40 protein-coding genes are annotated in these 43,178 nt (G+C 38.6%); 26 read left to right on the top strand and 14 right to left on the bottom strand.

Annotated elements, in window-relative coordinates; translation table 11 throughout:
* The 3 genes from DS885_RS13610 to cdd form a co-directional block, all read left to right on the top strand.
* The coding region (locus DS885_RS13610; protein WP_309472399.1) for a transketolase-like TK C-terminal-containing protein at positions 1-720 on the top strand (720 nt) is incomplete at its 5' end.
* 44 nt (positions 721-764) lie between these two features.
* Positions 765-1,523, top strand: coding sequence for a uridine phosphorylase (udp, locus tag DS885_RS13615; RefSeq protein ID WP_113819970.1), 759 nt, complete (start codon positions 765-767; stop codon positions 1,521-1,523).
* Between the two features lie 146 nt (positions 1,524-1,669).
* Entirely contained in the window at positions 1,670-2,077 is a 408-nt protein-coding gene (gene cdd / locus DS885_RS13620; RefSeq protein ID WP_113819971.1) for a cytidine deaminase, read from the top strand.
* Between the two features lie 153 nt (positions 2,078-2,230).
* On the opposite strand, the gene DS885_RS13625 is transcribed toward cdd, so the two are convergent.
* Complete coding sequence (locus DS885_RS13625; protein WP_113819972.1) at positions 2,231-3,595, bottom strand: hypothetical protein; 1,365 nt, start codon at positions 3,593-3,595, stop codon at positions 2,231-2,233.
* A gap of 382 nt (positions 3,596-3,977) precedes the next feature.
* Here DS885_RS13625 and tal point away from each other — a divergent pair, with 382 nt between their 5' ends.
* From tal to DS885_RS13670, 9 genes are all read left to right on the top strand, one after another.
* On the top strand, positions 3,978-4,928 hold the full coding sequence (gene tal / locus DS885_RS13630) for a transaldolase (protein ID WP_113819973.1): 951 nt from the start codon (positions 3,978-3,980) through the stop codon (positions 4,926-4,928).
* A gap of 156 nt (positions 4,929-5,084) precedes the next feature.
* The gene (locus DS885_RS13635) at positions 5,085-6,341 is read left to right on the top strand and encodes a NupC/NupG family nucleoside CNT transporter (protein WP_113819974.1); all 1,257 of its coding nucleotides are present in this window, start codon (positions 5,085-5,087) and stop codon (positions 6,339-6,341) included.
* A 130-nt stretch (positions 6,342-6,471) separates the two neighbouring features.
* Positions 6,472-7,245: a deoxyribose-phosphate aldolase gene (gene deoC / locus DS885_RS13640; RefSeq protein ID WP_113819975.1), complete on the top strand. Its 774-nt coding sequence runs from the start codon at positions 6,472-6,474 to the stop codon at positions 7,243-7,245.
* The gene (locus DS885_RS13645; RefSeq protein ID WP_113819976.1) at positions 7,245-8,492 is read left to right on the top strand and encodes a phosphopentomutase; all 1,248 of its coding nucleotides are present in this window, start codon (positions 7,245-7,247) and stop codon (positions 8,490-8,492) included. Before deoC ends, DS885_RS13645 begins: the two co-directional genes overlap by 1 nt.
* Before the next feature lie 15 nt (positions 8,493-8,507).
* Entirely contained in the window at positions 8,508-9,218 is a 711-nt protein-coding gene (gene deoD / locus DS885_RS13650) for a purine-nucleoside phosphorylase (protein WP_113819977.1), read from the top strand.
* A gap of 175 nt (positions 9,219-9,393) precedes the next feature.
* Entirely contained in the window at positions 9,394-10,182 is a 789-nt protein-coding gene (locus DS885_RS13655; protein WP_113819978.1) for a nucleoside-specific channel-forming Tsx family protein, read from the top strand.
* Positions 10,183-10,368: 186 nt separating this feature from the next.
* The gene (gene deoA / locus DS885_RS13660; RefSeq protein WP_220149704.1) at positions 10,369-11,694 is read left to right on the top strand and encodes a thymidine phosphorylase; all 1,326 of its coding nucleotides are present in this window, start codon (positions 10,369-10,371) and stop codon (positions 11,692-11,694) included.
* Positions 11,695-12,041: 347 nt separating this feature from the next.
* Complete coding sequence (gene add / locus DS885_RS13665; protein ID WP_113819980.1) at positions 12,042-13,043, top strand: adenosine deaminase; 1,002 nt, start codon at positions 12,042-12,044, stop codon at positions 13,041-13,043.
* A gap of 22 nt (positions 13,044-13,065) precedes the next feature.
* Positions 13,066-13,281: a TIGR02450 family Trp-rich protein gene (locus tag DS885_RS13670; protein ID WP_113819981.1), complete on the top strand. Its 216-nt coding sequence runs from the start codon at positions 13,066-13,068 to the stop codon at positions 13,279-13,281.
* Positions 13,282-13,394: 113 nt separating this feature from the next.
* Here DS885_RS13670 and DS885_RS13675 read toward each other — a convergent pair whose 3' ends face one another.
* On the bottom strand, positions 13,395-15,224 hold the full coding sequence (locus DS885_RS13675) for an ABC transporter ATP-binding protein (protein ID WP_113819982.1): 1,830 nt from the start codon (positions 15,222-15,224) through the stop codon (positions 13,395-13,397).
* 210 nt (positions 15,225-15,434) lie between these two features.
* Between DS885_RS13675 and DS885_RS13680 the strand changes: the two genes are divergently transcribed.
* The 4 genes from DS885_RS13680 to DS885_RS13695 all read left to right on the top strand — a co-directional run bounded on the left by DS885_RS13680 (position 15,435) and on the right by DS885_RS13695 (position 18,533).
* Positions 15,435-16,469, top strand: a complete 1,035-nt coding sequence (locus DS885_RS13680) for an adenosine deaminase (protein ID WP_113819983.1) — start codon at positions 15,435-15,437, stop codon at positions 16,467-16,469.
* A gap of 557 nt (positions 16,470-17,026) precedes the next feature.
* Positions 17,027-17,530: a hypothetical protein gene (locus DS885_RS13685; RefSeq protein WP_147232361.1), complete on the top strand. Its 504-nt coding sequence runs from the start codon at positions 17,027-17,029 to the stop codon at positions 17,528-17,530.
* Positions 17,531-17,733: 203 nt separating this feature from the next.
* Positions 17,734-18,003: a type II toxin-antitoxin system TacA family antitoxin gene (locus DS885_RS13690; RefSeq protein WP_113819985.1), complete on the top strand. Its 270-nt coding sequence runs from the start codon at positions 17,734-17,736 to the stop codon at positions 18,001-18,003.
* The gene (locus DS885_RS13695) at positions 18,000-18,533 is read left to right on the top strand and encodes a GNAT family N-acetyltransferase (protein WP_113819986.1); all 534 of its coding nucleotides are present in this window, start codon (positions 18,000-18,002) and stop codon (positions 18,531-18,533) included. Before DS885_RS13690 ends, DS885_RS13695 begins: the two co-directional genes overlap by 4 nt.
* Before the next feature lie 240 nt (positions 18,534-18,773).
* Here DS885_RS13695 and DS885_RS13700 read toward each other — a convergent pair whose 3' ends face one another.
* The gene (locus DS885_RS13700) at positions 18,774-19,229 is read right to left on the bottom strand and encodes an Lrp/AsnC family transcriptional regulator (RefSeq protein ID WP_113819987.1); all 456 of its coding nucleotides are present in this window, start codon (positions 19,227-19,229) and stop codon (positions 18,774-18,776) included.
* Positions 19,230-19,378: 149 nt separating this feature from the next.
* Between DS885_RS13700 and DS885_RS13705 the strand changes: the two genes are divergently transcribed.
* Positions 19,379-20,293: a DMT family transporter gene (locus tag DS885_RS13705; protein WP_113819988.1), complete on the top strand. Its 915-nt coding sequence runs from the start codon at positions 19,379-19,381 to the stop codon at positions 20,291-20,293.
* A gap of 28 nt (positions 20,294-20,321) precedes the next feature.
* Entirely contained in the window at positions 20,322-21,494 is a 1,173-nt protein-coding gene (locus DS885_RS13710) for an amino acid aminotransferase (RefSeq protein ID WP_113819989.1), read from the top strand.
* Positions 21,495-21,686: 192 nt separating this feature from the next.
* Here DS885_RS13710 and DS885_RS13720 read toward each other — a convergent pair whose 3' ends face one another.
* Positions 21,687-23,201 (bottom strand): DUF3943 domain-containing protein, encoded by a 1,515-nt coding sequence (locus tag DS885_RS13720; RefSeq protein WP_113819990.1) that lies wholly within the window; start codon positions 23,199-23,201, stop codon positions 21,687-21,689.
* 274 nt (positions 23,202-23,475) lie between these two features.
* Here DS885_RS13720 and DS885_RS13725 point away from each other — a divergent pair, with 274 nt between their 5' ends.
* A complete protein-coding gene (locus DS885_RS13725; protein ID WP_113819991.1) occupies positions 23,476-24,516 on the top strand; it encodes an acyltransferase in 1,041 nt (346 codons plus the stop codon).
* Positions 24,517-24,640: 124 nt separating this feature from the next.
* On the opposite strand, the gene DS885_RS13730 is transcribed toward DS885_RS13725, so the two are convergent.
* From DS885_RS13730 to cmoA, 4 genes are all read right to left on the bottom strand, one after another.
* Positions 24,641-26,728: a cation:proton antiporter domain-containing protein gene (locus DS885_RS13730; RefSeq protein ID WP_113819992.1), complete on the bottom strand. Its 2,088-nt coding sequence runs from the start codon at positions 26,726-26,728 to the stop codon at positions 24,641-24,643.
* A gap of 241 nt (positions 26,729-26,969) precedes the next feature.
* Entirely contained in the window at positions 26,970-27,560 is a 591-nt protein-coding gene (locus tag DS885_RS13735) for a CoA pyrophosphatase (protein ID WP_113819993.1), read from the bottom strand.
* A 143-nt stretch (positions 27,561-27,703) separates the two neighbouring features.
* The gene (gene cmoB, locus DS885_RS13740) at positions 27,704-28,690 is read right to left on the bottom strand and encodes a tRNA 5-methoxyuridine(34)/uridine 5-oxyacetic acid(34) synthase CmoB (RefSeq protein ID WP_113819994.1); all 987 of its coding nucleotides are present in this window, start codon (positions 28,688-28,690) and stop codon (positions 27,704-27,706) included.
* A 28-nt stretch (positions 28,691-28,718) separates the two neighbouring features.
* The gene (cmoA, locus tag DS885_RS13745) at positions 28,719-29,453 is read right to left on the bottom strand and encodes a carboxy-S-adenosyl-L-methionine synthase CmoA (protein WP_113819995.1); all 735 of its coding nucleotides are present in this window, start codon (positions 29,451-29,453) and stop codon (positions 28,719-28,721) included.
* Between the two features lie 172 nt (positions 29,454-29,625).
* Between cmoA and aspS the strand changes: the two genes are divergently transcribed.
* Entirely contained in the window at positions 29,626-31,416 is a 1,791-nt protein-coding gene (gene aspS / locus DS885_RS13750) for an aspartate--tRNA ligase (protein ID WP_113819996.1), read from the top strand.
* Positions 31,417-31,620: 204 nt separating this feature from the next.
* Here aspS and DS885_RS13755 read toward each other — a convergent pair whose 3' ends face one another.
* Positions 31,621-32,598 (bottom strand): integron integrase, encoded by a 978-nt coding sequence (locus tag DS885_RS13755; RefSeq protein WP_113819997.1) that lies wholly within the window; start codon positions 32,596-32,598, stop codon positions 31,621-31,623.
* A gap of 258 nt (positions 32,599-32,856) precedes the next feature.
* Here DS885_RS13755 and DS885_RS13760 point away from each other — a divergent pair, with 258 nt between their 5' ends.
* The 5 genes from DS885_RS13760 to DS885_RS13780 all read left to right on the top strand — a co-directional run bounded on the left by DS885_RS13760 (position 32,857) and on the right by DS885_RS13780 (position 37,169).
* Complete coding sequence (locus DS885_RS13760; RefSeq protein WP_113819998.1) at positions 32,857-33,855, top strand: hypothetical protein; 999 nt, start codon at positions 32,857-32,859, stop codon at positions 33,853-33,855.
* A gap of 201 nt (positions 33,856-34,056) precedes the next feature.
* Positions 34,057-34,614 (top strand): DUF4365 domain-containing protein, encoded by a 558-nt coding sequence (locus DS885_RS13765; RefSeq protein WP_181817767.1) that lies wholly within the window; start codon positions 34,057-34,059, stop codon positions 34,612-34,614.
* Positions 34,611-35,723: a hypothetical protein gene (locus DS885_RS13770; protein WP_113820000.1), complete on the top strand. Its 1,113-nt coding sequence runs from the start codon at positions 34,611-34,613 to the stop codon at positions 35,721-35,723. The genes DS885_RS13765 and DS885_RS13770 overlap by 4 nt, the downstream gene beginning before the upstream one ends.
* 139 nt (positions 35,724-35,862) lie before the next feature.
* On the top strand, positions 35,863-36,312 hold the full coding sequence (locus tag DS885_RS13775; protein WP_113820001.1) for a hypothetical protein: 450 nt from the start codon (positions 35,863-35,865) through the stop codon (positions 36,310-36,312).
* Between the two features lie 134 nt (positions 36,313-36,446).
* The gene (locus tag DS885_RS13780; protein ID WP_113820002.1) at positions 36,447-37,169 is read left to right on the top strand and encodes a hypothetical protein; all 723 of its coding nucleotides are present in this window, start codon (positions 36,447-36,449) and stop codon (positions 37,167-37,169) included.
* Positions 37,170-37,215: 46 nt separating this feature from the next.
* On the opposite strand, the gene DS885_RS13785 is transcribed toward DS885_RS13780, so the two are convergent.
* The 4 genes from DS885_RS13785 to DS885_RS13800 form a co-directional block, all read right to left on the bottom strand.
* Positions 37,216-38,169, bottom strand: coding sequence for an IS110 family transposase (locus DS885_RS13785; RefSeq protein WP_113820003.1), 954 nt, complete (start codon positions 38,167-38,169; stop codon positions 37,216-37,218).
* Between the two features lie 572 nt (positions 38,170-38,741).
* Positions 38,742-39,878: an MFS transporter gene (locus DS885_RS13790; RefSeq protein ID WP_113820004.1), complete on the bottom strand. Its 1,137-nt coding sequence runs from the start codon at positions 39,876-39,878 to the stop codon at positions 38,742-38,744.
* 405 nt (positions 39,879-40,283) lie between these two features.
* Positions 40,284-40,904, bottom strand: coding sequence for a YhcB family protein (locus tag DS885_RS13795; RefSeq protein WP_113820005.1), 621 nt, complete (start codon positions 40,902-40,904; stop codon positions 40,284-40,286).
* A 262-nt stretch (positions 40,905-41,166) separates the two neighbouring features.
* Positions 41,167-41,421, bottom strand: coding sequence for a hypothetical protein (locus DS885_RS13800; protein ID WP_113820006.1), 255 nt, complete (start codon positions 41,419-41,421; stop codon positions 41,167-41,169).
* 315 nt (positions 41,422-41,736) lie between these two features.
* Here DS885_RS13800 and DS885_RS13805 point away from each other — a divergent pair, with 315 nt between their 5' ends.
* Positions 41,737-42,354, top strand: a complete 618-nt coding sequence (locus DS885_RS13805) for a MarC family protein (RefSeq protein ID WP_113820007.1) — start codon at positions 41,737-41,739, stop codon at positions 42,352-42,354.
* Between the two features lie 124 nt (positions 42,355-42,478).
* Here DS885_RS13805 and DS885_RS13810 read toward each other — a convergent pair whose 3' ends face one another.
* A complete protein-coding gene (locus DS885_RS13810; RefSeq protein ID WP_113820008.1) occupies positions 42,479-42,961 on the bottom strand; it encodes an Hsp20 family protein in 483 nt (160 codons plus the stop codon).
* Between the last annotated feature and the right edge of the window lie 217 nt (positions 42,962-43,178).

Consider the following 43,178-nt stretch of genomic DNA (forward strand, 5'->3'; position numbering starts at 1 on the left):
CATAAAGGTTTTGTCCCTTACGGCGCTACTTTCTTAATGTTCATGGAATATGCACGTAACGCACTGCGTATGTCTGCATTGATGAAGCAACGTGCGATTCAAGTATTTACGCATGACTCAATTGGTCTAGGTGAAGATGGTCCAACACACCAACCAGTAGAGCAAATTGCCAGCTTACGTTTAACACCAAACATGAATACATGGCGTCCATGTGACAGTGTTGAATCAGCTGTTGCTTGGAAATTTGCCATTGAATCAGTGGATGCGCCAACGTCACTTATTTTTAGTCGTCAAAACTTGAAACCACAAGCGCGTGATGCACAGCAATTAGCTGACATAGCGAAGGGCGGTTATGTGTTATTGGATTCTGAAACCCCTGCAGAGATTATCTTAATCGCAACAGGCTCAGAAGTAGAGCTAGCGATGCAAGCGGCTGCTGAATTAACAGCGCAAGGTAAAGCGGTACGTGTGGTATCAATTCCTTGTACTGAGCAATTCGAATTACAATCAGCTGAATACAAAGAATCTGTATTACCGTCTGCAGTGACTAAACGTGTTGCTATTGAAGCGGGTATTGCGGATTACTGGTACAAGTACGTTGGTTTAAACGGCAAAGTGATTGGTATGACTACTTTTGGTGAGTCTGCACCAGCAGATCAACTGTTTGAAATGTTTGGTTTCACTGTTAAGAACGTTGTACAAACCGCAGCTAATTTATAATTACAGAAAAATAACGGTAAGATACCGTTAATGAAGGAGATTTTATGTCTGATGTATTTCATTTAGGCCTAACCAAAGCGATGTTAGATGGTGCAACCTTAGCGATTGTTCCTGGTGATCCTGAGCGTGTAAAACGTATTGCTGAATTGATGGATAACGCGACTTTTTTAGCAAGTCATCGTGAGTACACAAGCTACCTTGCTTATATCGATACAAAGCCTGTCGTTATTTGCTCAACGGGTATTGGTGGTCCATCTACGTCAATTGCAGTAGAAGAGTTAGCACAACTTGGTGTGCGTAGTTTCTTACGTATCGGCACAACGGGTGCTATTCAACCGCATGTAAATGTGGGTGATGTGATTGTGACACAAGCATCAGTGCGTTTAGACGGCGCAAGCTTACATTTTGCACCGTTAGAGTTCCCTGCGGTTGCTGACTTTAATGCAACGACAGCTATGGTAGCCGCGTGTCGTGATGCTGGTATAGAGCCACATGTTGGCGTAACTGCTTCTAGTGATACTTTTTATCCTGGTCAAGAGCGTTACGATACGGTGTCAGGACGTGTTACTCGCCAATTTAAAGGTTCAATGCAAGAGTGGCAGGAGCTTGGTGTACTTAACTATGAAATGGAGTCATCGACACTGTTTACTATGTGTGCATCACAAGGTTGGGCTGCTGCTTGTGTAGCTGGTGTGATTGTAAACCGAACACAACAAGAGATTCCAGATGAAGCGACCATGAAAAAAACAGAGTCGCATGCAATCTCAATTGTAGTAGCTGCAGCTAAGAAATTATTAAACTAGGCTACAGTTAAAGCTAAAACTAAAACAAAAAATCAAAGTGGGTAATAAAGAGCACTTTTTAAAATACAGATAACATGTAATAAAAAGTGCTCAACTATAATAAAGTTGGCTTAAGTGATTGGTATTTATATAACGGGAAATTTATAATGAAAAAAAACTATTTTAGCGAGTTAGAAACACTGCTGGATAATAGCTCTGCACCATACTCAGGGTTTAATGTCGCTTCTGTAGTAGTGTGTAAAGATGGACGTGTTTTTAAAGGGGTAAACGTTGAGTCTGCTGCTTATCCAACTACCATCTGTGCAGAACGTAATGCGATTTTTACTGCGGTAGCAGAAGGGATCAGCAAAGGGGATATCCAAGAAGTACACATTGGTGCTCGTAATGCAGACAAACAGCTAGTGACAGCACAACCTTGTGGTTCGTGTCGCCAAGTGATTGCTGAGCAATCTTTGAATGATTGTATTGTTTACAGTTACCAATCTGAAACAGAGTATTCTGAAAATACCATTGCGACGTTATTGCCTTTTGCTTTCTTAGGCGAAGAGCTTTAATAGAAACGTCCTTAGGTAACCATATTAATTAACCTCAATGTTGGATAGTAAGTTGCTCGTTTTACTTATCTGATAGCAATTGCATTAAATAAGTAAAATAAATTACTTACTGTGATTGGTTTACAATTGAGGTTATCTTTTCACTACCATCGGTTATTCCCCCGTATATTCCTTATAAGTCATCGCTTCACTCAATAAGCTCATCTCATCATATATATGGTTAGCAACGCCAAATTGCATTGCAGTGCTTTTATCATCTTGTGCGTAACAAAAGTTAAATAATACTCTGTGTATTTCAGAGAGGTTAGTAATAGTGTTAAAGCTATTCAAACTCTTATTTAAATGTGTATCTAAATAATCATAATAGCGATTCAGCTGCTCTGTATCTGTCATTTTAAAAGGGTATTGGTTTTGTTTATTATCAGTTAATAAAGAATAGGCGCCTTTATCGAAGCTGTGCCAACGATCGCTCCACCATCCTACTTTTCTATTTTTAATGATCTCTTGGTTATTCAGGAAGGGCAGATAATAAAAGATATCCGCTTTACCTGCTTTTATTTCAGGATGTGCGGACATTAACGCTGCTGCACGAATACTACTCTCTAATTCAATATAGTGACTGTAATGTTGCGCTTTTTTAATAAATCCGCGTAATAAGGAGAAGTGCACGTATACCAATTTATTAGGGTAGATTAAATTACAGTGATTAATTGCTTTTAATTCACCGATTAACAGCTTTTCAAAGTGTTTACGGTGCAAGGTTTGCTGGTAATGGTTTTTTATTTCACTCTCAATATTATTAGCAAAGGCATCTTTGATCACAGTATTTTCAGTGCTGTTGTATATATCTTGTTCGAGTAGTTCAACTTTAGTGAGGTTAGTGGTTTGCAATAGAATGTAACCACTGTCAGCTTCTGCCGTTAATAAGGTATAAAAGCCACGTTTATGGTTAAGATGCACGACTTTACCTTCAGTTTGTAAAGACAAAGAATCTCGGTTGATCTCCTCCTGTTCTTTTAAGCGGCTAAAATTAGTTAATAGCAATGAGAGCTTTTCTAAATAAAAGTAATAAAGGCGTGCAGATAAGCCAGTTTTTCTAATTGCGCTATTGATATCTAATTTATCAATAATGGTTTGTAAGACTTGTGTAATAGCCTCAACATTTTTATGTTTAGTCTCACTGTATACATGTTGGCAATTTTTACATTTTAAACGCTGTGTTCCAGCGACAGTAAAACCATGTAATTGTGATCTATTCTTCTCATTGAAGAAAAAATGGCTATAACAATGGCGACAATGTGTGATTTTCCTCGCAAAATGAAAATCAAGCTTTTCTTTTAAGATATTTTCTATTAATTGATTATTTATCCAAGGAGGATTACTTCCACAGGCCTTACACTCGATAGACAGGTAACCTAAACGTTTGCTTTGATAGACGTAATCCTCACTATTTTCCACACCAAAGTTTTTGCAACTAACTGTTTTACAACAATTAAAATCTTTTCTTATATCAAACATAGTTTTTACTCCTTGGGGGCCACATTAGCATAAACCACATATTTTGTTAGTGCCAGCCTCTATAAAGATGTAAATATTAATTAGAGTGATGTAGATCACATTTCATGATGGGGCGAATGCCTAGAATTTGTTCATAGGAAACGAGATAGAAGAAATTTTTAAGAAGTAACATGGAAGTTGTTGTCAGGGTTTATTTTTCTAATATTCCTGTATTACCACCATGAATACTATCAAATATTTTGAAAGCATTAGGATTTATATTGGTCACTGACTTTGCCCGTATTGATACCAGCCTTTTTATCGTAAAAACACCTGTATAAATAAGAGACTCGCCGTAATGCGTTCTCTGCTTACCAATAACGTATGAAGTGAAGGACTGAATATGCAAAGTAAATTAGAGCAGTTACGTAAAGTAACAACCGTGGTTGCAGATACTGGTGATATAGAAGCTATTAAGCAATACCAACCTGAAGACGCAACAACTAATCCATCACTTATATTAAAAGCAGCTTCTATTGAAGCTTATGCGCCACTGGTTGCTGATGCTATTGAATATGCAAAAAAGCAAAGTACTGACAAGCAGCAACAAGTAGAAATAGCTTGCGATATGTTAGCGGTAAACATTGGTAAAGAGATTTTAAAAACTATCCCTGGCCGTATTTCTACTGAAGTGGATGCACGCCTTTCATTCAACACTGAAGCAAGCTTAGCCAAGGCTCGCCAATTAGTAAAAATGTATAACGATGCTGGAATCAGCAATGATCGTATTTTAATTAAGCTAGCGGCAACCTGGAACGGCATTCAGGCGGCTAAAATACTTGAAAAAGAGGGAATTAACTGTAACCTCACGCTGCTTTTTTCGTTTGCCCAAGCGCAAGCCTGTGCTGAAGCGGGTGTGTTTCTTATTTCACCTTTTGTTGGACGCATTATGGACTGGTACAAAGCCAAGCAGGGAACTGATTTTTCTGCTGCTGAAGATCCAGGTGTGTTATCTGTTACTAAGATTTACAACTATTACAAAGAGCATGGTTACAACACAGTTGTAATGGGGGCAAGCTTTAGAAACATCGGTGAGATTTTAGAATTAGCAGGCTGTGATCGTTTAACCATTAGCCCACAGTTATTACAAGAGCTAAGCGACTCAGAAGGTACGATTGAAACGAAATTAGTCGCTGATAAAACCGTTAAAGCAGCACCAGCAGCATTAACTGAGTCGGACTTCTTATGGGCACATAACCAAGACCCAATGGCAGTTGAGAAATTAGCAGAAGGTATTCGTAACTTCGCAGTAGATCAAAACATTTTAGAAACCATGATTATGGAGAAACTATAATCGCGGTAAACAAATTTGGTTTGTTATGGATGATAGCAAACCACAACATATTCGAGTTTTTCGGATTATACATGCCTGGGTTGGCCAGGATATCAGACGGAGATGACTGTTGAGTTATTCTTCAGTCTAACTGACATAAATGAACGGAGTACAAATATGCAAATCGTTATGGGCTTAGTGGGCATTATCAGCCTTCTTTTAATTGCCTTTATTTTCTCAAAAAACAAAAAAGCAATTAATTACAGAACAGTGGGTGGCGCATTCGCAATTCAAGCGATTATTCCTGCACTGGTAATCTTTACACCGTGGGGCGTTTCAGTTCTACAAGGCATCACTGGTGCTGTACAAGGTGTAATTAATAGTGCTAATGCTGGTGTGAGCTTTTTATTTGGCGGATTAGTGTCTGGCAAAATGTTTGAAGTGTTTGGCGGTGGCGGTTTTGTCTTTGCATTTAAAGTACTTCCAATCATTATTTTCTTTGCTTCGTTCATGGCTGTGTTATACCACCTAGGCATCATGCAGTTCATCATCAAAATCTTTGGTGGTGCATTACAAAAGATTCTAGGTACAAGCCGTACTGAATCTATGTCTGCTGCGGCAAACGTATTTGTTGGTCAAACGGAAGCGCCATTAGTGGTTAAACCGTATATCAAACATATGACACGCTCTGAATTATTCGCTGTTATGTGTGGTGGTCTAGCATCAGTAGCGGGTTCAGTATTAGTAGGTTATGCATCTTTAGGTGTAAGCCTTGAATACCTAATTGCAGCTTCTTTCATGGCGGCACCAGGTGGTCTATTAATGGCTAAAATCCTAGAGCCTGAAACAGAAGTGGCTCAAGAATTATCTGCTAAAGATTTAGCGGCTGCTGAAGAAGAAGATAAGCCAGTAAACGTTATCGATGCTGCTGCATCAGGTGCGTCTTCAGGTCTTAAATTAGCGTTAAATGTAGGTGCAATGCTAATTGCTTTCATCGCATTAATTGCACTAATTAACAATATCTTAGGTTCTGTTGGTGGTTTTGTTGGTTTAGAAGCATTAACCCTAGAGCAAATCTTAGGTTACCTATTTGCACCAATCGCATTCCTAATCGGTGTTCCATGGTCTGAAGCCGTTGCTGCGGGTAGCTTACTAGGTCAAAAACTAGTAGTGAATGAGTTTGTTGCTTACATTAACTTCATCGGTGTTAAAGAAGCGATGAGTGAGCACTCTCAAGTGATTATCACTGTTGCGTTATGTGGTTTTGCTAACTTATCTTCAATGGCTATTTTGTTAGGTGGTCTAGGTGTATTAGCGCCATCACGTCGTGCTGATATTGCACGTCTAGGTCTTAAAGCGGTAATGGCTGGTACATTATCTAACTTAATGAGTGCAACGTTAGTGGGTATTTTCTTTGCCCTAAGCATTGCATAAAACTTAAGTCTTTATGAGGGTTCGTTTTGAACCCTCATTTGTTTTTACTTAGTTTTTATCAATTGTGTTAATGAAACATTAATCAACATAATCGATAAACCCTAAAACAATGAAATCAAAGGATTTTTAAATGAGTGATTTACAATTAGCATCGCGACAAGCAATTCATTTGATGGATTTAACGACATTAAACGATGACGACACAGATCAAAAAGTCATCGACTTATGTAAGCAAGCGCATAGCGCTGCAGGAAATACGGCTGCTGTTTGTATATATCCCCGTTTCATTCCCATCGCACGTAAAACATTACAAGCTCAAGGCACTGCTGACGTAAAAATCGCCACAGTGACTAACTTCCCACACGGTAACGACGATTTAGCGATTGCCGTGGCTGAAACAAAAGCGGCTGTTGCCTATGGCGCAGATGAAGTTGACCTAGTATTCCCGTATAAAGCTTTGATTGCAGGTAATGCAGCAATCGGTGAAGAGATGGTGAAAGCGTGCCGTGAAGTATGTGGTGAAGCGGTGGCATTAAAAGTCATTATCGAAACTGGCGAATTAAAAACGGCAGAGTTAATTGAACAAGCAAGCTTAATTTGTATTGAAGCAGGCGCTGACTTTATTAAAACATCAACGGGTAAAGTACCTGTAAACGCGACGTTAGAAGCGACTAAAGTGATGATCGAAGCGATCAAAAAGTCAGGAAAAGACGTCGGTTTTAAAGCCGCTGGTGGTGTTAAAGATGCACAAACAGCTAACGACTACATGCAATTAGCGCGCGATATTATGGGCGCAGATTGGGTTGATGTTGACCATTTCCGTTTTGGTGCATCTAGCCTACTAGGTAACTTATTGAATGAACTTAATTTATCAGATACGCCTGTAGAGACGGGAGGTTACTAATGAAACGTACCATTATCTTATTGTTAGATTCGTTAGGCATAGGCGCAAGCCATGATGCTGACCAATTTGTAGGTAGTTTAGCGGACGGCACCACATTCAATGATGTCGGTGCAAACACTTTTGGCAGTATTGCTAAATTATGTGCCGCTGGCGAAGCCGATATCGGCCGTAAAGGCCCGCTTCATTTACCTAACCTTACTAAATTAGGTTTAGCACACGCCTGCAAAGAAAGTTCAGGTGAGTTCCCAATGGGGTTAGATGAATCTGTTGAGCCCATTTCTGCTTATGGTTACGCGCAAGAAATTTCTACTGGTAAAGACACACCAAGTGGTCACTGGGAAATTGCGGGTGCGCCTGTGCTGTATGAATGGGGTTACTTTAAAGATAAACAAAATAGCTTTCCACAGGAACTATTAGACCTAATCGTTGAGCGTACTGGTATTTCTGGTTATTTAGGTAACTGTCACTCTTCCGGTACTGTAATTTTAGACGAGTTAGGTGAAGAACATATTAAAACGGGCAAGCCTATTTTCTACACATCAAGTGATAGTGTATTCCAAATAGCCTGTCATGAAGAAACATACGGCGTAGAATCGTTATACGAGCTATGTAAAACCGTTCGTGAATTACTTGAACCTTACAATATTGGTCGTGTTATTGCGCGACCATTCTTAGGTGACAAACCGGGTAACTTTGCACGTACAGGCAATCGCCATGATTATTCAGTATTACCACCGACTAAAACACTTTTAGATCGCATGGAAAGTGCCGGTGGTGAAGTAGTAAGTATTGGTAAAATCTCTGATATTTACGCTGCGCAAGGTATTACGCAAGCAATTAAAGCAACTGGCTTAGAAGCGTTGTTTGATGCGACATTAAAATCACTAAAAGAAGCCACTAAAGAAACGATTATCTTTACTAACTTCGTTAACTTTGACGCCGATTTTGGACACCGTCGTGATGTAGCGGGTTACGCTGCAGCACTAGAGTATTTTGATACGCGCTTACCAGAACTGCTTGAAGTATTAGATGATGAAGATCTGGTTGTGTTATCAGCTGACCATGGTTGTGACCCGACTTGGCCTGGTTCAGACCATACTCGCGAGCATATTCCTGTGCTTTTCTACGGTAAAAGCGTACCTGCTGGCCCTGTTGGCTTACGTGACACTTTTGCAGATATCGGCCAAACAATCGCTGAATATCATCAATTACCGGATCTAGATTACGGTAAAAGTATTTTTAAATAATGTTGGAGAAATAAGATGGCAACACCTCATATTAATGCAGAAGATAATGCATTTGCAGAAACAGTATTAATGCCTGGTGATCCACTACGCGCTAAGTATATTGCTGACAACTTTTTAGAAGATGTTGTACAAGTAACTGACGTTCGTAACATGTTGGGTTTCACGGGTACTTATAAAGGAAAAAAACTATCTGTAATGGGTAGCGGTATGGGTATCCCATCTTGTTCTATTTATGCAACGGAACTGATCAAAGATTACGGTGTTAAAAACATCATCCGTGTTGGTAGTTGTGGTGCGGTTAGCCCTGACATCAAAGTACGTGACGTGATCATTGGTATGGGTGCTTCTACAGATTCAAAAGCCAACCGTATCCGTTTTGCTAATCATGACTTTGCAGCGATTGCTAGCTATGAGCTACTAGAAAAAGCAGTGAACTCTGCACGCGCTCATAACATTAAAGCACAGGTAGGTAACATCTTTTCTGCTGATACATTTTACACACCAGAGCCAGAAGTTTTCGACACACTAGAAAAATACAACATCCTAGGTGTAGAGATGGAAGCGGCTGGTTTATATGGCGTTGCTGCTGAATATGGTGCAAAAGCGTTATGTATTTTGACAGTGTCGGATCATATCCGTACTGGCGAACAACTATCTTCTGATCAGCGTCAAAACAGCTTTGATGAGATGGTACTAATCGCACTTGATTCTGTCGTTGCAGAATAAGTGGGAAGCAAAAAGACCTGGCATGAAGTTTTTGAGTCACTGAGATGACAGGCATTTTGTTATCACCATCTAGTGTGCAAGTGGTGGTAACAAAATTTTATTATTGAGCTTTTAGCCGATGTCGGCATAAAAATTCATCACTAAGCATTTTTTACTTTTTAAAAGGAATTTAACTATGAAAAAAACACTACTCCCTCTAGCCTTGCTTGCTTCATCTTCTGCATTCGCAGCCGACTATACTGACGGTGATACGCATAAAAATGATTACAAATGGATGCAAGGTAACTTAATGTACGCTGTCAATGAGCTACCAGGTGAATCAGATCACGATTACCTTGAGCTTGAATTTGGTGGCCGTGCAGGGATTTTGGATTACTACGGTTACGCTGATGTATTCAACCTAGCAAGTAGCGAATCTTCTGATAAAGATGGCGCAGATAAAATCTTTATTAAATTTGCTCCTCGTATCTCTTTAGATGGCTTAACAGGTAAAGATTTATCATTTGGCCCAGTTGAAGAAGTGTATTTTGCTACTTTATTTAACTGGAGTGGTGGTGATGATAGCGTAAACAACTCTTTTTGGGGTATTGGTTCTGACGTAATGGTACCTTGGTTAGGTAAAGTGGGTTTAAACCTTTACGGACTTTATGATCTGAATGAAAAAGAATGGAATGGTTACCAAATTTCTACGAACTGGTTCAAACCTTTCTACTTCTTTGACAATGGTTCATTTATCTCTTACCAAGGTTACATCGATTACCAATTTGGATACGATGATGACTTTGATGCGCTATACTCAGATAACGGTGGTGCAATGTTTAACGGTATCTACTGGCACTCAGAGCGTTACTCTGTAGGTTACGGTTTAAAAGCGTTTAAAGATGCATATGCATTAGTAGATGGTGGCTTAGCAGGTAAAACAACTGGTTTGACTCATTACTTCGCCGTAACTTACAAGTTCTAATAATAAATAATATCTATACTTAATTTCTTTAAGTTAATGATGTTAATGCTTGCAGCATAGTGGCTGTGTTGCAAGCAACCTTACTCTTCCCCAATGACTTCCTAAGTTATTTGTAAATACCACCTATTCACAAATCATTTAGTTACCTTATTGATACAACTTCCTCTTTATTGGAGCTCGCATATGATCCTAGTACCGCAAGAAATTATTCGTCATAAACGTGATGGCAAAACCCTAAGTAACGAAGAGATTCAATTTTTTATTCAAGGCATTACTGACAACAGTATTAGTGAAGGGCAGATCGCTGCGTTTGCCATGGCTATTTACTTCCAAGATATGAATATGGATGAACGTGTGGCGATTGCTTCTGCGATGCGAGATTCAGGTGATGTACTTGATTGGTCATCATTGAACCTAAGTGGTCCAATCGTTGATAAACATTCTACTGGTGGTGTTGGTGATGTTATTTCATTAATGCTAGGGCCAATGGTCGCTGCATGTGGTGGTTATGTGCCAATGATCTCGGGTCGAGGTTTAGGCCATACTGGTGGCACCTTAGATAAGCTTGATGCGATTCCTGGGTATCAAACCACTGTGACTAATCAGCAGTTTAGAGAGGTGGTTAGCACTGCGGGTGTCGCGATTATAGGGCAAAGTGCTAACTTAGCACCGGCTGATAAACGTTTTTACGCAACGCGTGACATTACCGCTACGGTTGAGTCTATTCCGTTAATCACTGCATCGATTTTATCTAAAAAGTTAGCGGCAGGGTTAGATGCCTTAGTGATGGATGTAAAAGCCGGCAGTGGGGCGTTTATGCCAACCTACGAGCAATCACAACAGCTAGCAAGAAGTATTGTTGATGTGGCTAATGGTGCGGGATGTAAAACCTCTGCGTTGATCACTAATATGGATCAAGTATTAGCGAGTAGTGCAGGGAATGCCGTTGAAGTTCGAGAGGCGGTGCGTTTCTTAACTGGTGAATATGTGAACCCAAGGTTACATGAAGTCACTATGTCCTTATGTGCCGAAATGTTGGTGTCTGCAAACTTAGCGGCTGATACAGAACAGGCTAAAGGCAAGCTGCAAGCGGTATTAGATAACGGTAAAGCGGCGGAAGTGTTTGGCAAAATGGTCGCTGGTCTGGGTGGTCCTGCTGATTTTGTAGAAAACTACGATAAACATTTGATTAAATCTGCCATTATTCGTCCAGTATTTGCGAATCAATCGGGCTATGTGAGTGCCATTGATGCGCGAGAAGTAGGCATGTCAGTAGTGAATATGGGCGGGGGACGTCGTGTTGCAACGGATACCATTGACTTTGCTGTAGGGCTGAGTGAATTAGTGAGTATCGGTGATAAAATTGATACACAAACGCCGATTGCGATGGTGCATGCACAAACTGAGCAACAATTTGCAGAAGTACAACAAAATGTATTAGATGCTATTCAGTGTGCAGATACTAAAGCAACACTTGAACCGCAGGTGTATGAAACAGTACGCGTTAAATAAAGCGATACATTAATGGTTAAATAAGCGGGTAGAATATTTAATACTATTATCAATACTGATTTTGTGTAACATAGCGCCCCTTAAAATCCATAGCAGGTATAATATATAAAGGTTAGCCCTGAGTTGTTTAATACAAGTTAGTTAACTGACTAATGAGTGATAACAACATATTATGTTAACGGTCTTAATTTCCTAGTAAAAATTAATCTATTAACTACTTTGCTTGTGACAAAAAATAGCCACATTACCTATACTATTAAAAGCTTAAACTACCTTATCTTGTAACCTCGGAAATTGCATTTTAAGGTGGTTTGGGCTTTATAATGGTTTCATAAAAGGAATAAATAATGATTAACAATACTATCCCTCTCACTGATATTCATCGCCATTTAGATGGCAATATTCGTATTGAAACCATATTAGATTTAGGCCAAAAATTTAACCTACCGCTACCCGCTAAAGACATTGAAACATTACGTCCTTTTGTTCAAGTGGTAGAAACACAGCCTGACCTGGTTTCTTTTTTATCAAAATTAGACTGGGGAGTGGCAGTATTAGGCGATCTTGAAGCATGTTACCGTGTCGCCTATGAAAATGTGCAAGATGCTAAAAATGCACGAATCGATTATACAGAGCTGCGTTTTTCCCCTTATTACATGGCATTAAAGCACAATTTACCTGTTCAAGGTGTTGTTGAAGCTGTTATTGCCGGTGTCGCTGACGGTAGTCGAGACTTTAACGTTAAAACAAATTTAATCGGTATTATGAGCCGATCTTATGGTGCTGAAGCCTGCCAGATAGAACTAGATGGGCTGCTTAGTCAGAAAGATAAGCTGGTGGCTATTGATTTAGCAGGTGACGAACTGGGTAAGCCGGGTGACTTGTTTGTTAATCATTTTAAACAAGTGAGAGATGCTGATTTACGTGTGACTGTGCATGCCGGTGAAGCGGCTGGTGCAGAAAGTATTTGGCAAGCGATCCAAACCTTAGGTGCGCAACGTATTGGTCATGGTGTAAAGGCTATTGAAGATCCTAAACTAATGGATTACCTGGTAGAGAATAGAATTGGTATTGAGTCATGTATTACTTCTAACTTGCAAACCAGTACCATTGCAGATATCAGCAAACATCCTATTAAAACGTTTTTAAACCATGGTGTATTAGCCTGTTTAAATACAGATGATCCTGCAGTTGAAGGAATTGAATTGCCTTTTGAATATGAAGTGGCCGCACCGAACGCGGGGCTATCAATCGAGCAAATTAAGCAAGCACAAATTAATGGTTTAGAGATTGCTTTCTTATCTGACGCAGAAAAAAAGGCATTAAGAGAGATCGCTGCAAACCGTTAATTGTTGTATAGGAGTCATCGCTATCAATCAAATTAACCCTAAAAAATTGCTCAACAGTAAATGGACCGCTGTTAAGTCTATTAATAAAGAGAAACACTTTCTCATCACTAAAGTCAGCTTTGATGAAGAAGGGATTGTCACTTTGTGTGTGATAGAAGCGATTATCTCTCACCGCCAAACAGAAATTGATTGGCGTGATTTAAAAGAGACAAGTCTTTGGAAACAGGGCTGGAAATAACCTGTCGCAATGTAGATTTCTGTTATTAACGCATTAAAAAGCCATCAATGATTGATGGCTTTTTTGTGTCTCAATATTAGGTGTTATAACATTATATCAGTTTTGGTACTTGCTTAATCACAACCTAAAAAACCGCCTGTCTGATGTGCCCAGAGTTGTGCATAAACGCCATTTTGATCAAGTAGTTGTTGGTGGCTACCTTGCTCAATAATATTACCTTTATCTAAGACGATTAATCTATCCATTGCTGCAATGGTTGATAAACGATGCGCAATGGCAATCACGGTTTTACCTTGCATCAATTCATTTAAACTCTCTTGAATGGCCGCTTCCACTTCAGAGTCTAAGGCAGAGGTGGCTTCATCTAAAATCAAGATAGGCGCATCTTTTAACAATACGCGCGAAATAGCGATACGTTGTCGTTGCCCGCCCGAAAGCTTCACGCCACGTTCACCAACTTGCGCATCGTAACCAACATTGCCTTCGTTATCGGTTAATCTGCTAATAAAGTCATGGGCCTGTGCTTGTTTAGTCGCATTGATCATCTCTTCTTCCGTCGCATCAGGGCGGCCATATAGAATATTTTCACGGATCGAACGATGCAATAACGAAGTATCTTGAGTCACCATACCGATTTGTAAGCGTAAACTTTCCTGCTGCACATCTTTGATGTCTTGACCATCAATGATAATTTGACCTTTTTCTACATCATAAAAGCGCAGTAATAGGTTAACTAAGGTCGATTTTCCGGCACCAGAGCGGCCGACTAAACCAATCTTCTCTCCGGCTTTAATATTCAGATCAAACCCTTCAATGACCCCTTTATTTTCCCCATAATGAAAGCTCATCTGTTTAAAGTATAAATTACCCTCGGTTACTTTAAGTGGTTTGGCACCTTCTTTATCTTGGATGATATTAGGCTTAGCTAAGGTGTTCATGCCATCCGTTACTGTACCTATGTTTTCAAATAGGGCACTTAACTCATACATGATCCATTGTGACATACCGTTTAAACGCAGAGACAGACTGATTGCGATAGCAATTGAACCGACAGAGATAGCACTTTGCATCCACAGATAGATAGAGATAGCCGTGATTGAAAAGGCCAATAAATAGTTAGATATCTGCACACACATATTCACCCCTGTTGCTAAACGCATTTGGCGATAAACTGTGTTTAAAAAACCTTTCATTCCTTGTTTAGCATAAGCGGACTCAGATTCCGTATGCGCAAATAGCTTAACGGTTGAGATGTTGGTGTAACTATCGACAATACGACCTGTCATGGTTGAACGAGCATCAGCTTGTTCTGTCGCGACATTTTTTAATCTTGGAACAAAGTAGTATTGAATACCAATATAAACCACTAACCAAACTAGCATAGGCATAGCTAAGCGATAATCAGCTTGAGCGACCATCACCACCATAGAGATGAGATAAACCACGATATAAACCATGACGTTTAGCAGCTTCATCACGGTTTCACGTACTGCAAGGGCAGTTTGCATCACTTTAGTGGCAATACGTCCAGCAAAGTCATCTTGGTAAAAAGAGACACTCTGTTTGAGCAAATAGCGGTGAGCAAACCAACGTATCGACATCGGATAGTTACCCAGTAATACTTGATGAATCACTAATGAATGCAACAGAATTAAGATGGGGATCACGACTAATACAGTTAATGACATTAATAAAAGCGTTGAGCCTTCCTCCTGTAATAACGTCTCCGGATTTTTAGTCACTAACCAATCTACTAATTGTCCCATGAAACCAAATAAAGAGACCTCTAATACCGCTAATGTTGCAATCAGTAACGTCATAAAGCACAGTGCTACTTTATAGCCTTGGGTGTAATGCAAACAAAATGCAAACAAGGTATTTGGCGGTTGAGTTGGTTCTTGATCATTTAATGCAGGCACTAAATTTTCAAAAAATTTAAACATGTTAAGTCCTTAAATCTTTTCGCTTTTATGACAGTCATTGAGTCAGTTAGGAAGGTTTTTGAATGGGTGATCATAATGGTTAAGTGATACAAAACAAGCTTTAATTGTTATCCCATCTTTTTCCTCGTTTTTTAATGAAAAAAAGCAAGTTTATTTTATTATCGACTGAAAATTAGTTATCTTAACTTAAGTCATTTAAAAGAGAATATTATGTCGAATTCAATCCCCCAAACAGAAAGTGCACCGGTTTCATCTAGTTGGCTCAATCAGTTACCTAAAGTTGAGCTACATTTGCATTTAGAAGGTAGCTTAGAGCCGCAAATGCTATTTGATTTAGCAGTGCGCAATCATGTTGCTTTACCCTATGCGAACGTGAAAGAAGTTACCCAAGCATTTCAATTTACACAACTACAAGACTTCTTAGATATTTACTATCAAGCGGCACAAGTATTAGTCACAGAGCAGGACTTCTATGACTTAACTTGGGCTTATTTAGAGAAGTGTAAAGCGCAAAATGTATTACACGTTGAACCATTCTTTGATCCACAAACTCACACTGATCGTGGTATCGATTTTGCCACTGTGATCAATGGTATTGACCGTGCGTTAACCGACGGGCAGGAAAAACTAGGTATCAGCAGTGAGTTAATTATGTGTTTTTTAAGACACCTAGACGAAGAAAGCGCATTTGCTACTTTAGCACAAGCAATGCCATTCTTGGATAAAGTGAAAGGTGTTGGCTTAGATAGTTCTGAATTAGGACATCCCCCTGAAAAATTCAGCCGAGTTTTTGCTAAAGCACGTGAGTTAGGTTTACTAACCGTGGCGCACGCTGGTGAAGAAGGACCTGCAGAATATATTTGGACTGCGATTAATGATTTAAAAGTGTCGCGTGTGGATCATGGTGTAGCTGCGATTCAAGACCCTGAGTTAATTACTTACCTACAACAAACGCAAATGCCGCTCACTGTGTGTCCATTATCGAATACCAAACTAAAAGTCTTCGAACATATGCAACAACACAATATTTTAGAATTATTAGCATTAGATATTTGTGTCACCGTAAATTCCGATGATCCTTCTTACTTCGGTGGTTACATGACTGAAAACTTTGAAGCGCTTGCTGATGCATTAGAGTTGAATCAAGCACAGGCGATCAAGTTGGTTGAGAATAGTATTGTTGCTAGTTTTTGTAGTGAAGAACGCAAACAAGAAATGGCCCAAATACTCAACAGTTATCAGTAAATATTATTGCCTTTACATTAGAGCTATGGGTGATTGCTAATTAAGTTTGTGACAAAGAGGAAAAGGGTAAAGGCTTTCTGATTTTAGGAAGCCGTAATATTGAATTAAGTTTGCGACAAAGTAGGTGATACTAATGAGCTATTGAGAGTTAGCTCTTTTCATCGCTCAATTAAAACTGTTGGTGTGAGAAGGGTAAGCTATGGAGTTTATAGTGCTAAAGTGAAATAGGCACAAACCGAGATAGAAAATTTGTCCTGTTTGTAGGCTATATCGTTTTGCTCGAATTACATCTCGAAGCGCTTGTAAAAAGGTGATTTGATGATAGTAAAAACACCTTACAATAACTGATTTTTTTATGCAGCGCTAATGGTTGTTATATTAAAATGCAATGCTTAGTTTCTACAAATTTAATGTTTAAAGTAAAACTACATATTTTGTTATAAAGCTTTGACTGGTAACGATTTAATTATTATTGTTTTGTTATTTTTTATTTCATAATCCCGTTATTATCGTGAATTATGGAAATATACTGTTAGCTCAAAAGAGACATGATACAAATGCCATCACTAGTACCTGCGCCCAATACCTCATTGCTTAGTGCTTACAATAAGCGGGCGTTCACTGATTGCTACTGTACTTCGATCTCTAAATCGGTGACCTTGTCTCAGTTCATTGAGGCCTTCTACACAACACGTCTATTTAAATTTGAGCGTTGGTTGCTCGCTAAGGCGCTTTGTATTCCATCTTCGGACGAAGAGGTGTCGCTACTTGCGCAGTCAAATTCAACCGAGCTCTCAGCATGGCAGGTCAAGAGCCGGTCAAGTAACGAAATTCTGCTTGCTGCATGGCAAACAAGGTCCTGGCTTTGCGTAAAGCCGCAGGATGGCACAACACCGTCTACTACACTGTATTTTGGCTCTGCAGTAATTTCGACGAGAGCAGATGGCAAGTTCGGTCTAGTGTTTCACATGTTTGGCGGTTTTCATCGGCTGTATTCAAAGCTTCTGCTTTCTGCTGCAGCAAAAAAGGTCATTGCTAACTTGAGCCAAAATGAGAGTTAACAAGGCAAGCCAGCCTGACGGCTTTTTCGTTACTTGTCTTGCGGTTTACGCTACGTTATAAAAAATAATCTACTACAAAGCGACAGTTGTTTGCGGCGTTATATTCTCTCTCGATCCGTAAACTATCCGTACAAATTGAATGTGCTTTAAGTCTGCACTATAATCATTCAAGTTACGGAATTAATCCGTACATAGGAGGGGTTATGGCAACAGCACGTTTAGATATCCGTCTTGATGAAGAGATTAAGGCAAAAGCCGAAAAAGCATCGGCTTTACTTGGTTTAAAAAGTCTCACTGAATATGTAGTGAGGCTTATGGACGAAGATGCAACTCACGTTATTGAAGAGCATGAAAGTATTATGGTTAAAGACAGTGTCTTTGATGAGTTTATAGCTGCATGTAATAAAGCAAAAGCACCGAATCAAGCGTTGCTTGACGCTGCCAAATTTACAGATGAAAGTGGTATTAAGTGAGTTGGGCTAAAGGGTTCGTAGAACTTAGTAAGTCAAAGCATGACCGCAACTCATTCAACTGTGGTGAGCATGAGCTAAACGTATTTATCAAAACTCAAGCTGCAAAGCACATGCAAGCAGGTATTAGCCGAACAATGGTTTTACCTAGTGCTCAACCAATGATAAATCAAAAGTTCGCTATTTGTGCATTTTATAGTGTTGCACCGAGTTCAATCAGCCGAGGAACATTACCGGCACAGCTAGCAAAGAAACTTCCTAGGTATCCAATCCCTGTTTTTCTTTTGGCTCAATTAGCTGTGCACAAGGAGTTTCATGGCTCAGAGCTTGGAAAGGTTAGTCTAATTCGTGCGTTGAAGTACTTGTGGGAAGTGAATCATCACATGAGGGCATACGCAATTGTCGTGGATTGTCTGACAGATTCTGCTCAAGCGTTCTATACGAAGTTCGGCTTTGAAGTATTGTGCGAACATAATGGGTGTATTCGTATGTTTTTACCAATGAAAACGGTAGAACAGCTTTTTAATCAATAGGCTACGAATATAATAAAGCATTGAATGAATAGCGGCGCCTCTTGTCTTTTGCTTCTAACTATTGTGACTGAGCAATGTTGGTCACAAGTTTATAGTCCACTAGCTACCTTTGGGCGATGGCCATTTGAAACTAAACATCGGCCAGAAACAGGCGCTTTTTAATATCATTTTTTATAAATAGAATTTGTCACAAACTTAATTAACTGTCAGCAGCAGTCCTGAATTAGCATTATTCTCAGATTATTTGTAGATAGGTAATGCACGTTGAGTGTTCAACTGCCTCACTGACAAATGCGTGTGGATATCTTTAACACTGGTTATTTTATGTAATTTAGTGGTGAAGGCTTCATATCCGGGTAAATCATGTGTTACTACTTCAATAAGATAATCAAACGCGCCGGATACAATATGTGCATTGACTACTTCTTTCATGGCTAACAACGTTGTTTCAAACTCTTCTAGTGCCTTTTCTTGATGTCGGTTTAAACTGACTTCAACAAAAAAAGTCATATTGATTCCAATCTGTGTTTTATTCAAATTAGCTTGATAGTCTTCTATATAACCTTCCTCTTCCAAACGCTTTAAACGTCTTGCACAGGGCGAGGGCGATAAGTTCACTTTATCAGCTAAATCAGCGATAGAGATACGGCCTTCTGTTTGTAATAGGGCCAAGATATTGCGGTCTATTTTATCCATGATTATCTCGTTTGGTGTTTTAATGCGTGTAACTATATATTATTAACTTTTTAAACTAAATAATCTTTTAATTAAAGTTTATTTAAATGATAGCGGCGCGGTTTTTGATGAATAATAAGCTAATTAAATATTAATAGGATCTGGCCGTTATGCTCAATACGCAAGGTGTTCATAGTAACAAAGTTCATCGCCCCTTCTTTTCAGCTAAGGTCTTAGGCTATTCAGCAATGATCTTAGTCTTACTTATCTGGTCGAGCTTTGCACTATCGATTCGTACTATAGACAGTTCAAGTTTAACTATTGCCGACGTTGCATTATTGCGCTTTATCGTGCCGGCAATATTATTTGCACCTTGGGCTATTACCCATTTCAAAGTGATTAAAACCATTAAAGTGATTGACCTTGCATTTATTTTATTAGGTGGGATTCCATTTGTATATCTTGCTGCTTTGGGGGCTAAAACGGTTCCTACAGCCTATGTTGCGACGATACTAGCAGGTACACCGGGCATTTTTGTTGCCATCATTACAGCACTTTTCTTTGCTGAGATTATTTCTAAAAAGCGTTTGTTAGCACTGTCATTAATATTGGTTGGCGTAGTGATGATGTTACTGAATGAAAGACAGTCATTTTCTCAACAAACACTAATAGGTGTCGGTTTTTTGTTCGCTGCTAGTGCATGCTGGGCTATATTCGCAGTCACTTTAAAGCGAGTTAATCTAAAGCCGATCACCGTGGTTATTATTTTGTCTTATCTATCAGGTTTTATTATGCTGATATTGATTAGCTCTGGTATGGTAGAGAGTGAAATTGGCCGTTTTTCATTTCAGCAAGCTTTACCCTTTATTGTTATTCAAGGCCTTGGTATCGGGGTGGTCGCCACTTTCTGTTTCTCTTATGCGATCAACCAGCTGGGCGCTAGAAATGCATCATTATTAGGTTCAATTTCACCTGCAATAACGGCTTTTTTAGCAGTGCCAATATTTGGAGAATCTCTATCATTACTTATTATTGGTGGAATAGGGGTGACTATCGTGGGCGTTATTTTATCGAATCGTTGTTAAGTTATATTTATCTAAGGAAATACAAGATATGTTAGAAAATTTACCTGTTGTGCAAGGTGATCCTCTGTGGGCATTATTACATCAATTTAATGACGACCAGCGTGCTCATAAAATAGATATGTTGGTGGGGGTTTACCGCGATGAAACAGGTCAAACGCCTGTTATGCAACAAGTGCAAAAAGCGGAATTAAAGTTAGCCAAAGAAGCGGCGTCGAAAAGTTATAAAATGTTATCGGGTAATCTTGAGTTTAACGATCATATCGCTAAATTTGTGTTAGGTAATAGCCCTAGACTTGACGAGCAGTGCACTATTCAAACGGTTGGTGGATCTGGTGCGTTAAGAGTACTGGCTGATTTTATTGCAACTTTGTCACCACAGGCTGTGGTATGGAACACTGAACCTGGTTACCTTAATCATCGTCCAATTATGGAAGGCGCAGGCTTAACTGTCGCCCCTTTTCGTTGGGAGCATAATACAGGTGTGTTAGATATTGATAAGTGTTTTGAAGACTTATCAGCCGCTAAAGAAGGCGATGTGATTATATTGCATGGTAGCTGTCATAATCCGTCTGGCGTGGATCCTTTAATTGAACAATGGCAGCAGTTGATCGATTTTTGTATTGCTAAAAAAGTAGTGCCATTAATTGATATTGCCTACCAAGGCTTTGGTGTCGGGCCTGAAGAGGATGCGGCGGGTTTACGCTTGTTTGCAGAGCAAGTTGACCTTATATTCGTGGCAACAAGCTGTTCAAAAAACATGGGTTTATACTGTGAACGCACCGGGGCGGCAATGGTATTAACCAGTGATAAAGCACAACATCAAGCATTACGTACTTTATTAGAGCGTATTACTCGTGCTAACTACTCAATGCCTCCGAACCATGGTTCTGCGGTAGCTTCATTATTGTTTAACGATCCAGAAGATTGGCTAGATGAGTTAGCCGTATGTAGAAATCGTATCAATGATTTGCGTGTTGCATTAGGGCAGTTATTATCTGAGATGGGGGCTGATGAATCATTACAAGCGGTGACGAGACAGAAAGGGATGTTTTCTATGTTGCCACTCACTGCTGAGCAGATGACTGCGTTACGTGAAAAGCATGCTATTTACGGCATGTTAAATGGACGAATTAATATTGCAGGGCTAAAGCAAGAGCAAGTGAGTTACCTTGCTAATGCATTAATTGATGTAATGAAGTAAGGCTCACTTTAAGGGCCTTATTAGATATTGTTTACTCAGTGTTTCACACCGAGTAAACCTTTTACCTTTTACCTTTTACCTTTTACCTTTTACCTTTTACCTTTTACCTTTTACCTTGTACCTTTTACCTTTTACCTTGTACCTTGTACCTTGTATCTTGTATCTTTTATCTTTTATCTTTTATCTTTCACCTTACTTCTCACCTTCACCAAAGCGGTAAATAATTTTACCTGACAATAGTTGATCATGACTGCCTGTGTCAGAGGTAAAGTAGTCAACAAGGTCTGCTTGTAATGCCCATTTTGCATTTAAGCGGTAATGTAACCCCACACCTGCATTGATTTGTAAGTTGTATTGATCATCATCTTTATCCCAAATCTCTTCACCGATACCAGCGGTTAAGTAAGGGCGAAGGTTAGCTTCGCTATTGAAGTAATATTGTCCATCAACACTAAATGACTCGTAAGTGTAATCTGGTGCAACAATACCTTCGAATAATTGCGTGGAGTTATAGTTCAAGCGAGCTGAAAATGCACGAGAGAAATATAAACCCAAGGAGAACTGCGCATATTGTTGATTGATCAAGTTGCGTTTGTTGTCAAAATTAAGGTAACCCGACCCTAAACTGAATCCGATAATGCCAGTATTAACAGGGTCTTTTGAGTGACCAAATGAATAGCCATCATTGACGCGGCGTCTGCCACTGATACCCGATTCTGCAGGGCTAGTGTTATTGCCGAAGGCATAGTTAACTTGGAACATGATCTGTTTGTCACCCGGGATATTGCCCGAAGAAACTTGCTCGTTTAAACGAATGTATCCGGTACCTGCTTTGATTAAATCAGCACCAAATAAACGGTTAAAATTACGTCCAATAGAATCAATTGGATCAAGTAAAAATAACGCGGTATTACCTAAGTATTCGCTACCCATTACTGTGCCGCCGCCAGCCCAAATTTCACGCTCTTTATTAAATGCCCATTCACCATAAACCCAGCCTAATACAGGGGTAATGACAATATCTTGCATAGAAGGTGTTTCAGCAAAGGCCTCCACGCCATACTCCCAAAATACTGTAGACATTAACGCTGAGTATAAAAAAGCATCCCATTGGCGATAGCCCGATTTACGTGCCGTTTGATAGTAAGCGCCACCAAAGAAAGGGTGCATGACATAATTTAATATCACGTCATCTCGATCCCACACAGGGCCGTCAGTTACGTTATCTATCCATTTTTGAGCAAAGCTATCGTCATCGTCGCTATTCCAGTTAGTCACAGATTCTGGCATCACTGCCAATGCGGAAATAACACCTAATCCATAGTAAAAAATAGAGTTAGTTTGTGAGGCTAAGCGAGCTCTATCTTCACCGTGTGTTGGTGAAAAGAGTGATACAGTATAAGGGTTATCGTAGAAGCTTTCTGGCACATCAAATTGTTCCCAAGATGAGTTGGTAAACGACGTTTGGTAGGCAGTTTCTTCTTTTGTTGGTTCAACAGGCGTTAGGTCTGGTAAAGGCGCAATGATTTGTTGGTCAGTGCCTGTATACTCTGGTGTTTCTTGTAATTGATTTTGCTCTGCTAGTGGCACTTGACTAGCGGTATAAATATCATCACTTTTTTTATCATTTTCTGCAGCGAATAAACTGGGTGTAGCTAATGCGAATAAGCTGCAAAATAGATAAAGGCGACAATGTTGGATGATCAAAAGTAAATCCTTTTAGACTAGTAAACGTCTAGTAATGAGTCTGAGATATTTACTTTATTTAACAAACATAAATGTAATAGCAGCGACTGAGTGGCATGGAGAAAAATTGCGCTTATTATCACGTTTTTTCATCTTTCTGCAATGTTTCATTTTTTAAATAGTTTCAAGCTGTAGATTTATTAGCATTCAGCCAAGGATACTTTTATCAGATTTGTTATGAACTTAATAACGATTGTAAACTCTATTTTTTATCTTTATTTAATTAGGTAAAACTATGCAGGCATCACGCCCATCCATTTTTTATATCGACTTTTTGCGTTTTATTGCGGCTATTGCCGTAGTAAGTATTCATGTATTAGGGCCTTTTCGTTATTTATATGGAGATATTCCTGATATTGAGTGGTTAGCTGCCGCTGGTACAAACAGTGTCACGAGATGGGCTGTGCCGGTATTTATGATGATCAGTGGCGCGTTACTGCTTTCTAGTAATAAGGTGTTTGAATGGCGTTATTATCTCACTAAGCGTGTAAGCAAAGTGGTTATTCCCTTTATTGCTTGGACTATTATCTATGCGCTGGTGGGCGGCTTTATGCTTGATGGCATTTATTCTGGCGATTGGCAAAGTGATAAAGCACTGGCTATATTAACAAGCTCACCCACTGAGCCCGTTTGGTATCATTTGTGGTTTTTTTATGACTTTATTCCTTTGTATTTTGTGATCCCTTTTTTACTGCCTTTATTAAAACAAGCTAAACCCGATCATATTAAATTAGCGCTTGCCTGTTGGTTAGTCTTATTGACGATGCATTGGTTTAAAGTAGGGGATGTGTTGCAACAAAACCTTGTTTTGTATTCGGGATATTTAGTGTCTGGTTGGTATTTATTTAATCGAGATAACCGCCCGCAATTAACGTTATGGATAATGGCAGGTGTTGCGATGCTGTTCTTAAACTTTATCGGTACTTGGTATTTAGCTTTGGATGAGGGCAGATATCGCTCGTTATTTATGGGTTATAAAACGCTGAATACGGCGGTTATTGCAGGGATGTTATTTGTACTTGCACAAACCTATGCAGAACGAATTCAAGGTAAGTGTCGAGCACTCGTTACATTGATTTCTACTTACAGCTTAGGGATTTACTTGATTCATCCATTGTGGTTAATTCCCGTTAGGAATCTAAGTAATGGTTATTATGATGCCTTTATGACTAATTGGATTGCTATCCCAATGTTAACGATTATCGCGTTGGTTTTGTCCTTGTTTACCACTATGTTGTTAGTGAAAATACCTTTGTTGAAACGGTTAGTTCCTTAAAACATAGCCTCTTAAAAAATAGTTTCTTAAAAGCACTGAAACTAGAAAAAACGATGCCAGTGACCTGAATAAGTCTGATTACTGGCATCGCTTAATAGACGATTAATCCTTGTTTAAAGGTTTGCTATTTAGCCTTAACTTTTTTATCAGCAAGCGTTTCATCTTTGAGGCTTTCTTCCACTATTTCTGTGGTTTCATCATCTAATTTAGCTGCTTCTTCTACAGCTAATAAACGCGCTTGTTCCTCTTCTTCTAATGCTTTACGACGCGCCTTTTCGGCCGCTCGTTGCTTTGCTTCTTCAGCTTCACGTTCCGCTCTGGCTTCAGCTGCAATAATCGCTGCTGCTTTTGCCTCTGCTTTGGCTAAAGCTTTTGCTTGGCGTTCAGCTTCTTCATCTAATGCTCTTTGCTCAACCGCACGCTCTTGCGCTTCTTTTGGTAGTAAGCTGATCAGCTCAATACCGACTGGGAAGTTAAGGTTACTTTCACCGGAAATGATATTCAGCTCGCCTTCTTTGGTGATGTACAATAATGGCATTGCCGTTTCACCATAACGTTTTTTAAAACGCTCAAAGGAAAAGTTTTCAGTAATATTAGTCACTTTTATGATTGCCCCTTTAGCCATTAAGCTTGCTAGTTTCGCGTAAGAAACCCCTTCACCAAATAAGCTTAAACGCTTTAAATAACTTTCTGATAACTGGTGACGTGCACTGCTTATATCAGGGTTATTTAACCCAAATACTTTTTCTGTACCAAGCAAGTCTTGGAAATGGAAAGTCACTAATGGGTTTAGTTGACGGTAAGGTGACATGACTAACACACGACCAATACCTCCCAAGTCCATAAAGTTACTGGCGTGTTCTGAGGCTGGATTACCAAAATAAACAGGGATATTCTGCATACGCGCTTTACGAATACTGTCCCAGTTATTATCAGTTAAAATCACTTTGATATGTTTAGAGATTAATAGCTTAGCTAATTCACGTGAGAAGGTGGACGCACCAAACATCAATAAGCCTTCGTTTGAGCCTTCTTTTACGCCTAAAAACTTCGCCCAAGGGCCGGCGGTTAAGCTTTGTATAACCACTGTACCGATAATGATCAAGAACACTAGAGGCACAATCGCTTCAGCGCCGTCTAATCCAACGGTTTCTAGTTTTATAGCAAATAACGAAGAGATCGCTGCAGCAACAATACCGCGTGGTGCAACCCAACTTAAGAACCATTTATCCTTGCTAGAAAGGTTGGTACCTAGACCTGAAATCCATACACTCAATGGGCGAGCAATAAACATGGTGACTAATAATACGCCTAGTCCTCCGAACCCTAGGTCGAGCATAGCGCTAGAGTCAAGCCTCGCAGCTAATAGAATAAACAGGGCAGAGATCAATAATACGGTTAAGGTTTCTTTAAATTCTAAGATATCTGCAATATCAACACCACGCATATTGGCTAACCAAATGCCCATCACGGTGACTGTTAGTAAGCCTGATTCTTCTTGGATAATATTTGAAGCAACAAAAATACCCAACATAATCGTTAACACGGCAGTGTTACGTAAATAATGCGGAAATAAGTTCTTTCGAATGGCAATACCCGTTAAATAACCAGTCATCGCGCCTATACCAAAGCCAAGTGATAAAGTGATCCCTAAAGATTGTAGAATGTGTGACGTGGGGTCTGCATTAACCGCGATATATTCAAAGACTAAGACGGCTAGTAAGGCGCCGATTGGGTCAATGACAATCCCTTCCCAGCGCAGGATTCTTGCTAGGCTAGATTTAGGTTGAACAGTACGCAGCATAGGCACAATAACCGTAGGGCCTGTCACCACAACCAGCGCACCAAATAACATGGCAATCGACCAGTCAAAACCTAATAAGTAATGTGCGGCAGGGGCGATACAAGCCCAAGTAATGAAAGCTCCAATCAACACTAAGTGGCTGACCATTCGCCCATGCTCTTTAATCTCTTTGAAATTAAGCGTTAATGCACCTTCAAATAGAATGACCGCTACCCCGAGCGAGATAATGGGGAATAATAGATCGCCGAATAATTCATCTGGGTTTAATACACCCATCACTGGGCCCATTAAAAGCCCACATAATAAAAGTGGTAAAATCGCAGGTAGATGAAGCTTCCAGCCTATCCATTGACACAAAAGCGATAGCACACCAATTAATGCCAGCATGCCGGTGATGTGTTCAACCATATATATTTCCTTTTACAAATTATGTTGCTATACCAAGATAGAATATCTTGTTGTTATCTAGATGAGACGCTAACGGTACTGCTATTTATGATTCCTTTATCGTTTATCTGTTGGTTATACTGCTTGAAAGCACGCTGAGATCAGCTAAACATGACAACCTAGTTTAATTTTATCCGCTTATAGTACCACTTAAGTTAGCGTTTTATGTTACGGATTAGATATAGGGCTATTTGTCGCTACTTCAACCCTGTAAATGTTGTTGTAAATTGATAATCATCTGCGCCGTTGCACCCCAAATTAAATGGTTTTGATAGGCGCAACAATAGGTAAAGTGGCGTTTATGATTAGCCACTAAATGTTGTTTCACAAAATTATCATTGTTTAATAGGTAATTGAAGGGCACTTCAAAGCAACTTTTAACTTCACTTTTATCAATAATAACTTGCTCATGACGAGCGACAAAGCCAACGAAAGGGGTGACATGATAACCACTGGAGGTCGTAAGCTCAGGTAATCGTCCCACTAACTGAATATTGTCTTGGTCAATACCAATCTCTTCTTGAGTTTCTCGTAATGCTGTTGTGGCTAATGATAGATCCGTTGTTTCAAAACGACCGCCGGGAAAACTGACTTGCCCAGGGTGATGCCTTAAGTGCAAAGCACGTTGGGTTAGTATCATATGTAAGCCATTACTTCTTTGTACTAACGGCATTAATACCGCGGCTTTTTTAAGTGGGCGTGGGTGATGTTGGAGTTGTGCAAGATGAGAAGAAGCAGAGGTAAGCGTCGCTTGCTGCAACATAAAACGGTTTAGAAACTGCTGTCTGTTCATTTTTTTATACTATGCTCGCCTTAAAACAAAGTATTAAAATAGGCTATATCATTGTTTAATACAATAACTGGGAAACAGATTAAATATTAAAAGGTGTTTATTACTTTTACAAAGCCAGTACTAAACACCTTTAAATTCACTTTTTAATTAAGTGGTTTAACTGCTTTTTTAGCAATTAATAGCGCACGTTTAGGGGCTGGGTGACCTTCGATAGTTTTAGTCGGGTCATTGGGATCTAGATAATCCTCAAGGGATTCATTTTTCATCCAAGCGGTGCTGCGTTGTTCGCCGGTTAACGTGTCATTAATATCAACAATGCGAACGTCTTCAAAGCCACACTTTTCAACCCACAGCTTAAGCGCTTCAGCACTTGGCAAGAACCAAATGTTACGCATTTTGGCATAACGGTCAGCAGGCACTAATACGTCATCTTTATCACCGGCAATCACTAAGGTTTCTAACACCAGTTCACCACCTTCCACTAACTGATCTTGCAGTTGCGTAATATGGTCCATTGGCGATTTACGGTGGTATAACACACCCATTGAGAACACCGTATCAAAGGCTTCCAATTTAGGTAATTCTTGAATACCTAAAGGCAACAAATGCACGTTTTGGTCTTTATTAGCAAAGTGTCTTACTGCTTCAAATTGGCATAAAAACAGTTCGCTTGGGTCAATGCCCACCACAAATTCTGCACCTTCACCACGCATACGCCACATATGGTAACCACTGCCGCAGCCAACATCTAACACATAGCGATATTTAAGCGGGCTGATATGCGGTAAAACACGATCCCATTTCCAGTCACTGCGCCATTCAGTATCAATATGCACCCCGTGAATATGAAAAGGGCCTTTGCGCCACGGGTGGAATTTTTGTAATAGGTTTTCTAACTTCTTGGTCTCACCTGTTGATAATTCATTACCGTTTCCGATACGCACTTCGTCTGTTAATTCAATGTGATCGGTTTTAATAGTCGGAAATTTATTTAATACCCGTATCCAGCTCGCTAACGTACCGTGAACATGGGTATTTTCCCAGTCATGTAACTGTGCGGGTAAATCACGCAACCAATGGCTTAAACGGTTTTTAGCAATAATGCTGTAGAAGTTACTGAAGTCGATCATGTGTTGCCTTGCTGTAATATAATGATGATTAATCTTTAATACTGAGGATTGAACCGAAGTTAAAGCACTGATACCAAAGTTCATTGTGCTTAAACCCAGCTTCTTGGAGACGTTGATAATGTTGTTCAACGGTATCTGAAATCAGCACATTATCTAATGAAGAACGCTTTTGACTGATTTCTAATTCGCTGTAACCTTGACTGCGTTTAAAGTCTAAGTGTAAATCAATTAATAGCTGGTGGCTTGTTGGATCTTCAAAAATAAATTTTTCAGATAAAATTAAAACGCCACCCGGTAATAAACCGTTATAAATATTGGTTAGTAGCGATAAACGCTTCTCTGGTGTTAAAAATTGTAGAGTAAAATTCAACACAACCACCGAGGCATTCTCAATCTGAATATTACAGATATCATCTTGCAATACCGTCACCGGTACCTCTGATTTATAAGCTTGGATATATTGTTGGCAGGTTTCTACCATGGCCGATGAATTATCCACGGAAATGATCTGGCAACCTTGTTGTTCGTCTAGCCCACGACGCATCGATAACGTAGCTGCACCTAATGAACAGCCAAGATCGTACAAGTTAGAGTTATCTTGAGCACAACGGCGTGTGATCATCGCAATACTATTAATAATCTTTTCATAACCCGGTACCGAGCGTTTGATCATATCAGGAAAGACTTGCACGACCTGCTGATCAAAGCTAAAGCTATCCACTTTTTGTAAAGGTTGACTAAAAATATTATCGGTTTGGCTCATAGGGCTGCCTAATTAATTAAAGTTTAAACTGGGTTGTTGAATTTGTATTGCCGCGCATTTTACTTAAATTGTGTGGCAGGGTCATTTTTTTATTTAGCCATATGCCTCAAGGGCATTTTCTTTTATAATGTGTTGAATTATTTTGTAATGTATTTAAAAACAGGAATCGATAATGCGCACTATGTATTGTGGTGAAGTGACCGAGGCTAACATTGGTCAAGAAGTTGAATTAGTAGGTTGGATAAACAAACAACGCGATCTAGGTGGTGTAACCTTTTTAGATGTACGTGATCGTGAAGGCATTGTGCAAGTTTTCTTCGATAACGATACCCCAGAAGCGACGGCGATTGCAGCCACTGTGCGTAATGAATTTTGTATTAAAATGAAAGGCGAAGTACGTGCACGTCCTGAAGGTCAAGTGAACAAAAACATGACTACGGGCGGTATTGAGATTCGTGGTCTTGAGCTGGAAATCTTAAACCGTGCTAAACCGTCTCCATTAGATAGCAACCAAACCAACTCTGAAGAGCAACGTTTACGTTACCGTTACCTAGACCTACGTCGTCCAGAAATGGCTGAGCGTATGGTATTCCGTTCAAAAGTAAGTAGCTTTGTACGTCGTTTCTTAGACGACAATGGTTTCTTAGATGTTGAAACACCTATCTTAACCAAAGCAACACCAGAAGGTGCGCGTGACTATTTAGTACCAAGCCGTACTAACAAAGGTCAATTCTTTGCATTGCCGCAATCACCACAATTGTTCAAACAATTGTTAATGATGTCTGGGTTAGATAAATACTACCAAATCGTTAAATGTTTCCGTGATGAAGACTTACGTGCCGATCGCCAACCAGAATTCACCCAAATAGATATCGAAACATCATTCATGACTGCTGATCAAGTGATGGATAAAACCGAAGAGATGGTGGTTAAGCTTTTCCAAGAGATGCTAGACGTTGATTTAGGTTTATTCCCTAAAATGACTTACGCAGAAGCAATGCGTCGCTTCGGTAGTGATAAGCCAGACTTACGTATCGACTTCGAACTCGTTGACGTTGCTGACCTATTAAAAGAAGTAGAATTCAACGTATTCTCTGGCCCTGCCAATGATGCAGACAGCCGTGTTGCGGTAATCTGTGTACCAGGCGGTGCGTCACTTTCACGTAAAAACATCGATGAATACGGTAAATTCGTTAACATCTACGGTGCTAAAGGCTTAGCATGGATGAAAGTGAACGAAGTGGCTAAAGGCCTTGAGGGTGTTCAATCCCCAATCGCTAAATTCTTAACTGAAGAGATTGTAGCTGAAATTCTAAAGCGCACAGAAGCAAAAGATGGCGACATCATCCTGTTCGGTGCTGATAAAGCCAACGTAGTTGCTGAAGCTATTGGCGCATTACGTCTGAAAGTAGCAGAAGACCTAGGCTTAATTAAAGATGAGTGGAAACCACTTTGGGTAATCGACTTCCCAATGTTCGAACCACTTGAAGATGGTTCATTAACACCATTACATCACCCATTCACAGCACCAATCAACCTAACGGCTGAAGAATTAGAAGCAAACCCAGTAGGTGCTATCTCTAATGCTTACGACATGGTATTAAACGGTTGTGAGTTAGGCGGTGGTTCTGTACGTATTCATAAACAAGATATGCAAGCGGCGATTTTCCGCATCTTAAACATCTCTGATGAAGAAGCACAAGACAAGTTTGGTTTCCTATTAGAAGCACTACAATACGGCACACCACCACATGCAGGTTTAGCATTTGGTTTAGACCGTCTAGTGATGTTAATGACTAAAACAACGTCAATTCGTGAAGTGATTGCCTTCCCGAAAACAGCGTCAGCGGCATGTCCGTTAACCAACGCACCGGGTTTTGCTAACCCAGCTGCATTGGCTGAGTTGAATATTGCTGTCGTGAAAGAAGCTAAAGCTGAGAAAGAAGAGCCTAAAGAGGGTTAATCCTTTTTTTGATTTAGTTTTCTCTTGATAGAAAGGGAGATGATGTTGCTAGTGATAGTGATGTTGTCTCCCTTTTTTTGTTTCTGTAGTTTGAGGTGGCTTATTTCTCGTTATCCTCGTTCCTCGTGGTAACGCATTGTGGCAGTTTGATGTTTGTTAATAGTGGTTTCACTCTGTCGGCGAGCCACTTTGTATAACGGGTTATTATTCATTTATCGCTTGTAAATCAGAGAAAGGGCTACGTACGCCATTTGCTCCAGCTTGTAATACATGGGTATAAATTTGTGTTGTTCTGATATCTGAATGTCCTAATTGTTCTTGAACTGTTCTTATGTCTGCACCTCTTTGTAAAAGGTGTGTTGCGAATGAATGACGTAATGTGTGGCACGTTACACGTTTATCAAAATTTAATTTTTTTGCTGTCTGTTTGATTGTTCGCTGCAAATTACTTTCATGTAAATGATGCCTTCTTAAGTTATTTGTTCCTGGTTCCAAACTGAGTTTTGATGATGGAAACAAATAATGCCAACCCAACTCCTTTGGCGCACTGGGATATTTAGCGGCGAGTGCAAAAGGTAAATAAACACCATTGTAACAAGGGTTTGTAATATCTTGTTGGTAGTACAAACGTACACTGGAAATTTGGTCTCTCAAGGGTGTTAATAATTCTTTTGCTAATGTAACTCTTCGATGTTTCCCTCCTTTACCATTCCAAATTTGAAGAGATGAATAATCAAAATCAATATCTTGTATTCGTAGCCTTAACACTTCCATAAGTCGTAAACCGCTACCATATAGAATGTTACAAGGAAGTGAGAGTGGTGCAGGTATATTTTTTAGCAATAATGCCGTTTCTGTTAAGTTTAAAACAACAGGGAGTTTAGGTTGCATATGGCTGCGGTTAAATTTGAGTGTTAATGTTAAAGGGTTATCTAAAAACTCTTTATACAGATACACCAGTGCATTTAATGCTAATGATTGTGTTTTAGGAGCTACATTGCGTTGGTTAGCTAAAAATGAAAGAAAAGACTCAACATCCTGATTATGGCATTCAATAGGGTGCTTTTTTTGATTGAAGTGTATAAAAGATGTGATCCAATAAATATATGCTTTAATTGTTTTTTCTGCATAATTTTTCATACGCATATTTTCAGTAATAGCCATTAAAAATGGTGATTTCATAAAATACCTCTACAAATAAAACTAATGTTTATTTATACAGTGTAGTGCGTTTGCCACTTTTCCGCCGTAAATATTGCATTTTGTCGTCTTTCTACATGACTTATATTTCATTTTTTATTTTAAATTGTTGATTAAAATGATAATTGTATTAGTCTAAGTCTATTATTAATCATTAGATATTTGCCATCTTTCCGCGAGAAAGGTGACATTTTGTTATCTAATATGCTGTTATAAGCCAACTCAAGGAGCAGTGTTTAAATGCAAAATGTCACACGTAATCATCATTTTGTTGCTCAGGTAGAGCAGAGGCTCAATGCAATCAATCCAAGCATATCTAAGAAGAACCAAAGAATTTATTCTTTTCACATTAAAGATCGAGAAGCCTACAAACTTGATTTACTATCTGAAAATGGAGAAAAAATAGAAGACAATCTTAGTTTTGATGATTTATTTTCATTTGAGATGTTGAATGAAAATCAAAGGCTTAATTTAGAGAAAGCCTTTGGGGTATATGAGAATAATGTTGGTAAATTAACTGAATCATTATTAAACAAAGTTAATGATAATAACGATGATATCAAAAATGAAATATTGGAAATATTTGCTTTAAAGTTACTCAATACTTTTAGAAATCCCTATTGTATTAAAAAGACACTCAATACAATTGGTCTGCTATCTAATTATTACCCCGCTAATGTTGAGTTAAAAGAACTATATGAAAAAATTGATGGTTTTAATCACCCTAAGGCTGAGGATATAACCTCAAATTTCGGTGTATCTGTAGAAGAATACAAAAAATGGATGAAGTCATTGTTTATGCTTTTGATTCCTCCTATTGATGAAAACATGAATGCAATTGAAGTTCTTATGAAGTCATTTTTTGAAAATAATAAAAGCAATATAAATATATTTATCTCTACATATACCGGTGAACATATAGATAAGCATGTTTTATTGTCTGATCGAGGCTTCACCGTTATAAGTGAAGACAAAGCTCTTACTACGTATGAGTTTAATCTAACCAGTAATGCTTTTATAACCTATTGTTTCGCTGATATGAGGTCAATGGCATGTAAATATACTACTAATAATACGCTTGTAGAGTCTTTATTAAGTATGCAAGAAAATAAAACTTCAATATTGAATGTTAAAGTTTTAAAAAATGATCTTGAACTATTATCGCGGTATAACAATAACCTTATATATCAGTCTTTTAATAATGTGTATTGTAAAAGTAAGCAAGTATATGGCTTATAACAAGCTAATCAACTGGACGTATTACGGTTGTCATCGTTTTTGCAAAAGAAATACATGGCAAAAACAATACCAACCTACACGCCAGTTATTAGGGCGTTATGTGTTTTATAGAGTTATGCGTATAACAAGATGTGGTACTTCGGAGTAGATTTTTTATATCCGAATGATAAATTCATAAAAATTATATATTTAAGGTTGTATATGGATGTAGTGTCAATGAAAGGAAGCGGGGGGGCAGCCATTTCGCATTCAAAAGAGTCACTGAGTTTAGCTTATGTTCAAGCTTTATTAGCGGCTACAGGACTAAATCATAATGAACCTAAAATCGATAATGATGGTATTGATATTACAATTCGAGGTAAAGGTTTTGATGGGATTTTTCAAGAACCTAAAATTGAAGTTCAACTAAAGTGTACAGCTAAATCGGGTATTATTGACCTAAAAAATAATGAGCTTGTGTTTCAGCTCGAAAAGAAAAATTATAATTACCTTACAGGACCGTCTCCACTCCCTCTTATTTTGGTAGTTCATCACGCACCGAAAAATTTTGACGAATGGCTCATAGAAACAGCGGAAGGTACGACTATAAAATACGCATCTTATTGGTATAGTTTATATGGAAATGAGCCTATCGAAAAAGAATCTAGAACTGTTAGGATACCATTGCAACAGAGGTTCGATAGTCAGGCTTTAATATGTATGATGGAATTAGCGAGTAAAGCTGAGATGATATATAACCTAGAGGAGGCTAAAGTATGAGTAATAACCTAGCTCTCCTTGGAGCACTTAAAAATTACCTTCGTATTAATGGAGGTCAGGAAAAGGCAACTAATCCAGAACGCTTTAGTGTTTGGTATGACCAAACTCACGAGCTTGAAATCGTGTTGCCTGCTGAGGCATTAGCCAATCACGAACAGTCAAATACCTTATTATCTGAAGCAATTATCAATATTTCAAGTGCATATCAGCTTTGTCCTGAAAACTTCAAAACAAAGCTTCTTAATGGTGATAGTGACTTTTTACAAGTTCGTTCATCTGGGAAACGGATAAATCATGGTCGAATTAACTTTAGTGAAGGCCTGAATGCTTTGACTGGGTTGTATGGAATTATAAAATCATCTGCCAGTAATAACATAAAAGTGAAGGGTAAACGAAAAGCCATTAATCAATACCTTTCAGGCGTAAACATGTTGGCACCCAAAGCAGGTTCATTTATATACACTGTTGAGCTTCAATTATTAGATCTAGAAAGAGAGGAAAGTCAGAATCATGCCTTTGATCAGGAAACCTCTTTTGGTCGTTATGTAAATGCTAATTTAGCCATCGCCTTAGCTAGAGTTGCGGAAAAAATAAAGTCTAATGATTATGAGTCGCCTGCTAAACTACTTAGTGTCGGAATTGATAGTACATTTTGTAATAATTTTCTCGATTTATTTTCAAATAGTTCAGATAAGTTAGAATTCAATTTTGATTGGTCATTTAAGGAAGAGATTTTTAAAAATGTTCCAAATAACGTTGTGTTTAACTACAGTGACAGAGAAAAAATTGAGCGTTTTAAAAAGTTACTGAGTAAAAGTAACACTAAGTATTACGCAGATTTACCCGCTTATATCGAAAAATATAGTTGGCCTATAGAAGATGAGAAAGGAAGAGTTTATTTACGGTTAGTTATTGATGGCAAAGAACACACCTGTTTTATAGAAACAGATTCTAGCCTTTATGAAACCTTGAAAGCTGAACATGCGAAAAAACAAATATCGATAACATGTGAACTATTAATTACATCAGGTAATAGAACATCAATCGATGTTCTTAAACTCCATAGTATTCGAATAAATGAAAATCAAGAAATAAAAGTAGATGTCTAAAAGTGTATTTTGTGCAAAAAACACATAACAAGTCACTAAAGCAGGACTCGTAACAGTTGGCTCGGTTCCGCTTCGCTTCACATTTTAGCCAACAATTACTCGCCTCTTAGTGAGGCGTTAGTTTGCTATCGGAGTATTTATGAGACCCTCAAAAATTTTACCTAAATACATACATGGTTTAAAAAATGCTCTTGAAAAATATGGAGCAACTCAAAGAGATCAATACTCATGGATATCTAAAACTGAAGAACATTTTATATTTTCTGCTGAACGTGATCATAAAGATAAAGAGCGAAATAAATATGATCATCTGGAAGGAAAATTTATTAAAAAAGTAAGACCATTATCAAAAGAGCTTGGCGATGCTCCATTGACCGTGAGCCACGGAAAAGAGTTATATGATGCCGTAAAGCTGACCTATGAAAATAAAGATTATTGTAAGTTATTGATCGTTAACGGTACAAAATATGGTACTAGTTCTGGTGGTGTACGTGCTGTGCTTGATAGTGACCTTTGGCAGTTTTCTGCATTCAATGGGACAGTAGAAGAAGGTTTTGATTTTATCCTAGAAAGGGTTAAAGCAAACTAACAAGCCAATTAACAGGACTAAAAACAGCGGGCTATCTCGCTTCGCTCGTATTTTAGCCCACAATTTTTAGCCCGTTATTAGGGGCGTTAGGCATTTTTTAATGTAGTGGGTTTAAATTTTAACAGGAAGTTTTAATGTTTAATTGGATAAAAGAATTGCGTACAAAGAAAGAAAATAAAAGCGTAGTTAGTCATACTGAAATTATTAATAACGAATCAAAAGAAGATCCTCTAATGAACAGTAAAGATTTGTATATGGATACATATAAAGAAGTTGCAAAATCTTGGGTTGCTGCTGATATTAAGTTATCAAAACTATTAGAAGAAGAATTGCCACTATATAGTGGTCAAACTAGTGAACATTTAAAATCTTTTGATTATATTGAAAATATGGATAGATATAAATGTGGGATTTGGCTAACAGGAAGTTTATTTTACGCAAAAGACTACTGTTACTTCAGGGTTAATAATAATACCAAAGGACAGTTATTATTTTCATTAAAATTAGCCTCCACAATCAATGTAATAGAATTCCCTTCTATTTATCATCCAGGAGATGCTATTGGTAAAATTATTAATAATGTAACTCCTGATGTATTCATCTCACAGAATTGGGAGCATATTCTTCAAGAATTAATTAAGCTAGACAGTCAATATTCTGATGTTAAAGGGCATATTAGAAGAGAAGGCAGCCCTAACAACATGGGGATTGAAATTGGTGGTTTGTCAGAGGTTTGGATCTGTAATAAATTAAATCTTGTTCAGGTTGGAGATTATGTGGTTCCAAAAACTAAAAGCGAATTTCAAAAAAAATACGGAAATAATGCTTTAGAACTACCACAAAAATTCTTCATATAGTTTACTACCAATGCCTAACAAGTGACTATGGTGTCAAATCCTAATTTTAATTCATTTTAGGAGCCCACATGACACCATCTCTAACCATCGAATTTAATATGATAACCATCTTGCGAACGCAGGCGATTATTGCTGTTTTCTTTGGCTTTCCTGCCGCCACTAATCGTTGATATGTACTTTTGAAAACGGGATTACACTGCATTGCTGACATCATTGCCATGTACATGACGGTTCTTATTTTATGGCGACCACCACGTATATTTCGTTGACCTTCATAGCTGCCACTTTCTTTATTAAATGGGGCTACACCAATTAAAGACGCTGCTTCTTTATTGGTTAAATAACCAAGCTCAGGCATGTCACTAAGAAGATTAAAAGCAACCACATTACCGATACCTGGCATGCTTTGAATAATGCTGTTTTTGGTTCTGTATTCACTGCATTTTTCAATAAGCTTACTCAGTTTACTATCAACCTTTTCTATCTGATTTTTAATCGCAGTTAGAATGGGCTTTATGATACCCGATATCTCTTTCGGCATGATTTGAAGACGGTTCTTCTCCATGGTTTGCATCGTCATAAGCTGTCTTCTTCGAGATAACAAATCACTCATTAACCTCATGTTTTCAGGCTTCAAAGTTGATAATGTAGGTTTAATTGCTTCGCCATAATACGCGATTAACTGTGCATCAAGTTTGTTTGTTTTTGCTTTACGTCCAATTGCTCCTGCAAATTTTTTTACATGGGCTGGGTTGGCTACTGCAAAGGGTAAATTTGCTTCTGAGCAGGCGATGATAAATGCATGTTCGAGTCGGCCTGTAGCTTCAATAACAATGCGCGTTGGTTTGTGTGGTTTGATTTTTTTTAATGCTTCTTTTATCCCTTTTTCATTATTATCTACACTAAAGTAAATATCTAAAGGTCTAATATGAATATCGAGTTGGAACTTGCCTGTGTCGACACCTATGGTGATTTCTTTTTGATTGTTTTTGCAATTCATAATAAGCTGACTCCGCCTTGCTATTCGGGCTCGAGGCCCAGTTGACTATCCGAGTTTAATGCTTGGAGTCCTATACAACGTTCATACTTGTTAACGGTCTCTCAAATGAGGATTTTTCGCTTAATCGAGCTACTGTATAAGAAGGCTTTGGTTGCAGCCAAAGCTTGGGCCTTACTTTACCTAAACTGGTTTAAAAGGTAACTATTTGGTGGGGTTATTATCCATACAAGGCACTTAAACGGAACTCGTGGGAAATACTGGATACCCATCTATTTTGAATTAATTTAAAGGTAAACTATCTTTTAGATGCGCTTATTGTTGCATTTAGGAGGTAGTTTATTATGACTCAATCCCGCCAATCACAAGTATCGTTATCCGCTATGCCTTATTACCATTGTATTTCACGCTGTGCCCAATCGCCATCAATGTAGCGTGGATTATCTGTTCATCATGATAAATCCCTCAAGGAAATCGGTGGATGATTGAGTCAGATTAATACGCTAACGCTTGATGGACAATTGGTTTTTCTCCTAGCTCGGTAAAAAAACAAGCAAATGGCGAACTTTATTTACCTAACGAGTTGGCTGCGCTTTAAATAATACCTGTATGTAAATCAGGTAAAGTACCGCAAGGACGGAGACAACAGCAAAAATAGACTGAATATCGCCTGGGATGATTTCTAAAAAAGAGGTCAGAAATTGCCCTAAAAATACTGCCATTGCAAAGTAAGATAGGTTTTTGCCTCTTTGCTTTGCCGCGCTTCTTTCCACTGTGATGTGGTTTAAAAGAGGAATAGATAAACCAAAACCAATGCCAGAAAACACACCGCCAAGAATCAAGATGTAAGGGTTTTCGCCAAAGTAATAAGCGCAATGGGACAACGCGTAAAAAATGAAGGCGAGAGATAGTGTGCCTTTTTCTTTGCAACGAACGTATATTTTAGGCATAAAGTGCGCTGTAATGACCGCCATTAATGAGACAAAGGCGAGGAATAAACCTATCTTATCTTCTGTGTACCCAGAGTGTTCCATGGTAATTGGAAGTACAACAAAGCCAGCAAAGAAAAAGGTCATGGCGATGCAAGAGGTAACGAAAATAGGCTTTAGAGAAACCTGAGGTGTGTTTACGGACTCATGATTTGTTGTTACTGGTTCAGCTGGATATTTATTTGGAACGATTAGCAGCATCATGCCTAAGAAAACCCACGCCATGGCGTACAGTAAGAAAGGTTGATTCCAGCTATTCAGAGCCAACAATCCACCTACGAATAAAAATATTACGCCACCAAGTTCAATCGCCATACCTTGTTTTGCCATCATAGCGAGGCGTTTGTGACCAAAGTAAAACTGTGAGATTAGGGTGGTGCTACCGGCCATAGTTAACGCAGTTGCCGCGCCTAATAAGATGCGATTGATGAAAACCATTTCTGGGCCATAGAGCCATTGCCCTGAAAGGCCCAATGCGCCATACAATAATAAAGCGATTGCAGTGCAATGATAAGCGCCATATTTATCGATAAGACGTCCTGCAAAAGGAGCGAAAATAACCACACCTAATGATGGCAATGTGATTAATAAACTAGCGAAATCTTCCATACCAAGGTGTTGAGCAATGCTCGGTAACGCAGGTGCAACAATGGACCCCACCATAATGGTTAAGCTGGAAATACACAGCAAGGTGAGACTCCCTAAAGTGGAAAGGTGTTTCATAATTTCTCCTGATAATAAGTGTTTGAATGAATTTGACGCTATTGTAAGTGGTTGGGTTTTATATTAAAAATGATTTAATGTGATGGAATCTATGCGATTTTTGTATGGATAAATGCAGGGAGTGAACACGTAAAAACTATGGTGAGTTATCGTTACGCTTCTCTCTTTTAGTTATATACCCAATTCACCTCAAGATGCTTAGTTCAGCGAGAATTTATTGTGCTTCAGGCAAGGCGCGGACTTGAAGGCATAGTCATTCTACGGCGACAGTTTGCAACGCAGTATGAAGCCCAATAAAACTCGCCCTCTGGATGACTCTGAATCAAGTATCTTGAAGTAGATTGGGTATATAGAGGCAATGCAGTCACAATGAGTGTTATGACTGCACTTAGACAGGTTTCTAATTTACTTTGTTTTTTCTTTTTGAATGTCAGTGTCAGCTATTTTAACGTCTTCTGGTTCAATGTCAGTGTCAGTTGTTTCAACGTCTTCCGTTTTGACCTCCGTTTCAACTATTTCAGTCTCTTCAGGTTTCACGTTAGTGTCTATTATTTCGACTTCTTCTGGTTTAATGTCAGTGTCAGTAGTTTCAGCGTCTTCTGGTTCAATGTCAGTCTCAGTTGTTTCAACTGCTTCCGTTTTGGCCTCAGTGTCAACTATTTCAGTCTCTTCAGGTTTAATGCCAGTGTCAGCGACTTCAACTTCTATATCAGTCTTATCTGATTCTTTTAATCGCGGAAATTGAGTTGTGGAGGTTTCACCTAATAATGACTGTGACTGGTCTGCCATGTGGTTGTAAAGCGCTTGATAACTAGTGGCGACTTGCCCCATTAACTCTGCACTGCTATTAAAGTGCTCATTGACTTGTGCTTTGTATTTTTCTAATTCTACTTTGTTCTTATCTAGTTCTGCTTGTTGTTTAGAGGCTTTGCTTCTGCCCAGGGTTAAATGGTAAATAAGAAAACCAATAACACTACCGACAATAAGCGCTAAGAATAAAGGTATTAATTCATTATATTCGTTCATATCTATTTCCCTATATTGAACTTGTTGTAGAGGTAAGCATCAATGCTATTTATTGATAAAGTGACTCTGTAATGGTTTGATACTTAATTAACTATACTATAAATAGCTGCCATATCAGGCGATCAAAACTGAAAGTGTGCGGTAGCTAATAACTTACCTGTGATAATTTCATCTCTATCTTTTAATCATGCCATTTCTGTGTGCCAATCAAGATTGACTGGGCACATGAGAGAATGGCACTCGTCTGTCCACTGAGCTTTCTTTAATCATTTTCCATTGTTAATTCTGCTTCGATTTGTTCAACGTAGTTTTTTGTTGAAAACAATGGCAGAGGGCGACTTAAACCGAAAAATGCGTTGATATGTTTAATCGCTGGTAACTTACCACTTTCGTTTAATACAGCTGTGGTTGTTACCTTGAGCTCAGCTAAATTGATGCCATGTTCTTGGGCGAATTTCTCCACTGGTTTATACGTGGTTTTTTCTGAAAAAATATTTGCGAAGTCGCTGTATCCCATTATTTTGTATCCTTAAGTATCATTGTTACTGTCATGTTGGCTGTTCTTATAGAGCATGATTACTGAAGTCATAAGACTAGATCGCCAAATAATGGAAGTATGTGACATCCATAATTCTTTGACCACTTATATTTTAAATTTTACCTTGTACGATGGGGTATTAAATAACATAAGATTAAGGGGTGTTGAGGTTATTAATGGGGTAAACCGTTTGGTTATTATGCTTAAAATAAGTATTGTGTATAGGGATAACTATTCAATTCTCTAAACTTTTAAGTGAGTTGATTGAGGAAGTGCTTTAAGAGGAATCATTAAATGAATGATATATATACGCAAGCTATTACCGTATTTCTTGGTTTTTTTGCGATCATGAACCCCATTGCAAATACCGCTGCGTTTGCTGGCCTCGCTGGAGATAAAAGTAAAGCGGAGCAAATTAAAATTGCAGCGAAAGCATTGATAATTACATTCATTGTTATCGTTGCTTTCTCGCTACTTGGTAAAGCAATTTTTCATTTATTTGGTATTACTATTTCTGCGTTAAGAATAACTGGAGGTATTTTAGTCTTTCTGGTTGGGTATCATATGCTTAATGGCAGCGGTTCTAAATTACATTCTGCAAAAGAACATGAAGAAGCTGATATCGCAGTCTCACCTTTGGCTGTTCCTTTGCTTGCTGGCCCTGGAACGATTGCCACTGCGATGAATTATTCTTCTTCGGGGGAAATCTCTGGCATATTAGTGACTATCACTGTGTTTGCTGTTTTGTGTATTATTACCTTTGTGTGTTTTATTTTCAGTTCTAAAATTTTAGCTGTTATAGGGAAAGGGGGGTTAGGTATTGTGACTCGATTAATGGGGCTAATTCTAGCTGTGATAGGCATGCAAATGATCATTGAAGGTGTGACTGAAGTTATCAATACCATTACTTAACGAATATTGTTGAGCTATTGATCAATTTAGGCTGAATTAAACTAATTGCTCTATTAAAAAGAGGCTGTTTAACAGCCTCTTTTTGAGTTTATGATGGCTTAATCATTAACAAAGAGTTGCTAACTTATGCTGTTTTCTCTTTATTGTTAATTAACTTTTCTTCTCGGTGCGTTAAAGATTTATCGCTTTGATTAATTGAAATCTTCTTCGGTTTCATGGTTTCTGGAATCTCTTTAACTAGGTTAATATTTAATAAACCATTGGCTAAGTCTGCGCCTGTTACCTCAACATAATCTGCTAAATTAAATTTACGTTCAAAGGCTTGGTCAGGTATTCCCTGATGCAGGTATTTACGCTCCTCTTGCGTGTGTTGTTTGCTACCTGAAACCGTTAATACTCCTTTCTCAACTTGGATATCCAGCTCTTCTTGTGAAAAGCCTGCGACAGCTAATGAGATGGTGTAGTTATTTTCACCGAGCACTTCGATGTTGTAAGGTGGGTAACCACTCGTTTTTGTGTCTGTGGTTAATGCGTTATCAATTAGTGAAGCTAAACGATCAAAACCAACGCTGTTACGGTAAAGGGGAGTTAAATCAATCGTATTCATAATAAGTTCTCCTAAGAGTAAATAAAATAAACCAATAGACGATGAAAATATTAATAGTCCATCGCGTCCACTATTATACCAATCATAGTAAGTAACTGATCTATTTTACTTGTTAAAACAACTTTTTTTTTCGTTGTAAGTTTCGTATAGGGAACAACCATTTACATCAACTTACGCCTTAAACTAAGCCATTTTTCCGGCGCAAAATTTAGATCAG

It is taken from the genome of Psychromonas sp. B3M02, from assembly GCF_003318165.1.
GTDB lineage: Bacteria > Pseudomonadota > Gammaproteobacteria > Enterobacterales > Psychromonadaceae > Psychromonas.

Excerpts from the sequence above, each read along its gene's own strand:
- DS885_RS13755 (WP_113819997.1), bottom strand. The coding sequence starts at position 32,598 with ATGAAATCACCATTTTTAATGGCTATTACTGAAAATATGCGTATGAAA.
- cdd (WP_113819971.1), top strand. The coding sequence starts at position 1,670 with ATGAAAAAAAACTATTTTAGCGAGTTAGAAACACTGCTGGATAATAGC.
- DS885_RS13780 (WP_113820002.1), top strand. The coding sequence starts at position 36,447 with ATGTTTAATTGGATAAAAGAATTGCGTACAAAGAAAGAAAATAAAAGC.
- DS885_RS13680 (WP_113819983.1), top strand. The coding sequence starts at position 15,435 with ATGTCGAATTCAATCCCCCAAACAGAAAGTGCACCGGTTTCATCTAGT.
- DS885_RS13785 (WP_113820003.1), bottom strand. The coding sequence starts at position 38,169 with ATGAATTGCAAAAACAATCAAAAAGAAATCACCATAGGTGTCGACACA.
- DS885_RS13790 (WP_113820004.1), bottom strand. The coding sequence starts at position 39,878 with ATGAAACACCTTTCCACTTTAGGGAGTCTCACCTTGCTGTGTATTTCC.
- DS885_RS13810 (WP_113820008.1), bottom strand. The coding sequence starts at position 42,961 with ATGAATACGATTGATTTAACTCCCCTTTACCGTAACAGCGTTGGTTTT.
- DS885_RS13690 (WP_113819985.1), top strand. The coding sequence starts at position 17,734 with ATGGCAACAGCACGTTTAGATATCCGTCTTGATGAAGAGATTAAGGCA.
- DS885_RS13635 (WP_113819974.1), top strand. The coding sequence starts at position 5,085 with ATGCAAATCGTTATGGGCTTAGTGGGCATTATCAGCCTTCTTTTAATT.
- tal (WP_113819973.1), top strand. The coding sequence starts at position 3,978 with ATGCAAAGTAAATTAGAGCAGTTACGTAAAGTAACAACCGTGGTTGCA.
- DS885_RS13770 (WP_113820000.1), top strand. The coding sequence starts at position 34,611 with ATGAGTAATAACCTAGCTCTCCTTGGAGCACTTAAAAATTACCTTCGT.
- aspS (WP_113819996.1), top strand. The coding sequence starts at position 29,626 with ATGCGCACTATGTATTGTGGTGAAGTGACCGAGGCTAACATTGGTCAA.
- DS885_RS13700 (WP_113819987.1), bottom strand. The coding sequence starts at position 19,229 with ATGGATAAAATAGACCGCAATATCTTGGCCCTATTACAAACAGAAGGC.
- DS885_RS13710 (WP_113819989.1), top strand. The coding sequence starts at position 20,322 with ATGTTAGAAAATTTACCTGTTGTGCAAGGTGATCCTCTGTGGGCATTA.
- DS885_RS13775 (WP_113820001.1), top strand. The coding sequence starts at position 35,863 with ATGAGACCCTCAAAAATTTTACCTAAATACATACATGGTTTAAAAAAT.
- DS885_RS13760 (WP_113819998.1), top strand. The coding sequence starts at position 32,857 with ATGCAAAATGTCACACGTAATCATCATTTTGTTGCTCAGGTAGAGCAG.
- cmoB (WP_113819994.1), bottom strand. The coding sequence starts at position 28,690 with ATGATCGACTTCAGTAACTTCTACAGCATTATTGCTAAAAACCGTTTA.
- DS885_RS13725 (WP_113819991.1), top strand. The coding sequence starts at position 23,476 with ATGCAGGCATCACGCCCATCCATTTTTTATATCGACTTTTTGCGTTTT.
- DS885_RS13645 (WP_113819976.1), top strand. The coding sequence starts at position 7,245 with ATGAAACGTACCATTATCTTATTGTTAGATTCGTTAGGCATAGGCGCA.
- DS885_RS13795 (WP_113820005.1), bottom strand. The coding sequence starts at position 40,904 with ATGAACGAATATAATGAATTAATACCTTTATTCTTAGCGCTTATTGTC.
- DS885_RS13735 (WP_113819993.1), bottom strand. The coding sequence starts at position 27,560 with ATGAACAGACAGCAGTTTCTAAACCGTTTTATGTTGCAGCAAGCGACG.
- DS885_RS13730 (WP_113819992.1), bottom strand. The coding sequence starts at position 26,728 with ATGGTTGAACACATCACCGGCATGCTGGCATTAATTGGTGTGCTATCG.
- DS885_RS13765 (WP_181817767.1), top strand. The coding sequence starts at position 34,057 with ATGGATGTAGTGTCAATGAAAGGAAGCGGGGGGGCAGCCATTTCGCAT.
- DS885_RS13685 (WP_147232361.1), top strand. The coding sequence starts at position 17,027 with ATGCCATCACTAGTACCTGCGCCCAATACCTCATTGCTTAGTGCTTAC.
- add (WP_113819980.1), top strand. The coding sequence starts at position 12,042 with ATGATTAACAATACTATCCCTCTCACTGATATTCATCGCCATTTAGAT.
- deoC (WP_113819975.1), top strand. The coding sequence starts at position 6,472 with ATGAGTGATTTACAATTAGCATCGCGACAAGCAATTCATTTGATGGAT.
- DS885_RS13705 (WP_113819988.1), top strand. The coding sequence starts at position 19,379 with ATGCTCAATACGCAAGGTGTTCATAGTAACAAAGTTCATCGCCCCTTC.
- DS885_RS13655 (WP_113819978.1), top strand. The coding sequence starts at position 9,394 with ATGAAAAAAACACTACTCCCTCTAGCCTTGCTTGCTTCATCTTCTGCA.
- DS885_RS13805 (WP_113820007.1), top strand. The coding sequence starts at position 41,737 with ATGAATGATATATATACGCAAGCTATTACCGTATTTCTTGGTTTTTTT.
- udp (WP_113819970.1), top strand. The coding sequence starts at position 765 with ATGTCTGATGTATTTCATTTAGGCCTAACCAAAGCGATGTTAGATGGT.
- DS885_RS13800 (WP_113820006.1), bottom strand. The coding sequence starts at position 41,421 with ATGGGATACAGCGACTTCGCAAATATTTTTTCAGAAAAAACCACGTAT.
- cmoA (WP_113819995.1), bottom strand. The coding sequence starts at position 29,453 with ATGAGCCAAACCGATAATATTTTTAGTCAACCTTTACAAAAAGTGGAT.
- DS885_RS13625 (WP_113819972.1), bottom strand. The coding sequence starts at position 3,595 with ATGTTTGATATAAGAAAAGATTTTAATTGTTGTAAAACAGTTAGTTGC.
- DS885_RS13675 (WP_113819982.1), bottom strand. The coding sequence starts at position 15,224 with ATGTTTAAATTTTTTGAAAATTTAGTGCCTGCATTAAATGATCAAGAA.
- deoD (WP_113819977.1), top strand. The coding sequence starts at position 8,508 with ATGGCAACACCTCATATTAATGCAGAAGATAATGCATTTGCAGAAACA.